Annotated in this window: 60 protein-coding genes (2 of these 60 only partly in view); 35 read left to right on the top strand and 25 right to left on the bottom strand. The window is 65.3% G+C overall.

Annotated elements, in window-relative coordinates; genetic code table 11:
- Nucleotides 1-471: the beginning of an SLC13 family permease gene (locus tag DL899_RS01375; protein WP_111731966.1), read on the bottom strand. It extends 1,302 nt beyond the left edge of the window; 471 of the gene's 1,773 nt are visible here — the first part of the coding sequence; its start codon is at nt 469-471; its stop codon lies beyond the left edge, outside the window.
- Between the two features lie 120 nt (nt 472-591).
- Between DL899_RS01375 and DL899_RS01370 the strand changes: the two genes are divergently transcribed.
- From DL899_RS01370 to DL899_RS01360, 3 genes are all read left to right on the top strand, one after another.
- Nucleotides 592-1,341 (top strand): YebC/PmpR family DNA-binding transcriptional regulator, encoded by a 750-nt coding sequence (locus DL899_RS01370; RefSeq protein WP_111732078.1) that lies wholly within the window; start codon nt 592-594, stop codon nt 1,339-1,341.
- A 71-nt stretch (nt 1,342-1,412) separates the two neighbouring features.
- Nucleotides 1,413-2,009: a LysE/ArgO family amino acid transporter gene (locus tag DL899_RS01365; RefSeq protein ID WP_111732077.1), complete on the top strand. Its 597-nt coding sequence runs from the start codon at nt 1,413-1,415 to the stop codon at nt 2,007-2,009.
- 103 nt (nt 2,010-2,112) lie between these two features.
- On the top strand, nt 2,113-3,042 hold the full coding sequence (locus DL899_RS01360) for a DMT family transporter (RefSeq protein WP_239494558.1): 930 nt from the start codon (nt 2,113-2,115) through the stop codon (nt 3,040-3,042).
- Nucleotides 3,043-3,074: 32 nt separating this feature from the next.
- On the opposite strand, the gene choV is transcribed toward DL899_RS01360, so the two are convergent.
- The 4 genes from choV to DL899_RS01340 all read right to left on the bottom strand — a co-directional run bounded on the left by choV (nt 3,075) and on the right by DL899_RS01340 (nt 7,609).
- Nucleotides 3,075-4,106, bottom strand: a complete 1,032-nt coding sequence (gene choV / locus DL899_RS01355) for a choline ABC transporter ATP-binding protein (protein ID WP_111731965.1) — start codon at nt 4,104-4,106, stop codon at nt 3,075-3,077.
- Nucleotides 4,103-4,939 carry a choline ABC transporter permease subunit gene (choW, locus tag DL899_RS01350; protein ID WP_111731964.1) on the bottom strand — a complete coding sequence of 279 codons (837 nt, stop codon included), beginning with the start codon at nt 4,937-4,939 and terminating at the stop codon, nt 4,103-4,105. Before choW ends, choV begins: the two co-directional genes overlap by 4 nt.
- A gap of 83 nt (nt 4,940-5,022) precedes the next feature.
- Nucleotides 5,023-5,949, bottom strand: a complete 927-nt coding sequence (gene choX / locus DL899_RS01345; protein ID WP_111731963.1) for a choline ABC transporter substrate-binding protein — start codon at nt 5,947-5,949, stop codon at nt 5,023-5,025.
- A gap of 100 nt (nt 5,950-6,049) precedes the next feature.
- Entirely contained in the window at nt 6,050-7,609 is a 1,560-nt protein-coding gene (locus DL899_RS01340) for an ABC transporter substrate-binding protein (protein ID WP_111732075.1), read from the bottom strand.
- A 310-nt stretch (nt 7,610-7,919) separates the two neighbouring features.
- On the opposite strand from DL899_RS01340, the gene betI reads away from it, so the two are divergent.
- The 4 genes from betI (at nt 7,920) to DL899_RS01320 (ending at nt 11,997) form a co-directional block, all read left to right on the top strand.
- A complete protein-coding gene (betI, locus tag DL899_RS01335; RefSeq protein ID WP_239494557.1) occupies nt 7,920-8,507 on the top strand; it encodes a transcriptional regulator BetI in 588 nt (195 codons plus the stop codon).
- Nucleotides 8,504-10,018, top strand: a complete 1,515-nt coding sequence (gene betC / locus DL899_RS01330) for a choline-sulfatase (RefSeq protein ID WP_111731962.1) — start codon at nt 8,504-8,506, stop codon at nt 10,016-10,018. The genes betI and betC overlap by 4 nt, the downstream gene beginning before the upstream one ends.
- A complete protein-coding gene (gene betA / locus DL899_RS01325) occupies nt 10,018-11,676 on the top strand; it encodes a choline dehydrogenase (protein ID WP_111732073.1) in 1,659 nt (552 codons plus the stop codon). Before betC ends, betA begins: the two co-directional genes overlap by 1 nt.
- Nucleotides 11,677-11,760: 84 nt before the next feature.
- Nucleotides 11,761-11,997 carry an HP1242/YdcH family protein gene (locus tag DL899_RS01320; protein ID WP_111731961.1) on the top strand — a complete coding sequence of 79 codons (237 nt, stop codon included), beginning with the start codon at nt 11,761-11,763 and terminating at the stop codon, nt 11,995-11,997.
- A gap of 12 nt (nt 11,998-12,009) precedes the next feature.
- Here the strand turns inward: DL899_RS01320 and DL899_RS01315 are convergent, their stop codons facing one another.
- The 10 genes from DL899_RS01315 to DL899_RS01270 form a co-directional block, all read right to left on the bottom strand.
- On the bottom strand, nt 12,010-13,407 hold the full coding sequence (locus tag DL899_RS01315) for a helix-turn-helix domain-containing protein (protein WP_111731960.1): 1,398 nt from the start codon (nt 13,405-13,407) through the stop codon (nt 12,010-12,012).
- 81 nt (nt 13,408-13,488) lie between these two features.
- Nucleotides 13,489-13,830, bottom strand: a complete 342-nt coding sequence (locus DL899_RS01310) for a DUF427 domain-containing protein (RefSeq protein WP_111731959.1) — start codon at nt 13,828-13,830, stop codon at nt 13,489-13,491.
- Between the two features lie 88 nt (nt 13,831-13,918).
- On the bottom strand, nt 13,919-15,721 hold the full coding sequence (locus DL899_RS01305; RefSeq protein ID WP_111731958.1) for an aminopeptidase P family protein: 1,803 nt from the start codon (nt 15,719-15,721) through the stop codon (nt 13,919-13,921).
- Between the two features lie 209 nt (nt 15,722-15,930).
- Entirely contained in the window at nt 15,931-16,737 is an 807-nt protein-coding gene (locus DL899_RS01300; protein WP_111731957.1) for an ABC transporter permease, read from the bottom strand.
- Nucleotides 16,734-17,615, bottom strand: a complete 882-nt coding sequence (locus DL899_RS01295; RefSeq protein ID WP_111731956.1) for an ABC transporter permease — start codon at nt 17,613-17,615, stop codon at nt 16,734-16,736. Before DL899_RS01295 ends, DL899_RS01300 begins: the two co-directional genes overlap by 4 nt.
- 101 nt (nt 17,616-17,716) lie before the next feature.
- Nucleotides 17,717-18,433, bottom strand: a complete 717-nt coding sequence (locus DL899_RS01290) for a transporter substrate-binding domain-containing protein (RefSeq protein WP_111731955.1) — start codon at nt 18,431-18,433, stop codon at nt 17,717-17,719.
- Between the two features lie 37 nt (nt 18,434-18,470).
- Nucleotides 18,471-19,247, bottom strand: coding sequence for an ABC transporter ATP-binding protein (locus DL899_RS01285; protein WP_111731954.1), 777 nt, complete (start codon nt 19,245-19,247; stop codon nt 18,471-18,473).
- 133 nt (nt 19,248-19,380) lie between these two features.
- Nucleotides 19,381-20,124 (bottom strand): phosphate/phosphite/phosphonate ABC transporter substrate-binding protein, encoded by a 744-nt coding sequence (locus DL899_RS01280; protein WP_239494556.1) that lies wholly within the window; start codon nt 20,122-20,124, stop codon nt 19,381-19,383.
- Complete coding sequence (locus DL899_RS01275; RefSeq protein ID WP_111731952.1) at nt 20,121-20,558, bottom strand: tellurite resistance TerB family protein; 438 nt, start codon at nt 20,556-20,558, stop codon at nt 20,121-20,123. Before DL899_RS01275 ends, DL899_RS01280 begins: the two co-directional genes overlap by 4 nt.
- Nucleotides 20,559-20,597: 39 nt before the next feature.
- On the bottom strand, nt 20,598-21,050 hold the full coding sequence (locus DL899_RS01270) for a tellurite resistance TerB family protein (protein WP_111731951.1): 453 nt from the start codon (nt 21,048-21,050) through the stop codon (nt 20,598-20,600).
- 254 nt (nt 21,051-21,304) lie between these two features.
- On the opposite strand from DL899_RS01270, the gene DL899_RS01265 reads away from it, so the two are divergent.
- On the top strand, nt 21,305-21,808 hold the full coding sequence (locus DL899_RS01265; RefSeq protein WP_162685455.1) for a hypothetical protein: 504 nt from the start codon (nt 21,305-21,307) through the stop codon (nt 21,806-21,808).
- Between the two features lie 6 nt (nt 21,809-21,814).
- Here DL899_RS01265 and DL899_RS01260 read toward each other — a convergent pair whose 3' ends face one another.
- From DL899_RS01260 to DL899_RS01250, 3 genes are all read right to left on the bottom strand, one after another.
- Nucleotides 21,815-23,458, bottom strand: coding sequence for a CTP synthase (locus DL899_RS01260; RefSeq protein ID WP_111731949.1), 1,644 nt, complete (start codon nt 23,456-23,458; stop codon nt 21,815-21,817).
- Between the two features lie 158 nt (nt 23,459-23,616).
- The gene (gene secG, locus DL899_RS01255; RefSeq protein WP_111731948.1) at nt 23,617-23,982 is read right to left on the bottom strand and encodes a preprotein translocase subunit SecG; all 366 of its coding nucleotides are present in this window, start codon (nt 23,980-23,982) and stop codon (nt 23,617-23,619) included.
- 91 nt (nt 23,983-24,073) lie between these two features.
- Complete coding sequence (locus tag DL899_RS01250; protein WP_111731947.1) at nt 24,074-24,472, bottom strand: DUF6524 family protein; 399 nt, start codon at nt 24,470-24,472, stop codon at nt 24,074-24,076.
- 155 nt (nt 24,473-24,627) lie between these two features.
- On the opposite strand from DL899_RS01250, the gene DL899_RS01245 reads away from it, so the two are divergent.
- The 6 genes from DL899_RS01245 to DL899_RS01225 all read left to right on the top strand — a co-directional run bounded on the left by DL899_RS01245 (nt 24,628) and on the right by DL899_RS01225 (nt 28,885).
- The gene (locus DL899_RS01245; RefSeq protein WP_111731946.1) at nt 24,628-25,923 is read left to right on the top strand and encodes an adenylosuccinate synthase; all 1,296 of its coding nucleotides are present in this window, start codon (nt 24,628-24,630) and stop codon (nt 25,921-25,923) included.
- Nucleotides 25,924-25,933: 10 nt separating this feature from the next.
- Complete coding sequence (locus tag DL899_RS01240) at nt 25,934-26,167, top strand: DUF2842 domain-containing protein (protein ID WP_111731945.1); 234 nt, start codon at nt 25,934-25,936, stop codon at nt 26,165-26,167.
- A gap of 297 nt (nt 26,168-26,464) precedes the next feature.
- Nucleotides 26,465-27,187, top strand: coding sequence for a hypothetical protein (locus DL899_RS01235; RefSeq protein WP_162685454.1), 723 nt, complete (start codon nt 26,465-26,467; stop codon nt 27,185-27,187).
- 112 nt (nt 27,188-27,299) lie between these two features.
- A complete protein-coding gene (locus DL899_RS01230) occupies nt 27,300-27,476 on the top strand; it encodes a hypothetical protein (protein ID WP_162685453.1) in 177 nt (58 codons plus the stop codon).
- A gap of 499 nt (nt 27,477-27,975) precedes the next feature.
- Entirely contained in the window at nt 27,976-28,323 is a 348-nt protein-coding gene (locus tag DL899_RS19275; protein ID WP_162685452.1) for a hypothetical protein, read from the top strand.
- A 73-nt stretch (nt 28,324-28,396) separates the two neighbouring features.
- Complete coding sequence (locus DL899_RS01225; protein ID WP_111731942.1) at nt 28,397-28,885, top strand: RHS repeat-associated core domain-containing protein; 489 nt, start codon at nt 28,397-28,399, stop codon at nt 28,883-28,885.
- Between the two features lie 16 nt (nt 28,886-28,901).
- On the opposite strand, the gene DL899_RS01220 is transcribed toward DL899_RS01225, so the two are convergent.
- The 6 genes from DL899_RS01220 to DL899_RS01195 form a co-directional block, all read right to left on the bottom strand.
- Nucleotides 28,902-29,096: a Trm112 family protein gene (locus DL899_RS01220; RefSeq protein WP_111731941.1), complete on the bottom strand. Its 195-nt coding sequence runs from the start codon at nt 29,094-29,096 to the stop codon at nt 28,902-28,904.
- On the bottom strand, nt 29,093-29,743 hold the full coding sequence (locus DL899_RS01215; protein WP_111731940.1) for an LON peptidase substrate-binding domain-containing protein: 651 nt from the start codon (nt 29,741-29,743) through the stop codon (nt 29,093-29,095). Before DL899_RS01215 ends, DL899_RS01220 begins: the two co-directional genes overlap by 4 nt.
- Nucleotides 29,744-29,770: 27 nt before the next feature.
- Complete coding sequence (gene trxA, locus DL899_RS01210) at nt 29,771-30,688, bottom strand: thioredoxin (protein ID WP_111731939.1); 918 nt, start codon at nt 30,686-30,688, stop codon at nt 29,771-29,773.
- 51 nt (nt 30,689-30,739) lie between these two features.
- The gene (locus DL899_RS01205) at nt 30,740-31,528 is read right to left on the bottom strand and encodes an exodeoxyribonuclease III (protein ID WP_111731938.1); all 789 of its coding nucleotides are present in this window, start codon (nt 31,526-31,528) and stop codon (nt 30,740-30,742) included.
- 172 nt (nt 31,529-31,700) lie between these two features.
- A complete protein-coding gene (locus tag DL899_RS19270; RefSeq protein WP_162685451.1) occupies nt 31,701-32,102 on the bottom strand; it encodes a hypothetical protein in 402 nt (133 codons plus the stop codon).
- A 195-nt stretch (nt 32,103-32,297) separates the two neighbouring features.
- A complete protein-coding gene (locus DL899_RS01195; protein WP_111731936.1) occupies nt 32,298-32,984 on the bottom strand; it encodes a response regulator transcription factor in 687 nt (228 codons plus the stop codon).
- 167 nt (nt 32,985-33,151) lie between these two features.
- On the opposite strand from DL899_RS01195, the gene ribA reads away from it, so the two are divergent.
- Nucleotides 33,152-34,249, top strand: coding sequence for a GTP cyclohydrolase II (ribA, locus tag DL899_RS01190; protein WP_111731935.1), 1,098 nt, complete (start codon nt 33,152-33,154; stop codon nt 34,247-34,249).
- A gap of 70 nt (nt 34,250-34,319) precedes the next feature.
- Here ribA and DL899_RS01185 read toward each other — a convergent pair whose 3' ends face one another.
- A complete protein-coding gene (locus tag DL899_RS01185; RefSeq protein ID WP_111731934.1) occupies nt 34,320-35,048 on the bottom strand; it encodes a FadR/GntR family transcriptional regulator in 729 nt (242 codons plus the stop codon).
- Nucleotides 35,049-35,115: 67 nt separating this feature from the next.
- Between DL899_RS01185 and DL899_RS01180 the strand changes: the two genes are divergently transcribed.
- From DL899_RS01180 to murB, 20 genes are all read left to right on the top strand, one after another.
- Nucleotides 35,116-36,291, top strand: coding sequence for an acyl-CoA dehydrogenase family protein (locus DL899_RS01180; protein WP_111731933.1), 1,176 nt, complete (start codon nt 35,116-35,118; stop codon nt 36,289-36,291).
- Nucleotides 36,292-36,321: 30 nt separating this feature from the next.
- Complete coding sequence (locus DL899_RS01175; RefSeq protein WP_111731932.1) at nt 36,322-36,831, top strand: DinB family protein; 510 nt, start codon at nt 36,322-36,324, stop codon at nt 36,829-36,831.
- A 98-nt stretch (nt 36,832-36,929) separates the two neighbouring features.
- Nucleotides 36,930-37,925 (top strand): acryloyl-CoA reductase, encoded by a 996-nt coding sequence (gene acuI / locus DL899_RS01170; protein ID WP_111731931.1) that lies wholly within the window; start codon nt 36,930-36,932, stop codon nt 37,923-37,925.
- Between the two features lie 707 nt (nt 37,926-38,632).
- Nucleotides 38,633-39,136 (top strand): division/cell wall cluster transcriptional repressor MraZ, encoded by a 504-nt coding sequence (locus DL899_RS01165; RefSeq protein ID WP_111731930.1) that lies wholly within the window; start codon nt 38,633-38,635, stop codon nt 39,134-39,136.
- 4 nt (nt 39,137-39,140) lie between these two features.
- Nucleotides 39,141-40,139 (top strand): 16S rRNA (cytosine(1402)-N(4))-methyltransferase RsmH, encoded by a 999-nt coding sequence (gene rsmH, locus DL899_RS01160; RefSeq protein WP_111731929.1) that lies wholly within the window; start codon nt 39,141-39,143, stop codon nt 40,137-40,139.
- Complete coding sequence (gene ftsL, locus DL899_RS01155) at nt 40,139-40,483, top strand: cell division protein FtsL (RefSeq protein ID WP_204355225.1); 345 nt, start codon at nt 40,139-40,141, stop codon at nt 40,481-40,483. The genes rsmH and ftsL overlap by 1 nt, the downstream gene beginning before the upstream one ends.
- A complete protein-coding gene (locus DL899_RS01150) occupies nt 40,480-42,264 on the top strand; it encodes a peptidoglycan D,D-transpeptidase FtsI family protein (protein ID WP_111731927.1) in 1,785 nt (594 codons plus the stop codon). The genes ftsL and DL899_RS01150 overlap by 4 nt, the downstream gene beginning before the upstream one ends.
- Nucleotides 42,265-42,289: 25 nt before the next feature.
- Entirely contained in the window at nt 42,290-43,774 is a 1,485-nt protein-coding gene (locus tag DL899_RS01145) for a UDP-N-acetylmuramoyl-L-alanyl-D-glutamate--2,6-diaminopimelate ligase (protein ID WP_111731926.1), read from the top strand.
- The gene (locus tag DL899_RS01140) at nt 43,771-45,216 is read left to right on the top strand and encodes a UDP-N-acetylmuramoyl-tripeptide--D-alanyl-D-alanine ligase (protein ID WP_111731925.1); all 1,446 of its coding nucleotides are present in this window, start codon (nt 43,771-43,773) and stop codon (nt 45,214-45,216) included. The genes DL899_RS01145 and DL899_RS01140 overlap by 4 nt, the downstream gene beginning before the upstream one ends.
- On the top strand, nt 45,217-46,299 hold the full coding sequence (mraY, locus tag DL899_RS01135) for a phospho-N-acetylmuramoyl-pentapeptide-transferase (protein WP_111731924.1): 1,083 nt from the start codon (nt 45,217-45,219) through the stop codon (nt 46,297-46,299).
- Nucleotides 46,300-46,633: 334 nt separating this feature from the next.
- Nucleotides 46,634-48,031 carry a UDP-N-acetylmuramoyl-L-alanine--D-glutamate ligase gene (murD, locus tag DL899_RS01125; RefSeq protein ID WP_111731922.1) on the top strand — a complete coding sequence of 466 codons (1,398 nt, stop codon included), beginning with the start codon at nt 46,634-46,636 and terminating at the stop codon, nt 48,029-48,031.
- 96 nt (nt 48,032-48,127) lie between these two features.
- Nucleotides 48,128-48,652, top strand: coding sequence for a redoxin domain-containing protein (locus tag DL899_RS01120; protein ID WP_111731921.1), 525 nt, complete (start codon nt 48,128-48,130; stop codon nt 48,650-48,652).
- Nucleotides 48,653-48,817: 165 nt separating this feature from the next.
- The gene (gene ftsW / locus DL899_RS01115; protein ID WP_111732072.1) at nt 48,818-49,987 is read left to right on the top strand and encodes a putative lipid II flippase FtsW; all 1,170 of its coding nucleotides are present in this window, start codon (nt 48,818-48,820) and stop codon (nt 49,985-49,987) included.
- Nucleotides 49,988-50,009: 22 nt separating this feature from the next.
- Nucleotides 50,010-51,149: a UDP-N-acetylglucosamine--N-acetylmuramyl-(pentapeptide) pyrophosphoryl-undecaprenol N-acetylglucosamine transferase gene (locus tag DL899_RS01110; RefSeq protein WP_111731920.1), complete on the top strand. Its 1,140-nt coding sequence runs from the start codon at nt 50,010-50,012 to the stop codon at nt 51,147-51,149.
- Nucleotides 51,146-52,552 (top strand): UDP-N-acetylmuramate--L-alanine ligase, encoded by a 1,407-nt coding sequence (murC, locus tag DL899_RS01105; RefSeq protein ID WP_111731919.1) that lies wholly within the window; start codon nt 51,146-51,148, stop codon nt 52,550-52,552. The genes DL899_RS01110 and murC overlap by 4 nt, the downstream gene beginning before the upstream one ends.
- 2 nt (nt 52,553-52,554) lie before the next feature.
- Nucleotides 52,555-53,742, top strand: a complete 1,188-nt coding sequence (locus tag DL899_RS01100) for an APC family permease (protein ID WP_111731918.1) — start codon at nt 52,555-52,557, stop codon at nt 53,740-53,742.
- Nucleotides 53,739-54,020 carry a DUF2484 family protein gene (locus DL899_RS01095; protein WP_111731917.1) on the top strand — a complete coding sequence of 94 codons (282 nt, stop codon included), beginning with the start codon at nt 53,739-53,741 and terminating at the stop codon, nt 54,018-54,020. Before DL899_RS01100 ends, DL899_RS01095 begins: the two co-directional genes overlap by 4 nt.
- The gene (locus DL899_RS01090; RefSeq protein WP_111731916.1) at nt 54,017-54,262 is read left to right on the top strand and encodes a DUF2484 family protein; all 246 of its coding nucleotides are present in this window, start codon (nt 54,017-54,019) and stop codon (nt 54,260-54,262) included. Before DL899_RS01095 ends, DL899_RS01090 begins: the two co-directional genes overlap by 4 nt.
- Before the next feature lie 49 nt (nt 54,263-54,311).
- The gene (locus tag DL899_RS01085; RefSeq protein WP_111731915.1) at nt 54,312-54,593 is read left to right on the top strand and encodes a hypothetical protein; all 282 of its coding nucleotides are present in this window, start codon (nt 54,312-54,314) and stop codon (nt 54,591-54,593) included.
- A gap of 78 nt (nt 54,594-54,671) precedes the next feature.
- Nucleotides 54,672-55,108: the 5' end (the start) of a UDP-N-acetylmuramate dehydrogenase gene (gene murB, locus DL899_RS01080; RefSeq protein WP_111731914.1), read on the top strand. 496 nt of this gene lie beyond the right edge of the window; only the first 437 of its 933 coding nucleotides appear in the window; its start codon is at nt 54,672-54,674; the stop codon falls past the right edge of the window.

The following is a 55,108-nucleotide window of genomic DNA, read 5'->3' as shown; positions in this document are numbered from 1 at the left end:
GTTGGGCGGCGTGCCGATCAGCGTGGCCATGCCGCCCAGGATAGTGGCAAACGACAGCGGCATCAGCGTCAGCCCGGCGGCGCGCTTGGCCTTGCGCGCGGTCTGGATATCGACCGGCATCAGCAGCGCCAGCGCGGCGACGTTGTTCATGAAGGCCGACAGTACCGCACCGATGCCGCCCATCAGCGTGATATGACTGGCCAGGCCCCGGCTGCTGTCGATCATGGTGCGGGTGATCAGGTGCACCGCGCCCGAACGCACCAGTCCGGCCGACACCACCAGCACCAAGGCCACGATGATCGTGGCCGGGTGGCCGAAGCCCGAAAACGCCCGGTCGGTCGGGACTACCCCCAGCACCACGCCCGCCAGCAGCGCGGCGAAGGCGACGATGTCATAGCGCCATCGCCCCCACAGCAGCAGCGCAAAGACGGCGCCGAAAAGCGAAAAAAGGATGATCTGGTCGGTGGTCATGTTGTGCGCCCCTTGTTGGCGCCAGCCAATCGCATGCGCGCGGCAAACGCAACCGGGTTGCGGCGGGTGGCAGGGCTGAACTATAGAGACCGGATCGGCACCAACCCACGGGAGCGCATGATGGCCGGCCATTCCAAATGGGCAAATATCCAGCATCGCAAGGGGCGGCAGGACGCCGCCCGTTCCAAGCTGTTTTCCAAGTTTTCCAAAGAGATCACCGTCGCCGCCAAGATGGGCGATCCCGACCCCGAGAAGAACCCACGCCTGCGGCTGGCGGTCAAGGAAGCCAAGGCGCAGTCGATGCCCAAGGACAACATCGAACGCGCGATCAAGAAGGCCACCGGCGGCGAGGGCGACGAATACGAGGAAATCCGCTACGAGGGGTATGGACCCGGCGGGGTTGCGGTGATTGTCGAGGCAATGACCGACAACCGTAACCGCACCGCGTCGAACGTGCGCTCGACCTTTGCCAAGCAGGGCGGCTCGCTGGGCGAAACCGGCTCTGTCGCCTTCATGTTCGAACGCAAGGGCGAGGTCACCTATCCCCCCGAGGCCGGCGATGCCGACAGCATGCTGATGGCCGCGATCGAGGCCGGGGCGGAGGATGTCGAAAGTTCCGAGGACGGTCACACCATCTGGTGCGCCGATACCGACCTGAACGAAGTTTCCGGCGCGCTGGAGGCCGAGCTGGGCGAAAGCGAAAGCGCCCGCCTGGTGTGGCGGCCCACCACCACCACCGAGCTGGACCTTGAGGGGATGCAAAAACTGATGCGTCTTGTCGAGGCGCTGGAGGATGACGACGACGTGCAGCGCGTCACCACCAATTTCGAAGCCTCCGACGAGGTGATGGAACAGCTCGCGGCCGAGTGAGAACGGCCCGGGCCCGGGGCGTGTACCGGGCGTGATCTGACGCCACGCGCCGTAACCCGATGGGGGCAGACATGCAGGCGGCGGTGGCTGGTTTCGCGCTGGGGTTTTCCCTGATCCTTGCCATCGGGGCGCAGAATGCCTTTGTCCTGCGGCAGGGGCTGCGCAATGGCCATGTCTTTGCCGTCTGCCTGACCTGCGCGCTCAGCGATGCGGTGCTGATCGCCACCGGCGTGGCGGGATTCGGGGCGCTGGTGACGGCGGCGCCGGGACTGGAAACGGCGATGCGCATCGGTGGTGCGGGGTTCCTGATCTGGTATGGCGCGCGCACCCTGCGCGCGGCCTGGATCGGGGGCGAAGTGCTGGAGGCGGGGTTAGGCGACGCTGGCGGCCTGCGCCCGGCGCTTTTGACCTGCCTGACGCTGACATGGCTGAACCCGCATGTCTATCTGGATACCGTGGTACTGCTGGGCGCGGTCAGCGCGCAATATGCCGACCGGCTGGCATTCGCGCTGGGGGCGATGACGGCCAGTTTCGTCTTTTTCTTTGGTCTGGGCTATGGCGCGCGCTTTCTGGCGCCGCTGTTTCGCCGCCCGGCCAGCTGGCGTGTGCTGGACGTGGTGGTGGGCCTGACCATGTGGGCGATAGCGGCGAAACTGCTGTTGATGTGACGGGCGCATACCCGGCCTGCTAGCTGGCCGGGTGTGTCCCGCGCTTCGTAAAATGTGCAGGCGGTACTCGACTTTTCCCGCGCCCGGACCCTTAATGCCGCCCATGACCGAATTGACGAACCCGCCCGCCGCGAACCCGCCCGCCGCGAACCCCCTTCGCGGCGTTTTCTGGATGGTGGTGACGGGGGTCTTGTTTGTGGGTGTCACCGCGCTGGTGAAATGGCTGGGAACACGCATTCCCGCGCCAGAGGCGGCGTTCCTGCGATTCCTGTTCGGGCTGTTCATATTGTTGCCGGTTCTGCGACCGCTTTTGCGGATGCGGCCAAGCAAGCGGATATGGACGCTTTTTTGCGTGCGCGGGGCAGTGCACACGGTCGGCGTGTCATTGTGGTTCTTTGCGATGGCGCGCATTCCCATCGCCGATGTGACGGCGATGAATTATCTTTCGCCGGTTTATGTCACGCTCGGGGCGGCGTTGTTTCTGGGCGAAAGGCTGGCTGCAAGGCGCCTGCTGGCGGTGGTGGCGGCGCTGGTGGGGGCGGTGATCATCCTGCGCCCCGGCTTTCGCGAGGTCGAGCCGGGCCACCTGGCGATGCTGTTCGCCGCGTTCTTTTTAGGAGCGTCCTATCTGATCGCCAAGCGGCTGACGCAGGAATGCAGCCCCGTGCAGGTCGTGGCGATGCTGTCGGTCACGGTCGCCATCGGGCTGGCGCCGCTGGCAGTGATGAACTGGGTTACGCCCAGCCTGGGCCAGCTGGGCATCCTGGCGGCGGTGGCGCTGTTGGGCACGGCCGGGCATTATACCATGACGCTGGCCTTTCGTGCCGCGCCGCTGGCGCTGACGCAGCCGGTGACGTTTCTGCAGCTGGTCTGGGCGGTGGTGCTGGGTGCGCTGGTGTTCGGCGAGCCGATCGACCTGTGGGTGGTGCTGGGGGGCACGATGATCGTGATGGCCATAAGCTTTATCAGTTTCCGCGAGGCGCAGCTCAAGCGCCGGGCAGTGACGCCGCCGGTGCCGGCCACCAAGGTCTGAGGCGCCGGGTGTCTTGCGCGGGGCCGGTCCGATCAGGCGCGCGGATCAAGCAGCTTGGCAAGGATGCGGTTGCGGGTGATCTGGCCGATGATGTGGCCCGCCTCGTCGGTCACGCCCACGGGCTTGTCATGGCCCTGCGCGGCCTCCATCACCTGGTGGATGGTGGCGTCGGGCGGAACGGAGGTGTCGGGCGTTACGGAGGCCGGCTCCATCATGTCGCGTGCGCACAGCACCCCCAGCGGGTTCATGTGGGCCACGAATTCGGCCACGTAATTGGTGGCCGGGTTGGTAAAGATGTCCTGCGGCGTGCCGCATTGTACGATGCGTCCGCCCTCCAGGATGGCGATTCGGTCGCCCAGCTTGAACGCCTCGTCAAGGTCGTGGCTGACAAAGATGATGGTGCGCCCGAGCTTTGATTGCAGATCCAGCAGTTCGTCCTGCAGGTGATTGCGGATCAGCGGGTCGAGCGCCGAAAAGGGTTCGTCCATCAGCAGGATCGGCGCGTCGGTGGCAAAGGCGCGCGCCAGGCCGACGCGCTGCTGCATCCCGCCCGACAGCTCGGCCACGCGGCAGTCGGCCCAATCCGACAGGCCCACCAGGTCAAGCTGGCGTTTCACCTGTTCGGCACGCTTTGCGCGCGGCAAGCCGGCCAGCTCCAGCCCTAGGCCGACATTTTCGCCCACGCTGCGCCAGGGCAGCAGGCCGAACTGCTGGAACACCATCGCCACATGGCGCTGGCGCAGCCGGCGCAGGGTGGCGGCGTCGGCATGGGTGACATCGACCATGGTCTGCCCGTCGAACACCTCGACATGGCCGCGCACCACCGGGTTGAGGCCGTTGACCGATCGCAGAAGGGTCGATTTGCCCGACCCCGACAGCCCCATCAGCACCAGTATCTCGCCCGGCGCGACCGAAAGCTCGCAATCGTGCACGCCCAGGATCTGGCCGGTTTCCTGATGGATCTCGGCGCGGCTGCGTCCGGCATCCATCAGGGGCAGGGCGGTTTCGGGCGCATCGCCGAATACGATCGAGACACGGTGAAATTCCACGGCGGCGCCGCTCATTTGCGCCCCTCCATCCGCAGCATCCGGTCCAGCACAATGGCCACCACCACGATCATCAGCCCGGATTCGAACCCGAGCGCGATGTTCACCGTGTTGATCGCCCTGAGTACCGGTACCCCCAGCCCGTCGGCGCCCACCAGCGCCCCGATCACCACCATCGACAGCGACAGCATGATTGTCTGGTTCAGCCCGGCCATGATCTGGGGCAGGGCAAAGGGCAGCTCGACCTTCCACAGGGTCTGGCGGTTGGTGGCACCAAAGGCGCGCGCGGCCTCCAGCAGCGGCTGCGGCGTGCCCGAAACGCCAAGATGTGTCAGCCGGATCGGCGCGGGCACCACGAAGATGACCGTGGCGATCAGCCCCGGCACCATGCCGATGCCAAAGAACACGATCGCCGGGATCAGGTAGACGAAGGCCGGCAGCGTCTGCATCAGGTCCAGAACCGGGCGCATCCCGTCATAGAGGCGCGGACGGTGCGCGGCGGCGATGCCGATGGGCACGCCGATCCCCATGCAGAACAGGCACGAGGACAGCACCAGCGTCAGGCTCTCGGTGGTTTCTTCCCAGTAGCCCTGGTTGAGGATGAAGAGAAAGCCGAGCGCGACCAGCACACAGGTTTTCCAGTTGCGCTGCAGGGCCCATGTCAGGCCGACGAAGACAGCGACGATGACCAGCGGGTGCGGGGTTTGCAGAATCCACAGGAAGGCGTCGATGATTGCCTCCATCACCACGGCCATCCCATCGAAAAAGGCGGCGGCATTGTCCTGCAGCCACAAAAAGAAATTCTCGGCCCAATCGCCCACGGGGATCTTGTGTTCGCTCAGCCAGTTCATGCGCGACTCTCAGCGGTAGGTGATTGGGATGGGCCGGCAAGAGAGGGGGCGGGACCCGGTCATGTGCCCCGCCCGCTCAATTCTCAAAGGCCCAGCGCGGCCTTGACCGCCGCCATCGCGTCGCCGCCATCAACGGTGGTGACGCCGTCAAGCCAGCCGTCCAGCACGCCGGGATTGGCCTTGAGCCAGGCGCTCGCGGCATCCTCGGGCTTTTCGCCGTCATCGAGGATCGCGCCCATGATCTCGTTTTCCATTGCCAGCGTGAATTCCAGGTTGGTCAGCAGCTTGCCGACATTGGGGCATTCTTCGACAAAACCCGCGCGGGTGTTGGTATGAACGGTGGCGCCGCCCAGGTCGGGGCCGAACCAGTCATCGCCGCCGGTCAGGTAGGTGAGGTCGAAATTGGCGTTCATCGGGTGCGGCTCCCACCCCAGAAAGACGATCGGGTCGCCCTTGCGGTCGGCCCGTGCGACCTGTGCCAGCATCCCCTGTTCAGAGCTTTCCTTGACCTCGAACCCCTTCAGGCCGAATGCGTCCTGCTCGATCATGTCGATGATCAGGCGGTTGCCGTCATTGCCCGGCTCGATGCCGTAGATGGTGCTGTCCAGCGCGTCAGCATGTTCCGCGATCGACCCGAACGAGGTGATACCCAGCGCCGCGCCGGCGGCATTGGTGGCCAGCGTGTACTTGGCGCCCTGCAGGTTGGCGCGCACGGTGTCGACGGTGCTGGCCTCGCGGTAGGGGGCGATGTCGGCCTCCATTGTCGGCATCCAGTTGCCCAGGAAGACGTCGATATCGCCCTTGGCGAGCGAGGTATAGGTCACCGGCACCGACAGCACCTTGATGTCGGTGTCATAGCCCAGCGCCTTCAGCACGGTGGTGGTGGCGGCGGTGGTGGCGGTGATGTCGGTCCAGCCGACGTCGGAAAAGCTGACGCTTTCGCACTCGGCCAGTGCCGGCGCCGCCGCCAGCCCCAGGGTCAGCGCGGCGATGGTCATACGGATGTTCATGAGTGGTCTCTCCCTCAGAGGTAAGTTCAGGCGTGTGCGCCCGGTGGGGCATGGGACCCGGGGATTTCCCCCAGGCCCCGCCCCGCAGGTTCGGTGGCGATCAGGCGAACCACCAGCGCTCGATAAAGCGCATCCCGTCGACGTCCCAGTTCGAGCTCATCTGCTCGGTATGCGCGACCTTGGTCGAGTTGCCGAACACCCAGTTGGCGAACATCGGGATGACGACGCCGCCCTGGTTCGACACGATGTCCTGCATTTCCCAGTACATCTGCCGGCGCTTGTCCTCGTCCAGTTCCGAACGCGCTTTCACCAGCAGATCGTCAAAGGTGTCGCTGCACCAGAAGCTGTCGTTCCAGGATGCGTCGCACTGGTAGGCGGTGGCAAACATCTGGTCCTCGACCACGCGGCCCGACCAGTAGACGGCGGCGAAGTCCTTTTTCATCCAGACATCCGACCAGTAGCCGTCGTTGGGTTCGCGCACCGGCTTGAGGTTGATGCCCGCCGCGGCGGCCGAGCTCTGGTACAGGACCGCCGCATCGACCGCGCCGACAAAGGCTGCGTCGGCGGCCGAAAGCGAAACGTCGATGCTGTCGAGGCCGGCCTCCTTGAGGTGCCACTTGGCCTTGTCGGGGTCGTAGGTCTTTTGCTCCAGCTCGGTGTTGAAGAACCGCTGGCCGCGCCCGATGGGGTGGTCGTTGCCGACCGAGCCGTAGCCGAACAGGATCTTGTCGACCAGTTCCTGCCGGTTGACGCCGTATTTCAGCGCCTGGCGGACGTTGTTGTCGTTGAACGGCGCCTCGCGCGTGTCCATCGCAAAGGTATAGTGCTGCATCCCCGCGACCGAATTGATCTGGATGTTGGGGTTGCGCGCCAGGAGCGACACAGTCTTGAGGTCCAGCCGGTCGGCCACGTCCACGTCGCCCGACACCAGCGCGGTGGTGCGTGCGTTCTGGTCGACGATCGCCAGCACCTCGGCGCTGTCGAACCATGCGACGCTGTCGCGCCAGTGATTCGGGTTGCGTTCCAGCGCCATCGATACGCCGGGATTGAAATCCTTCAGCACATAGCTGCCGCAGCCGTCGCCCGACCGCCAGTCGATGCTGTCGCCGTCGGCGGGGCAGATGACGATGTGATAATCGCTGAGGATGAAGGGGAAGTCAGCGTTGCCGCCATCAAGCGTAAAGACGATGGTGTCGTCACCCTCGGCCGCAATGTCCTTGATTGCAGCCACGATCGGCCCGGCGGCCGAGGTCGAATCCTCGCCACGGTGGAAGTTGATCGAGTTGATGACATCCTGCACCGTCACCGGCTTGCCGGAATGGAAGGTCACGCCTTTGCGCAGCTTGAACCGCCATTCCGCCGCGTCGGCGGATGCCTCCCAGCTTTCGGCGACTTCCGGGCTGAGCGAGCCATCCTGCAGCACCTCGGTCAGGTGGCCGTGAAGGGAATAGGAAAGGCAGGTGGTAAAGCTGTTTTCATAGGTGCCTGGGTTCAGCGTGTCGGTGGTTGCGCCGTGGCCGATGGCCACCCGCACATGGCCGCCGCGCTTGGGCGTCTGCGCCAGCGCCCCGCCCATCGGCAGCGAGGCCGCGATGGCCCCCGCAGCGGTGGTCTTCAGAAATCCACGGCGATCGAGCATTCCGCCCTTGATGAGTGACATGATCATTCTCCCTATCATGTGTGATCTTGACTGGTTGCCGTTCATTGCCCCGTGTTCATCGCCCCTCCCGGGGTCGGCACCGGACGTATTCGGGGGTCGCCTTCGGACCGCAAGGCCCGGCCCCCGCTATGTGCCATGCTCGGCGGCGTTGTTGTGTGATGTTAGTATGACGCCGTGATGCGGTGCAACGGTCTAGTTCGCATCTGGCCGGTTTGCTGTTCTCCCCCGAGGTTGGATTTTAATTGATTGACTGGTCAATTAAGCGCAGCTAGACCCGGTTGCGCAACAGTTTTTTCCTGGAGTGGTGCGAATGCCCAAGGTCGGGATGGAACCCATCCGCCGCTCGGCACTGGTGGAGGCAACGATCCACGAGATCGGCGAGCGTGGCACGCTGGATGTCACCGTCAGTCAGATCGCCCGGCGTGCCGGCATGTCGCCGGCGCTGGCGCACCACTATTTCGGCTCGAAAGAGGCGATGTTCGCCGCCGCGATGCGCCATATCCTGATGCTTTACGGGGCCGAGGTGCGCGGCGCGCTGATCATGGCCCGCACCCCGCGCGGGCGGGTCGAGGCGATCATCCGCGCCAGTTTCGCGCCGCGTCAGTTCCGGCCCGAAATGGTGTCGGCATGGCTTAACTTCTACGTTCAGGCGCAAACCTCGGATGAGGCGCGGCGCCTGCTGAACGTCTATCAGCGCCGCCTCAGATCGAACCTGCTGCACGCGCTGCGCCAGGCCGGGCTGGCCGAGGCGCGCACGCTGGCGCGCGGCCTCGCGGCGATGATCGACGGGCTGTATATCCGCCAGGCGCTGCGCAACGACCCGATCTCGGCCGAGGCCGCGATCGACGTGATGATGCATTACCTCGACAGCTACATGAGCAAGGGACAGACGTCGTGAAACGGCCCAACATCCTGATTCTGATGGTTGATCAGCTCAACGGTACGCTGTTCCCCGATGGCCCGGCCGACTGGCTGCACGCGCCTAACATCGCGGCGCTGGCCGAACGCTCGACGCGGTTCGTCAACACCTATACCGCCTCGCCGCTTTGTGCGCCGGGGCGGGCGAGCTTCATGTCCGGGCTGTTGCCGTCGCGGTCGCGCGTCTATGACAATGCCGCCGAATTCGCCGCCGACATTCCCACATTCGCCCACCACCTGCGGCGGGCAGGCTATCACACCTGCCTGTCGGGCAAGATGCATTTCGTCGGCCCCGATCAGCTGCACGGGTTCGAGGAACGGCTGACCACCGACATCTACCCGGCCGATTTTGGCTGGACTCCCGACTATCGCAAACCCGGCGAGCGCATCGACTGGTGGTATCACAATCTCGGCAGCGTCACCGGCGCTGGCGTGGCCGAGATCACCAACCAGATGGAATACGACGACGAGGTCGCCCACCATGCGCGCGCCAAGTTATATGACCTTGGCCGCGGCCATGACGAGCGGCCCTGGTGCCTGACGGTCAGCTTTACCCACCCGCACGACCCCTATGTCGCGCGGCGCAGATACTGGGACCTCTACGAGGATTGCGCGCATTTGCTGCCGCGCGTGCCCGCGATGGCGTATGAGGATCACGACCCCCATTCCAAACGTATCTTCGATGCCAATGACTGGCGCAGCTTTGATATTTCCGATGAAAACATCCGTTGCGCGCGCCGGGGCTATTTTGCCAATATTTCATATCTCGACGACAAGATCGGCGACATCCTCGAGGCGCTGCGCGGTATCCGGGCCGAGGATGACACCATCATGCTGTTCGTGTCCGATCACGGCGACATGCTGGGCGAACGCGGCCTGTGGTTCAAGATGTCGTTCTTCGAGGGCTCGTCGCGGGTGCCGCTGATGATCTCGGCACCGGGGATGGCGCCGGGGCTGGTCAGCGATCCGGTCTCGACCATAGATATCTGCCCGACGCTGTGCGAACTGGCCGGCGCCGACATGGCCGGGGTCGCCCCCTGGGTCGAAGGACAGTCGCTGGTGTCGCTGGGGCAGGGGGGCAGGCGCGAGGCGCCGGTGGCGATGGAATACGCCGCCGAAGCGTCTTATGCGCCGCTGGTGGCGCTGCGGCAGGGGCGGTGGAAATACACCAACTGCGCGCTCGACCCCGAGCAACTGTTCGACCTCGAGGCCGACCCCGACGAGCTGAACGATCTGGCCGGCGATCCCGCTTATGCCGACACGCTGGCGCGGATGCGGGACATGGCCGGGCCGCGCTGGGATCTGGACGCCTTCGACGCCGCGGTGCGCGAAAGCCAGGCCCGCCGGCATGTCGTCTATGACGCGCTGCGCCGGGGCGGTTATTACCCGTGGGATTACCAGCCGCTGCAGCGGGCCTCGGAACGCTACATGCGCAACCACATGGACCTCAACGTTGTCGAGGAACGGCAACGCTATCCAAGGGGCGGATGATGCAGGCGGATTATGTCATCGTCGGCGCCGGCAGCGCCGGTTGCGCCATGGCCTACAGGCTGTCAGAGGCCGGCAAGTCGGTCATCGTTGTCGAACATGGCGGCAGCGATGCCGGCCCGTTTATCCAGATGCCCGGCGCGCTGAGCTATCCGATGAACATGGCGCGCTATGACTGGGGCTATCAGAGCGAACCCGAACCCAACCTGAACAACCGCCGGCTGGTGGCGCCGCGGGGCAAGGTGATCGGGGGGTCGTCCTCGATCAACGGGATGGTCTATGTGCGGGGCAATGCGCGCGACTATGATCACTGGCGCGACACCGGGGCCAAGGGCTGGGGCTATGCCGACGTGCTGCCGTATTTCAAGCGGATGGAATGCTGGCACGATGGTGGCCACGGTGGCGATCCGTCCTGGCGCGGCAAGGACGGCCCGCTGCATGTCAGCCGCGGGCGCATGGAAAACCCGCTGACCCGCGCCTTTATCGAGGCCGGTGTGCAGGCGGGCTATCCTGCGACGAACGACTATAACGGCCAGCAGCAAGAGGGGTTCGGCCCCTTCGAAATGACCGTCTGGCAGGGGCGGCGCTGGTCGGCGGCGAATGCCTATCTCAGGCCCGCGCTGAAACGGCAGAACTGCGACCTGGTGCGCGGTTTCGTCACCCGCGTGGTGATGGAAGAGGGCCGCGCCACCGGGGTCGAGCTGCGCCGTGGCGGTCGGACCGAGGTGATTGGCGTCAATGCCGAGGTGATCGTTGCCGCGTCGGCCTTCAACTCGCCCAAGCTGCTGATGCTGTCGGGGATCGGGCCGGGGGCGCACCTGGCCGAACATGGGCTGCCGGTGGTGGCCGACCGTCCCGGCGTCGGCGCCAACCTGCAGGACCATCTGGAACTCTATATCCAGATAGCCGCCAGCCGGCCGGTGAGCCTGTACAAGTACTGGAACCTGTTCGGCAAGGCCTGGGTCGGGCTGCGCTGGCTGGTCAACCGCTCGGGCCCCGGCGCGTCGAACCAGTTCGAAAGCTGCGGCTTCATCCGCAGTCGCGCAGGCGTTGAGTACCCCGATATCCAGTTTCACTTTCTGCCCATAGCGGTGCGCTATGACGGCAAGGCCGCGGCCGAGGGGCATGGCTTTCAGGCCCATGTCGGACCGATGCGCAGCGCCTCTTGCGGGACGGTCACCCTGCGCGGGCCCGACCCCGAGGCGCCGCCGGTGCTGCGCTTCAACTACATGAACACGCCCGAAGACTGGGATGATTTCCGCCGCGCCATCCGCCTGACGCGCGAGATTTTCGCGCAGCCTGCCTTTGCCCCCTATCTGCGTCACGAGATACAGCCCGGCGCGGCGGTGCAGGATGACGATGCGCTGGACGCCTTCGTGCGCGACCACGCCGAAAGCGCCTATCACCCCTGCGGCACCTGCCGGATGGGGCGTGCCGACGATGCGGATGCCGTGGTCGACCCACAGGGCCGGGTGATCGGGGTCGAGCGGCTGCGCGTGGCCGACAGCAGCATCTTTCCCCGCATCACAAACGGCAACATCAACGCCCCCTCGATCATGGTGGGGGAAAAGATGTCCGATCACATCCTCGGCCGCACACCGCTGTCGCCGGATAATGCCAGCCCTTGGATCAATCCCGACTGGCAGACGTCACAGCGATAAACCGCGCGCGTTTGACCCGGGTCAAGGACACCACGCCGCAGGCGGGGCACAATGGGCGCGACTTCAACAAAGGAAAGGCGCGACATGACGCACACCCCGCACGAGCTGCACGAGGAATTCCCCGAACTGGCCGACAAGATCACCGCGATGAAGGCGGGTGACCCCCATTTTGCCCGGCTCTTTGACGAGTATCACGAGGTCAACCGCGCCGTTCATCGGGCCGAGACCAATGTCGAGCCGGTCGGGGATCTGGCCGAGGTGGATCTGCGCAAGAAGCGCGCCCATCTCAAGGATGAATTGTACGGTATGCTGACGGCCTGACGGGCGCGCCCGTCAGTCTACCGTATAGGGCAACACGCCGCGTTCGTTGGGGTCCACCTTCAGCCGCCGCTCCAGCGGCGGCACGGACCGCTGGTGACAGCCGGTGCGCTCGCAGATGCGGCACGAAATGCCGATGGGCTCATAGGCGCGGGCGTTGGTCAGATCCAGGTCGTCAGCATAGACCAGCGCGTCGGCGTGGCGCACCTCGCACCCCAGCGAGATCGCGAACCGGCGCGTCGGCGCGCCAAAGCTGCCGCCCGATTTGCTGACGTCGCGGGCCAGGCTGATATAGCGCACCCCGTCGGGCGTTTCGGCCAGCTGCCGCAGGAACCGCGTTGGGGTTTCAAAGGCCCGGTGCACGTTCCACAGCGGGCAGGCGCCGCCGAAGCGGGCGAATTGCAGCCGCGTGGCCGAATGCCGCTTTGTGATGGTGCCGGCCTGGTCGACCCGGACGAAAAAGAACGGCACGCCCTTGGCGCCCGGGCGCTGCAGCGTCGACAGGCGATGGCAGACCTGTTCGATCGAGGCGCCGAACCGGTTGGACAGGATTTCCAGGTCGTGCCTGCTTTCCTGCGCGGCTTCTAGAAAGGCGCCATAGGGCATCAGCACAGCGCCGGCGAAATAGTTGGCCAGCCCGATCTTGGCGATGGCGCGCGCCTCTTCCGACTGAAAGCGCGCCAGGTCCAGCGTCGCCTCCAGCAGCTTGTCCTGGGTCAGGAGCGCCAGCTGGTGCAGGATCTGAAAGCCGCGCGTTTCCGGTGCCGCGCGCGATGACAGCCACAGCGTGCGGGTCTCGCTGTCGAAACGGCGCAGCTTGGGCTGGTCGGACACGGTGACGGTGATGCCCATCGCCGCCAGCCGCGCCTCGGCCTGCGCGGGCACGGTTCGCGCCCCGGCCGCCGATGCAAACCGTTCGGCGGCGCGGTCGACGGCGTCGATGTAGTTGTCGCAGTAGTGAAAGAAATCGCGCACCTCGTCCCAGGGGCTGGGCTGCATGCGGCTGTCTTCGCGCCCCAGCGCCTCGTCCAGGCTGGCCAGCCGCTCATGCGTCTGGCGATAGGCGCGGTGCAGTTCCAAGAATGCGCGCGCCAGCGCCGGCGCGTTCGAGGCGGTCAGCCGCAGGTCGGTCAGCGGTGGCGGGTCGTCGGCAAAGACCGGGTCGGCCAGCGCCTCTCGCATGTCCGAGATCATCCGCTCGGCATCGCCGGTCGACAGCTCGGTCACGTCAAAGCCGAACTCCTGCGCCAGCGCCAGCACCACCGTGGTGCTGACCGGGCGGTTGTTGTTTTCCATCTGGTTGAGATAGGGCAGCGACACGCCAAGCTTGGCGGCGAAGTCCTTTTGCGTCAGCCCCAGCCGCTGGCGTGTCTCGCGCAGCTTGGCGCCGGCATAGAGTTTCTGGGCGGGCATGGGCGCGGCCTTTGCAGTTTCGCGATTTGCCAAGGGTAGCTTTGCAAACCCGACCGCGCAAGCCGGCCGAAGGGCCCGCCGTCAGATGCGTTCCACGGCGATGTCGTCACCGACGTGAAAAGCGATGTGATCCTTGACGCGCGCGACCGCCTCGATCGGGTTCTCATAGCTCCAGGCCGCGTTTTCGAGCGTGCGGCTCTTGGTCACCAGCGAGAAATAGGTGGCGTCGCCCTTCAGCGGGCAGTGGGTGCGGTGATCCGACGGGTCGAGAAACGCCATCGCCACATCCGCGCGCGGGAAATAGACCACGTCTGACAGCCCTTCCTCGCTCAGGATCAGTGCGTTTTTGCTGTCTCCCAGGATGGCGCCGCCGGCGCGCACGCACCATTTTCCCTCGGCGCTGCGAATGGTTATCTTGCTCATGCGGTCTCTCTCCCCGGGTTTTCGTGTTGGGCCCCTCTTATACCGCCAGGCAGGTTGGGTGCGAGTCCCGGTATCCGACATTATTGCATCAAAGCGGCTTGGTCGCGGCCTTCAGCCAGTCGCGCGCGCCCGGGGACAGGCGCGGGGCGATCCGTTCGGCGCATGTCGCGTGATAGGCGTCAAGCCAGGTGCGTTCGGCCGGATCAAGCATGCGCTCGTCGATCAGCCGCCGGTCTATCGGTACGAAGCTGAGTGTCTCGAAGGCAAGCTGCGTGGCGCCGTCGCCACCTTCCAGCGGCGCGGCCTCGGTCACCACCAGCAGGTTCTCGATGCGGATGCCGAATGCACCCTCGCGGTAATAGCCGGGCTCGTTCGAGATGATCATGCCGGGTTCCAGCGGCACCTCGCCCTGGCGCGACAGCCGCTGCGGTCCCTCGTGAACGCACAGATGCACGCCCACGCCGTGACCGGTGCCGTGGGCATAGTCCTGGTCCGCCAGCCACAGCGGATAGCGCGCCAGCGCATCCAGGTCGCGCCCGGCCAGCCCGTGCGGCCAGCGCACCCGACTGACCGCGATCATGCCCTGCAGTACGCGGGTAAAGGCGGCGCGTTCTTCGGCACCGACCCGGCCCACCGGCAGGGTGCGGGTGATGTCGGTGGTGCCGTCCAGGTACTGGCCGCCGCCGTCGAGCACCAGCAGATCGCCATCCACGAGCCGGCGGTTGCTGCTTTCGGTCACCCGGTAATGCGCCAGCGCCCCATGCGGGCCCGACCCGGCGATGGTGTCGAAGCTGATATCCAGCAGCTCGCCCGTGGCGCTTCGTTCGGCCTCAAGCCGTGTCACCACGTCGATCTCGGTCAGGCTGCCCGGGGGCTGGGCGTCGAACCAGGCCAGGAATTCGCACAGCGCGGCGCCGTCGCGCAGATGGGCGCCGCGGGTGGCGGCGATTTCGGCCGGGGTCTTGCATGCCTTGGGCAGGATGCAGGGGTCGTCATCCCAGGCGGCGGGCACGCCGGCCTCTTGCAATTGCTGCGCCACCGCCAGCGGCACGCTGGCCTTGTCCAGCCGCACCAGCCCGGCCAGCGTCCTCAGCCCCGGCAGAAAGGCATTGGGCGGGCGGATCGACACCTCGTCGCCCAGATGCGCGCGCACGCCGTCGTCGATCTTGGCGGCGTCAGCGAACAGCGTCACCTGGCCGCTGTCGTGCAGGATGGCAAAGGCGTGCGGCACCGGGTTGCGGGGAATGTCCGAGCCGCGGATATTCAGCAGCCACGCAATCGAGTCGGGCAGGGTGAGCACCGCCGCCGCCTGCCCCGCCTTGCGCAGCCCCTTGGCAAGGCGGGCGCGCTTGTCGGCGTGGCTTTCGCCGGCGAATTCCTCAGGATAGACGCGCATCGGCCCTTGCGGCGGGGCGGGGCGGTCGGGCCATACGCGGTCGACCAGGTTTTCGCCCGGTTGCAGGGTTATGTCGCTGCCGGCAAGCTCGTTCTCCAGCGTCTCGATCTGCGCGGGCGTGTAGAGCCAGGGATCGAACCCCACCACGCCGCCGGTTGGCAGATGCTCGCGCAGCCACGGCGCGGGCCGGGTTGCGGGCCAGTCGACCGGGGTGAAATGGCCGGTGTCCACCTGCGCGCGCGCCTGGGCGCCATAGCGGCCATCGACGAACAGCCCGGCGATATCGGCCAGCACGATGCAGAAACCCGCCGAGCCGGTAAAACCCGTCAGCCACGCCAGCCGTTCGTCGCCAGGGGCGACGTATTCGCCCTGGTGTGCATCGGCGCGCGGCACCAGCCAACCGGCCAGCCCCTCGGCGGCCATGGCTTGGCGCAGCGCAGCAAGGCGCGGCGGTCCCTGCTCGGGGCGGGCGGTATCGACAAAGGACTGAAACATCGGCACATCCCTTCGGTGGCTGAGGCCCCATTGCTAGGCGAGGGGCGTCCAGAGATCAATCGCCCGCCTGTGGCTGGCAGGGGATTGGGGTATTTGAAACCAGAAAGAAGCAGGTGCGCGCCCGGGCTTCTTTCTGGTCCGAAATACCCCGGGGGAGGCGCGGCTTGTCGCGGCGGGGGCAGAGCCCCCATGACCGGTGCCAGCCGGGTCTAGCGGATGACGTTGATGCGCAGGCGCATCTTGCGGCGCGCCTCTTGCGGCAGGTGACGGTTGAGATGGCGGTTGATCAAGCCGAAAATGCTCAGGATCACCAGCGTCAGCAGGATGAAATACCCCGCCAGGATCGGGTAGGGCACGAAGGGGTTGAAGGTCTTGTCGGCGAAGTAATTGGCGTAATAGAGCGCGTCCCCCTTTTGCTGCCATGCCGGAAAGCCCGAGAAATAGACCAGCGTCGTGGCGTGAAAGAGAAAGATCGCCTCGTTGGTGTAGGCCGGCCAGGCCAGCCTTAGCATCGTCGGCCAGACGATCCGGCGAAAGCGCGGCCAGCCCGAAAAGCCGTATGCGTCGGCGGCCTCGACATCGCCGCGTGGGATCGAGCGCAGCGCGCCATAGAATATCTCGCCCGAGTAGGCGGCGGTGTTGAGAAACAGCACCACCAGCGCCCCCAGCCAGGCCGAGGTGAACGCATCGAAGACGGGGCTGACCGATTTCAGCGACAGGAACAGGAAATAGGCAAAGAAGAACTGGATGAAGAGCGGCGAGCCGCGAAAGACCAGGATGAACCATTCCGACGGCTTGCGCAGGATGCGGCGGCGCGATGCCTTGCCCAGCGCCACCGCGGTGGCCAGGAAGAACCCCGCCAACAGCGCCAGCGTGCCGAAATAGATGTTCCAGATCAGGCCAGAGCCGATCAGCGTCACCTGTTCGCACAGGGTGAAATCCTCGCGCGGCAGCAGCCGCTCGCCGATGCCGAGACTGCGCAGCGCATAGCCCTGGACGGTTTCCCAGCAGCTCATGCCGTGTGCCCCTGTGAACTGCCGCCGGTGGTGGCCTGCCCGTGGCTGAGCCGTACCATCAGCCGTTCGAGAAAGATTTCCGACACCCGCGTGAAGGCGAGGTAGAAGAACAGCAGCGCCAGGAAATACCACACCCGCCAGTCGCCGTGCGGATACTCGGTAAAGCGCGGGTTGGCGGTGCCGCCCAGTTCGCGCGCCCAATAGACGATGTCCTCGACCCCCAGCAGGAACAAGAGCGGCGTTGCCTTGATCAGCACCATCCAGAGGTTGGAAAGCCCCGGCAGCGCGTAAACCCACATCTGCGGCACCAGGATGCGCCGGAACGCCTGCCGGCGGGTCATGCCATAGGCCTCGGCCGTTTCAAGCTGCGCGTGCGGCACCGCGCGCATGGCACCATAGAGGACATTGGCCGCGAACGCGCCAAAGACGATGGCGAAGGTCAGCACCGCAAGGAAGAAACCATAGGTTTCATGCACCCATTGCGGCGAGGTCGACAGCGGCAACTTGGCCTGGGCGCAGACGATGAAATCGTTGCCCTGCCGGATCGGCTGATCCCAGTCGGGGCATTTGACCTTGTGCCGCAGCCATTCGAACCCCTGGTCGAGCGCGATCACGAAGAAAAGGAAAAAGGCGATATCGGGCACGCCGCGCACGATGGCGATATAGGTGCGGCCGATCCATCTGAGCGGCAGGAAATGCGAACGCGCCGCCACCGCGCCGCCGAAACCGAATATCAGCGCCGCCGGCGCCGTGACCGCCAGCAGCGCCAGCACCACCAGCACCGAGACATATAGCGACATGTGCTTGCCGGTGGTCAGATAGCAGGCAAGCCAGCGCCAGCCATCCAGCGTCGAAGGATCTGCGCAGAAAGAGAAAATGGTGCTGTCCCCCTCGGCTGACGGGTCTTGGTGCCCGTGTGACGCCTGGGCGGGGCGCGCGAGTCAGATGCGCGCGCGCCCCGCGATGGTCATGACGGTCGTCAGAAGGTCGAGGCGACCTCCCACTTCGAGATCAGCGTGTTGAGGCTGCCGTCATCCTTCATCGACTGGATGGCGGCGTCGAGCGTCGCCTTCAGCTCGCCATCGGATTCGCGCACGCCGATGCCGATGCCGCCGCCGATCAGCTCTTCGCGTTCGAGCAGCATCAGGTCGGCCTCTTCGGCCGCGACCGGCGCAAGATAGGACTTGTCGGCAAGCACCGCGTCGGCCTCGCCGTTGCGCACGGCGGCGATGGTTTCCTCGGGCGTGGAGAATTCCACCAGCGTCCAGCCCTTTTCAGCCACGAACGCGGCCTGGATTGTACCGGTCTGGGCGGCGACGACCGCGTTGTCGAGATCGACATCGGCGGACATGGCCAGATAGGCCGACGGGTCCGGCGGGGTGTAGTTCTGGGTAAAGTCGATCACCTCGTCACGCTCGGCGGTGATCGACATGCCGGCGATGATCACGTCGTAGTTGCCCGAAACCAGGTTGGGGATGATCGAATCCCAGTCGTTGGTGACCCATTCGCAGGTCAGCTCGGCGCGTTTGCAGACCTCGTCGCCCAGTTCACGTTCGAACCCGTCGACCTGGCCGTCATCGTTGATGAAGTTCCACGGAGGATAGGCGCCCTCGGTGCCCAGCCGCACAACGTCCTGGGCCATCGCCATCCCGGCCGATACGGCCAGCGCGGCGGCGGAGAGGATCAGTTTTCTCATGAAGGTTCTCCTTGGTTGGTTCCTGGTTTCGATACTGTCAGGCGGCCATCGTCGAGCTGAGGAACTGCTGCAGCCGCTCTGATTTGGGTTGCCCGAACAGCGCGTCGGGCGGGCCTTCTTCCTCGACAAGGCCCTGATGCAGAAAGATGACGTGGTCGGACACATCCGCCGCCATCCGCATGTCGTGGGTAACGATCATCATCGTCCGTCCCTCGGCGGCGAGGTCCTTGATGACGCGCACCACCTCTTGTTCCAGTTCGGGGTCGAGCGCTGATGTCGGTTCATCGAACAGCAGCGCCTCGGGCTCCATCGCCAGGGCGCGGGCGATGGCGGCGCGCTGTTGCTGCCCGCCCGAAAGCTGCGCCGGCCATGCGTCGCACTTGTCGCCGATACCGACCTTGTCGAGATAGGCGCGCGCGGCCTTTTCGGCCTCGGCCCGGTCGCGGCCCAGCACGGTGACAGGCGCCTCCATCACGTTTTCGAGGATGGTGAGATGCGCCCACAGGTTGAACTGCTGGAACACCATCGAAAGATTGGTGCGGATGCGCATCACCTGCTTGGGGTCAGCAGGGTGGCGGCCCAGCCCCTCGCCGCGCCAGCGTACCGGCTCGCCCTTGAAGATGATATCGCCCTGCTGGCTGTCCTCCAGCAGGTTGATGCAGCGCAGGATGGTGGACTTGCCCGATCCTGACGAACCGATCAGTGAAATCACGTCGCCACGGTGCGCGGTGATGTCGACGCCCTTGATCACTTCGAGAGTGCCATATGCCTTGTGAAGATTGTGGATTTCGATGACGGGCGTGGCGTCGGTCAAGGGTGGCTCCGTGCGGCGGTGACTGGGTGGTGGCCCGCAGTAGGGCCGAAATTCCGGCGCATTGCAACGTGCAATACGGGCATCCCGGCGGCTGCCGTGGCGAAACGGGGGCCTGCCCGTCCGTTTCGGCAGGCTATCCCGCGGGCGACGCCGGGTTCGGCACGGCCTGATAGGCCGCGTCGGAAACCTGGACGACGCCATAAAGCGACAGTGTGTCGCGGTCGGCCGGCGTCAGCGCGTCGATCGCATCAGTGAGCGCAGCAAGAACCGGCGCCGCATCGCGGGTGATCGCGGTGATATAGGGCGGGGCAGGGGTGGGCGTGGTGCGCCCGATCTCGCGCAGCTCTGCCGCCTGCGGGTCATGCCGCTGATAGAGCCGCCATGTCAGCGCGTCTATTGCCGCGATGTCAGCGCGCCCCTCGGCCACCGCCGCGGCCGACAGCACATGCGCCCCGGTTTCCATCGTGTCGGCAAAGGCAAAGCCACGCTCGCGCGCATAGTTGAAGGGCGCGCCCCAGCCGCTTTGCGAGACCGATTCGTTGACGGCGAGGCGTGCATCGGCAAATTCGGCCGGGTCCTGACGCGGGTCGTCTGCGCGAACGACGAAGATGCTGAAATAATGCCCCGGCGGGCAGTCTGGCAGGCGGTTGTCAGGCGAGGCCACCTTGGCCACCTTGCCGAAAAGCCGCGTGCGGTAGGGCAGGCCGCAGGTCTGCGACAGCACCAGCCCGGGCGACAGCCAGTGATCCCACAGATCGCCGCCGCGTGTCAGGGTCTCGGGGCCATCGCCCAGCCGGGCGCGGATTTCCTGCCAGAGGCGGTCATGAGCGTCCCGCATCTCGGGACGGTCGTACATCGGCAGGCTGGCCAGGCTCATGCGCGGTCCACCCTTTGACGGGCCAGCGCGCTGTCGCGGTCGCTGACACCAAGGAAATTTGCTGCCAGGCGGATCAGGGCATCCTCGCCCGCGTCGCGTTCTCCATCGGCCAGGGCCACCTGCCAGAGCGCCTCGATCACGCCGATGCGGTATTCATAGGGCACGGCATCCTTGATCGCGCGGGTGAAACGCACGGTGTCGGGGGCCTCTGATTCCAGCTGTTCCGCGGCTTCGCGCAGCGCATGCGCCCCGCCCGCGTCAAGACCATAGCGCGCGCCGGCGATGCGTTCGATGCGGGCGACCTCGTCGGTGGAATAATGGCCATCGGACCGGGCCAGCCGCACCAGCAGCGCAGTCAGCGCCAGCCGCGCGTCGGCCTGGTCCAGCGGGGCGGGTTCGGGGCGTATGAGGCGGGAAAGGAAATCTGCAAACATGGGGACCGATATAGGCGGCGCGGGCCGCAGCGCCAATCGCTAACTTTGCTCGGCGATGGTGCGGGCCTGCGCGCTGTCGATTTCCGACAGGCCCAGCGCCTCGCGCACCTCTTCGATCACGTCCAGTTCGGCAGAATCCGCGGTGCCGTCGGCCAGCACCACCTCCCACAGCGCAGCAAGGGTGCCGGCGCGTGCCTCCTTGCTGACGGTTTCGCGGATCAGGTGGGCAAAGCGGGCGGTCTCGGGTGCCGCGCGGGCCAGCCGTTCGCTGGTGGCGCGCATCTTGGCCGCCTCGATCGGTTTGAGCCCGTAAAGCCGTGACAACAGCCGGTCGATGCGGCTGACCTCGGCCAGTTGATAGTTCCTGTCCGACATGGCCACCCGCACCATCAGCGCGCCGAGCGCGAGCTTTTCGTCGGGCTCTGGCAGGGGCTCGGGCCGGGGCGCGCGCTGGGCGTGCAGCAGGCGATGAAGAAGGGCTTTGACTTCCATTCGATAGCGTCCGGGATGCATCTGTTGCGTTGGGCGATTTCAATCACAGATAGCGACCCGGCCGGGTTTGGCAATCGGCCTTTCGGTTGCGGCGACATTCCATTGCGATTGGTCGCAGGAGGGTCACAATTACTCCCAAGAAATTACGATTTGTCGGGTGATGTTGGGGCATCGGCAGTATTCGAATTGAGGACCATCCCAACATGACACTCTTTGGACGGCTCAGGCTTCCAGCAGGCAGCGCGGAGCAACAGTTGAGCATTGCCCAGGCGGCCAGCGAAGAAGAGCTGAGGCGGATGGCCCGGTACTATCGCTGGTCGCGGGAGTCAGAGCCGGTGCTGGGATGGATCATGGCGCAGAAATGCATCGACCTGGCCTCGGCGCTGAGCGTCTTTTTCAATGGCGGTCCGGAACGCTTCAACTACCTGCCCAAGCGCGACGTGCCCGAGGCGCATCTTGGCGCGGCGCGGCTGCTCGACAATATCTGCTTGCGCGTGAACAGCGGATTTTACCAACTGCGGCCGGGGCCGAGGATCGTCGCGCCGGCGAATGCGCGGAAATGGCAGGCGGCGCAGCGCGCCGACCGGACCGAGGGGCGGCGCGGCCGCTGGGTTCTGGACGAGACGCTGCTGCAAAAGGCGCTGGAGATTTCACAGCAGGACCGCGAGACCTGTCAGCGGGCGCATCTGCGTGGCACGGCGTGGCGCCTCGGGCTGGCGCCGTGGGCATTGCAACGGCTGTTGCCGCGCCTGAACTGACGGCGATCAGACCAGGCGCGAGGTTTCCACCGCGGCGCGCACGAAATCGGCGAACAGCGGATGCGGCGCGAACGGCTTGGATTTCAGTTCCGGGTGGAACTGTACCCCGATGAACCACGGGTGATCCTGCCATTCCACGATTTCGGGCAGACGGCCGTCGGGCGACATGCCGGAAAACCGCAGGCCGATCTTTTCAAGCTTGTCACGGTACTTGATATCCACCTCGTAGCGGTGCCGGTGGCGTTCGTCGATGGCGGTGCCGCCATAGATCCCGGCCACGCGAGAGCCCTCTTTCAGCACTGCGTCATAGGCCCCCAGCCGCATCGTGCCGCCCTTGTCGTCGCCGGGCTTGCGGTGCACTTTTTGGTTGCCCTGCACCCATTCCTTGAGGTGATAGACCACCGGCGTAAAGCGTTTTCCGCCCGCCTCGTGGTCGAATTCCTCGGACCCTGCATCGCTGAGCCCGGCCAAGTTGCGCGCCGCCTCGATCACCGCCATCTGCATGCCCAGGCAAATGCCCAGATAGGGGATGTTGCGTTCGCGTGCGAATTGGGCGGCCTTGATCTTGCCCTCTGTGCCGCGCTCGCCAAATCCGCCGGGCACCAGGATGGCGTGAAACCCTTCCAGCCGCGCGGCGGGGTCTTCGGTGTCGAAAATCTCGGCATCGACCCATTCGACGTTGACCTTGACGCGGTTGGCCATGCCGCCGTGGGTCAGGGCCTCCTTGATCGATTTGTAGGCGTCTTCAAGCTGCGTGTACTTGCCGACGATGGCGATGTTCACCGCGCCGTCGGTGTTGTGAATGCGGTCCTCGACATCGATCCACTTGGTCATGTCCGGTTTCGGAGCGGGGGAAATCTCGAACGCGTCCAGAACTGCCTGGTCCAGCCCCTCGCGGTGATAGGCCAGCGGCGCCTCGTAGATCGAGCCGAGGTCGTAGGCGGCGATCACATCTTCTTTGCGGACATTGCAGAACAGGGCGATCTTTTCGCGTTCCTTGTCGGGGATCGGCTGTTCAGAGCGGCACACCAGGATGTCGGGCGCGATCCCGATCGACTGCAGCTCCTTGACCGAGTGTTGCGTCGGCTTGGTCTTCAACTCGCCGCTCGCCGCCAGGTAGGGCAGCAGCGTCAGGTGCATGAAGATGCATTGCCCGCGCGGGCGGTCGTGGCTGAACTGGCGGATCGCCTCAAAGAACGGCAGCCCCTCGATGTCGCCCACCGTGCCGCCGATCTCGCACAGCATGAAATCGACCTCGTCATCGCCGATGGCGAGCCAGTCCTTGATTTCGTTGGTGACGTGCGGAATCACCTGGATGGTCTTGCCCAGATAGTCGCCGCGCCGCTCCCTTTCCAGAACGTTGGAATAGATCCGCCCCGACGAGACCGAGTCGGTCATTCGCGCCGGCACCCCGGTAAAGCGTTCGTAATGGCCCAGGTCCAGGTCGGTCTCGGCGCCATCGTCGGTGACGAAGACCTCGCCGTGTTCGAATGGCGACATGGTGCCGGGATCGACGTTGAGATAGGGGTCAAGCTTGCGCAGCCGCACCGAAAATCCGCGCGCTTGCAGCAACGCCCCCAGCGCGGCCGAGGCCAGCCCCTTGCCAAGAGATGAAACGACGCCGCCGGTAATGAAGACATAGCGCGCCATGTGACGTCACCCCCCGTGAATCTGCCCAAATAGCGGGGCCCGAACGGTCGATTCGACCATAGCACCACGGGACCCAAGTCATAACGCAATCCCGCGCATAGCGCAAGGATACCGCAAGATGCTGTTGCGGAATTCAGAGTTACCTCAATCGGTAGTATTCAGTCGGCGGTCGGTATCAGCGGTGCATCGTCGCCAGCCGCCGGGGGCAGCAGGTCGCCGCTAGTCTCCGGCGTCACCGGCACGGATTCTTCGCGTGCCGCCGGCCTGTCGGTGATCCGATCCAGCACCGATGTCCCGCTCGAGGATTGCGCGGCGATGATCGTCAGCGCCATCGAGGTGACGAACAGGCTGATGCCCAACACCCAGGTGGCCTTGTGCATGGCCGTGGTCGCCGAGCGCCCCGCCGTCATGTTGCCGCCGCCGCTGCCCATGCCCAGCCCTCCGCCTTCGGAGCGCTGCACAAGCACCACGATGATCAGTGCCAGCGTCAGCAGCAGGTGTACAAGAAGAATGACGTTTTGCATGTAAGCGACCCAGCGGTTCGGAACACGGCGGTACTTATGCAATTCGCGCTGCCCCTGCAACCCGCGTCTTGGGGCAAAGCGACGCGCGGGGTTATTCGTCGACGTCGTCCATGTCGGCCTGGCCCGACAGGCGGCGGCGCACGTGGCTCCAACTCAGCCCGATGCCGAGCACGAATGCCAGCGCCGCCAGCGCCAGCCACACCATCTGCGAGGTGTCGCGCAGCGCAAGCAACCCGTAGTCGTATAGCACCCACACCGCCGAGGCGGCGATCGCCAGCACCATGAACATTCCGAAGCCGCCGATCGACCGCAGCGTGGCGCGCAGATAGATGATATAGCCCACCGACAGCAGCAGCCCCAGCAGCACCGCCAGCGGCATCTGCCCGGTGAAATTTTCCTGCACCCAGGTAACGTAGTTCCAATCGGTCGGGTTGAAGGTGGCGGACAGCAGCCCGAAGGCCGCGACAAGCCGCCAGAGAAATCCGGTCATGTGCCCCCCCAGGAACTGAATTGGTTCATGTTTTTGCGCAGCTTGGCGCCCCTGTCCAGCCCTCAGCCGGCCAGGGGCCGCGAAATTGCTGTTTCAACCGCGCCGTGGCGTCGCTATACCGGCGCGGGTTTCAATCCGGTGTCAGGGGAAACAGCATGGCGAATGTGGTGGTCGTGGGCGCCCAGTGGGGCGACGAGGGCAAGGGCAAGATCGTCGATTGGCTGAGCGAGCGCGCTGACGTGATCGCGCGGTTTCAGGGCGGGCACAACGCGGGGCACACGCTGGTCATTGGCGGCACCGTCTACAAGCTGAATGCGCTGCCTTCTGGCGTCGTGCGGCCGGACAAACTGAGCGTCATCGGCAACGGTGTCGTTCTGGACCCCTGGCACCTGGTCGAAGAGATCGCCTCGATTCGCGCCCAGGGGGTCGAGATCGGGCCCGAGACGCTGATGATCGCCGAGAACACGCCGCTGATTCTGCCGATTCACGGCGAGCTGGACCGCGCGAGAGAGGCCGTTGCCAGCCCCGACGCCAAGATCGGCACCACCGGGCGTGGCATCGGCCCGGCGTATGAGGACAAGGTCGGCCGACGGTCGGTGCGCGTGGCCGACCTGGCCGATGACGCGACGCTTGAGGCCCGTATCGACCGCGCGCTGCTGCACCACGACGCGCTGCGGCGGGGGCTTGGGCTTGACCCCGTCGACCGCGCCACGCTGCTGGCCCGCCTGCGCGAGGTGGCGCCCGAGATCCTGCAATACGCTGCGCCGGTGTGGAAGGTGCTGAACGAAAAGCGCAAGGCCGGGCGGCGCATCCTGTTTGAAGGCGCGCAAGGCGCGCTGCTGGACATCGATTTCGGCACCTATCCGTTCGTGACCTCATCCAACGTCATCGCCGGGCAGGCGGCCACCGGGGTTGGTGTCGGGCCCGGCGCCATCGACTTTGTCCTCGGCATCGTCAAGGCGTACACGACGCGGGTGGGCGAGGGGCCGTTCCCGACCGAGCTGAACGATGACGATGGTCAGCGCCTGGGCGAACGCGGCCACGAATTCGGCACCGTCACCGGGCGCAAGCGCCGCTGCGGCTGGTTCGACGCGGTGCTGGTGCGTCAGACCTGCGCCACCTCGGGCGTGAACGGTATCGCGCTGACCAAGCTCGACGTGCTCGACGGGTTCGAGACCCTGCGCATCTGCACCGGCTACGATCTGGACGGAAAGCGCCTTGATCACCTGCCCACCGCCGCCGATGAACAGGCCCGTTGCGTGCCTCTGTACGAGGAAATGCCGGGCTGGAACGAAAGCACCGAGGGCGCGCGCAGATGGGCCGACCTGCCGGCGAACGCCATCAAGTATGTCCGCCGGGTCGAAGAGCTGATCGACTGTCCCGTCGCGCTGCTGTCGACCTCGCCCGAGCGTGACGATACCATCCTCGTCACCGACCCGTTTGCCGACTGAGGCGCCGCCAATGCCAAATCTCAGCTACAAGGCCCGCCGCGGCTGGTCACTGGTGATCCTGCTGATCGGCCTGCCGGTCTATATCATCGTGGCGGTGAACGTGGTCGACCTGCTTGACCGGCCGCCCTTTGTGGTCGAACTGCTGATCTATGTCGTGCTCGGGTTCTTGTGGATGCTGCCGTTCCGTTTTGTCTTTTCCGGTATCGGCAAGGCTGACGGCGACGCGGGCGGCGAGGACGGCTGATCCCTGCCTGCGACGTCCTTCGGGATATTTCAGGGCGCTTTGATTCGTACCGTCACCCGCCCCGGACTTGATCCGGGGCCTTCTGTCTGGGTGGCGAGGCCCCGGCCCGGCAGCCGGGGATTTGCATAAATTTGAAGATTGGACGGTTTCCGGGGGGATGGAGTCGATATTCTGGTGTCCTTCGTGTAGTTTGCGGCCTGAGAACGGATAGCGGAATTTATATAAAGTAGATCTTGAAAACAAAAAGGAGACTGAGGTTGAACGAAATTGACCTATCCTGATCTGGTGGTGGCTTAGATGAAACTTTTCACTTCTACTTTCTTTCTAGCGCTTTGTTTACAGCTGGCCTCTCTGCAAGCATCGGACGGTCCGGTGACGGCGTTGTTGAATAGAAGCTGCACCTCTCTTGCTGTAGATTGGAAGAGTTACCGAAATGGCATCAGAGAAGAATATGGAAGTGGAGGCGGATACGATAGGGTATTCTACGGACCAAATCTGATGTCGAAAATTCTGGATGACTTCATGCGTGATCTTGAAGGAGATCAGCGGGCCATAGATCGTATCAGGCCTACCCTAAAAAAGATACTCTACGAGACATGCCTCACTTCAATCGAAGATGAAAGACTGGGGCAATCAGCAAGGGAGTTTTATGAACTCGGCGATACCGCGCAAGATGTACTTGAAAAAACTCTACATAACCTGAAACTGGATCGGTCAAAATTCCGCTGGGGTTTGCACGACCTCCCACCACTCGATTTTAGTATCCACTCATATGCTCAGTACATCGAATTTCTCAACGATGTCCCTGACGAACTCAGTAGCACCCCCGTTGATAATATACTTATGGCGGCTTGGTATCGCTACAAGAAGGGCTTGGATCTTAAGGCCAAGAGTGACTTTATTGAAGCGGAGAGAGCCCGTACTGATGCATTCAACTGGATGGTCGAAGAAGACCCTCAAACGCCTTTGAAGGAGATACTTGATAGACTGGCAATCGAGCGTGGATTGAGGTTAAAATAGTGCCAAAAGGCCGCTGGATCGCTTGGTTCATGTCGGCTGATACAACATCAGACGCATTTCGGCTCTTGCGGGCACCGAACTGACTCCCGCATTGGCGGCAGTGTCGCAGGTCATGCAGGTGGTCAACGCGGTCCGGACAGTCTCGGCTCTGGCGAACGGCGCCGATCCGGGGGATGTCATCAAGGATTACGCGATCAGCACCGCGGCGTCATATCTGGGCGGGCAGCTTGGTGGGGTGGTGTTCGGGGGGGCGTATCGCCAAACGAGCCGGTTTCTCGCGACAATGTGATAGCTTCGTCGCGAGGGTCGTTGATGGAAGCGGGCAGCAAAGTCGTTGCCGGCGCTACCCGCGGGAGCCGCGCAGGTCCGCTTGGAACAGTGGTGGGTGCCGCTGTTGGTGCTGCAGAATCTGATGCCGAGTTTAGACTGAATGTTACTTACAAATCGATTGGACCCAATGGTGAAGTGTATATTGGTCGCACGTCTTGCTATTGTACTTCAGCAGATCAAGCGATAGCTCGGAGATGGTCAAGTCACGCCACTTTAAAAGCACGAGATTTCAGCTTTCCCGTTCGTGATCAGGCGCTAAGAGGCCGATGGCGCGGCTTGGAATGGGGAGCGATCAGGGGGCGGGAACAACAGTTGATCGATTCATTTGGCGGCATCGGTTCACCGCACGTTGCGAACCAGATTAGAGGGGTGGCAAGAATTAACCCAAGTGGATGGGCATATCACAAGCTTTCGAACGCATACTTCGGCGAAATCGCTCCTTACTCGGGGTTGTTCTGATGCCGCAGAAAACGAAATTTGAGAATTTGCGTGAAAACCTCACTCTTGAAGAGCAGAAGTTGATTGTTCTTGCAGAGAATGCACATCGAGATTTCTTAGCGCAATCGTCAGATGTCGATCTCGGCGGCCTCAAGTTCGTAGACGAAAGACTGATCACGGTCTTGAATCAAGCGGTCTCAACGAATGATCGCCGAGGAGTGCTTAGGGAAGGTCTAAAGGATACCTTCGAAGGGGTTGTGGGGGCGAAATTTGCTCAAGATGGCCGTCCATATTTGGATTTTCTTCGAAACTACCTGCCGGACGAGGTTGGGCGAAAGTTATTTGAAGCAGCTGAAATCGAGCTTTAGTCTTGTCGAGCAGTCGGCAAATCAGTGTTGATTGGCTTCGACTTCTTGAGTTGCCGATGGCAGCCGCCTGAAGGTGATCGAGAAGGCGGGCACGGTAGGCAAGACCGTCACCGCCTACATCAACGGCACCGAGATCCGCAACTTCGGCGACGGGGCGGCGCAGGAGAGGATGCTCAACCACCTGACAGGCGACGTGCGGCTGACGGACGAAAGCGCGGGCCGGAGCACCCACTACCTGCACGCCGACCAGCTGGGCTCGATCATCGGCATCTCCGACAGTTCCGGCGCCAGCGCCGAACGCCGCGCCTATCACCCGTTCGGCAAGATCGCCTGGGAGGTAACCCTCGACATCGCCCTGACGAAGGAAGACAAGGGCTTCCTCGGCGAGCGCTACGACGAACACGCCGAGCTCCAGTTCCTCAACAACCGTTACTACGACCCCGAACTGGCGCTCTTCATCCAGCCCGATTGGCTGGGCGTGACCGAGCAGGGCGTGGGGACGAACCGCTATGCCTACGCCAGCAACGATCCGATCAACAGGTTCGATCCGGAGGGGGGCTGAGGGCCTGCGCCAGGCCTCAATCCTCCAGCTTGCGGGCCTCGTCGGTCAGCATCACCGGTATCCCGCCCCGGATGGGGAAGGCGAGGCCGGCGGCCTCTGACACCAGTTCGCGCGCGTCGGCGTCATAGCGCAGCGTGGTGTGCGTGAGCGGGCAGATCAGGGCCTCGAGCATGCGCCGGTCGATGGCCGGTGCGTCGGTCGTGTCTGTCATTGCAGTGTCTCCGTGTCGTCGCCCCCGCGCAGGGCGTATTCAAGCAAGGTGACCAGCGTTTCGCGCCGGGTGGTCAGCGATGGCGCCTCAAGCAGGGCCTGCTTGTCCTCGGGGTCGAACCCCAGCAGCATGGAAAGCGAGTTGATCAGCAACTCGTCCTCGGCCGCCTTCAGCGTTTCCCAGTCGGCCTGCAGGTGGCGGTTCTCGAAATAGCGGCCCAGGACCGCCATGAAGGCCGCCCGGTCAAAGCCCGGATCGCAGTCGGCAGGACCGAGGTCGCGCTCGAACCCCTGCCACGAGACCCGCGCGCGCCGGTAGGGCGCAAAGCCTTCGATCTCGTCACCGATACGAAACCGCGAGATGCCCGTCAGCGTGATCATGTAGCGCCCGTCCTCGGTTTCCGACATCTGCGTCACCCGCCCGACACAGCCGATGCGGTGCAATGGCGGCTGATCGGGTTGTTCGCCGGGGCTTTTGGCGGGCTGGACCATGCCGATCAGCCGCTCGGGCGTTTTCAGCGTATCGTCCAGCATCGCCAGGTAACGCGGCTCGAACAGGTGCAGTGGCAGGCGTGAGCGCGGCAACAGCAACGCGCCGGGCAGCGGAAAGACGGGAATGATCTCGGGCAGGTCGGCCTGGCTCAGCATGAACGATATCTAGCCCGGCCGAGGGGGTCAGGCAAATATCATCGAACTGAGCTTGCGCCGCCCGTTCTGAACAACCGGGTCGGTGGGCTTGAGCGCGTCGAAGATCGTGAAGAGCTGTTTCTTCGCGGCCTCGTCATTCCATTCGCGGTCGCGGCGGAAAAGTTCCAGCAGTTCGTCCACCGCCTCTTCGCTGCGGCCGGCGGCCTGCAACGCCTGCGCCAGGTCGAACCGTGCCTGGTGGTTGTCGGGTTCCGCCTCGACCGTGGCCTTGAAAGCGTCCACCGGGCCGGCATTGGCCGCCTGGCGGGCGAGTTCCAGCGCCGCGTGCGCGGCCTCCAGCTCGGGCGCGTTGGAAATCTCGGCCGGCGCGCCGTTGAGGATGGCCTCGGCCTGGTCAATGTCTTCCAGCGCGATATAGGCACGCACCATCCCGGCATAGGCGCGGGCGCTCTTGTCGTCTTCCTGCAGGATTGCGGCAAAGGTCTGCGCGGCATCCGCCGCGGCGCCCTGTTCCAGCATTTCCTCGGCGGCCTCGATCGCCTCGTCCAGCCCGCCGCCGGCATCGCCGCCGGCTGCCTGCACCGCGCGTGCAACGAATTCGTCCACCTGCGAGGCCGACAGCGCGCCCTGGAACCCGTCGACCGGCTGCCCCTTCCAGAAGGCATAGACCGTGGGGATCGACTGGATGCGCAACTGGGCCGCGATGGCCTGGTTCTCGTCGATATTGACCTTGGCCATCCGCACCGCGCCTCGGGCCTTGGTCACTGCCGCCTCCAGTGCCGGTCCCAGCGTCTTGCACGGGCCGCACCAGGGCGCCCAGAAATCGACGATGACCGGCACCTCGTTCGATGCCTCGATCACCTCGGTCATGAAATCGGCCTCGGTCACGTCCCGGATCAGCCCGGCTTGGGGCGCGGCATCGGTGTTTCCACCCAGTTCAAGCATGTCCGTCTCCTATATCGGTTGCACCTTATATGTGCGCGCCGACCGGCTGTGTCAAAGGTCGAAGCTGGCAAAAACCGGGGCGTGATCGGATGGTTTTTCCCACCCCCGCGCGGTGCGCAGGATACGGCTGGAATGCGCGGCGCCGGCAATGTCGGCGCTGGCCCAGACGTGATCGAGCCTCCGGCCGCGGTCGGCCGCTTCCCAGTCGCGGGCGCGGTAGCTCCACCAGCTGTAAAGCTGGCCCTCGGGAATATCGCGGCGGGTGACATCGCACCAGCCGCCTGCATCCATCACTTCGCCCAGGCGCTCGACCTCTTCGGGGGTGTGGCTGACCACCTTCAAGAGCTGCTTGTGGGACCAGACGTCGTCTTCGCGCGGGGCGATGTTGAGATCGCCCACGAGGATGGATTTCTCCGACGTTTCGGCGTGGAAACGGTCGCGCATGTCGGCGAGGTAGTCGAGCTTTTGCCCGAACTTCACGTTGACTTCGCGGTCGGGCACGTCGCCGCCGGCGGGGACATAGAAATTGTGGATGGTGACCCCGTTTTCCAGCCGCCCGGCGATGTGGCGGGCGTGGCCGAGACCGGCAAAATCCTCTGCCCCGGCCTCTGTCATCGGCAGCTTGGACAGGATCGCGACGCCGTTATAGCCCTTTTCGCCACGAGCGACCATGTGGGTATAACCAAGCGCGGCAAAGATGTCGGCGGGGATCTTGTCGACCGGACTCTTGCATTCCTGCAGGCACAGGATGTCGGGGGTTTCCTCGCGCATCAGCCGGGTGACGAGGTCGGCGCGCAGGCGGACGGAATTGATGTTCCAGGTGGCGATCGTAAAGGGCATGCGTTGCTTTCCCAAGGGTGGCGGCGCCTTCGCCTAGCATGGGTGTGGGCGCGGGGCCAGAGGGTGGGCGGCACTAGATGGCGCACGGGGTGCAACGGGAAACCCCGAAAAGTTGGGTCAGTGTCGAGTTACCAACCAAGTGGTGGTGTTCTAGTACCTATAGAGTATGAGCTTACTGCGAACGCTCCGGACCACCTTTTTGCTGATATGTGTCCAATTCGTTCAATGCGCTACGGAACTGATCAATCTCGTGATTGCCCATCAGAAGGTCGAGTGTCGTTCCAGTTTGCATTTGCATGCGAAGGCCGATTTTTCCCTCATCAGTCACCCCAAAATCAATTTGTCGAGGATTCATAGCGTTGGCGATCGCCGCCTCCATTACCGAGCCCCGAGCCTTTGCGGCTGTTGCTGAAGCTGCTTGGAACTTTGATAGAAATTCGCCCTCAATGGTAAATGGTATTCGGAGGGTTAGACGTTGGCCATTTTGGTCTTCACCTTCGATTACAAGCCACTTTCCGCTATCGGTTTCCCCAAATCCAAAGGTCTTAACAAGCCGCAGCGCCGGAATGCCCATCGAATCCTCCTATGATGGGTTCTCAGACTGGCAACTTCACGCGGGCTCGTCAAACAAACAATCACCAAAAAAAGGCCCCGGCAAAGCCAGGGCCAGTCCAACAGGGAGGTACATGTGATAACCCGCACATGTGTCGGGAATGTGGTGATTTCAACAGAGAATGTGAGAAATGCCCTTGATTTCGATCAACCCCAATCAGGCCAGCAGGCGATAGCCGCCGGTTTCGGTCACCAGCAGGCGGGCATTCGACGGGTCGGGCTCGATTTTCTGGCGCAGTCGATAGATATGCGTCTCCAGCGTGTGGGTGGTCACGCCGGCGTTATAGCCCCAGACCTCATGCAGCAGTGTGTCGCGGGCGACCACGCCCTCGGTCGAGCGGTAGAGGAATTTCAGGATGTTGGTTTCCTTCTCGGTCAGCCGGATCTTGCGGTCGTCCTCGGTGATCAGCATCTTCATCGACGGCTTGAAGGTATAGGGCCCAAGCTGGAATACCGCGTCCTCTGATTGTTCGTGCTGGCGCAGCTGCGCGCGGATGCGGGCCAGCAGGACCGGGAACTTGAACGGTTTCGAGACATAGTCGTTGGCGCCCGCATCCAGCCCCAGGATGGTGTCGGCATCGCCGTCATGGCCCGTCAGCATCAGGATCGGCGCCTTGACGCCCTGCTTGCGCATCAGCCGGCACAGTTCGCGCCCATCGGTATCGGGCAGGCCGACATCGAGAATCACCAGGTCGAATATCGTGTCCTTGATCCGCGTCGTGGCCTCGGCGCCGGTGCCGGCCTCGAACACGTCGAAATCCTCGGTCATCAGCAGTTGTTCGCCCAGCGCCTCGCGCAGGTCGGCGTCGTCGTCCACCAGCAGGATCTTTTTCAACTGTGCCATTGTTTCTCTGTCCTCGTGCTTTGAGGGTGATCTGATACGCGAGGCCCCTGACGACAAGGTTTGTGACCGGCTGCTCACGGCCAAGTGTAGGGAGACATCCAAATGTTTCAATCCGTTGCAAAGGGCGGTAAAGAGAGAGCCGGTTCAAACCAACGGATACCAGAAACATGAGCCTTACCCCAGACATCGCCGAGACATGCGCCCGCGCGCGGTCCGATCTGCGCATGGGCGTTCCTGTCGCGCTGGTCGGTGCTTGCGGTACAGCGGGGATGCTGGTGCTGGCCGCCGAAACGCTGGATCCGGCCCGGCTGAACGACATTCTCTTGCTGGGGGGTGAACCGGTCCTTGCGATCAGCGCCAGGCGCGCCGAAACGCTGAAGGCGCGTGCATATGATGGTGATCTGGCGCGCATTCCGCTGCCGCCGGACGCCTCTGCCGGCTGGGTGCGCGCGGTGGCCGATCCGGCCGATGACCTGCGCGTGCCGATGAAGGGGCCGCTGCCGGCCCAGCGCGACGGGCCGGCCGATCTGCACCGGCTGGCGCTGAAGCTGGCCAAATCGGCCCGGCTGCTGCCAGCGGCGCTGGTATTGCCGATGAGCGACGTGGCGGGCTTTGCCGCGCCGCGCCGCCTGACCTTGATCAACGCCGCCGCCGCCGTGGCGCACCTGGATGAGATGAGCCCGCTTGACCCGGTGGTCAGCGCCCGCCTGCCGCTGACCGTGTCCGAGGCCGGCCGCCTGCACGTCTTTCGTCCCCATGACGGCGCGGAAGAGCATTACGCCGTCGAGATTGGCACACCCGCGCGCGATGCGCCGGTACTGGCGCGGCTGCATTCGGCTTGTTTTACCGGCGATCTGATGGGGTCGCTGAAATGCGATTGCGGCCCGCAACTGCGCGGGGCGCTGGCGCAGATGGGGGCCGAGGGCGCCGGCGTGCTGCTCTATCTCAACCAGGAGGGACGCGGCATCGGACTGGCCAACAAGATGCGGGCCTATTCGCTGCAGGACCAGGGGTTCGACACCGTCGAGGCCAATCACCGGCTGGGGTTCGAGGATGACGAGCGCGATTTCCGCATCGGCGCCGAGATTCTAAAGCGGCTAGGATTTTCCGCCGTGCGGCTGCTGACCAACAACCCCGCCAAGATCGAGATGATGCGCCGCAGCGGCATCGAGGTGGTTGAACGCGTGCCGCTGAGGGTGGGCGAGACACCGCAGAACCGCGCCTACCTGGCGACCAAGGCAAAGAAATCCGGTCACCTGCTCTGATTGGGTGGCGGGACGCCTCCGGCGGGGGTATTTTTGACCAGAAAGAAGCAGGGCAGAAAGAAGCCCGGACTCAGCCCCTGGCGCGGGCGGCCGCCACGCCCTTGCCCAGCTTGAGCGTATAGGCGGCGAGTTCTTCCAGCGCGGCGGTGGCGATGGTGGCGTCGCGGGCCCCGATCGCGTCGGCGATGCGGGTGTGCAGGTCGATGATCGCCCCGCGTGACCGCGCGGTGAAGGTGATCATGTTCATCAGCGGCTGCATCGCCTCGACCGCGCCGGCAAGCTGATAGCTGAGCACCGGGTTCTGCGCCGCGTCGACCAGCGCACGGTGAAAGGCCACATCCGATGCGCAAAAACCCTCGTCCGACAGCGTCGGGTCGGACTGGCGGGCGATTTCGGCGCGCATGGTGGCAAGGTGTTCGTCGTCGCGGCGCGCCGCGGCCAGTGTGATGCAGGCCCCCTCAAGCGCATAACGCGCCTCGCAGGCGGTGGCGAAGCTGACCGCGTTCATCGACAGCAGCAGTGTCGCGGTGGTGATCTGCTGGCCATGCGTCTCGTCATAGGACAGGCGGTTGACAAAGGCGCCGCCAAAGGCGCCGCGCTCTGTCCGGATCAGCGATTGCGCCGCCAGCCGCTTGAGCGCCTCGCGCACGGTCGGGCGCGACACCCCGAACCTGTCGGCAAGCTCGGCCTCGGATGGCAGGCGTTCATCCACGATCATGCGCCCCTCGACGATGGCGTCGCGGATGGCGTGGGCGATCTGGGTCGAAAGGTCGCGTCTGGGTTTCGGGTCGGATTTCATTTGTCTTACATTTAAATGTCTGACAATTTATGCGCAACAGTCGAGTCGCAACAAGTGGAAAAGAAACATGCCCGCAGATATCGAAAAGGTCCTCGCCGACGCCCGCAGCCATTGCGAAGAGGTGATCAAGCCACAGGTCGACAGCTGGAACGAGGGGCGCGCCTGGCCGCGCGCGGCCTCTGACGCTGCGGCAAAGCTGGGACTGACCGGGCTTTACGCGCCCGAGGAGCTGGGCGGGCAGGGGCTGCCGCTGTCCGAGGGCATCCGCGTCTACGAGGAACTGGGCAAGGGCGACGGCGCCTATGCCTTTGCCCTGTCGATGCACAATATCTGCACCTTCGCGGTCTGCGGCTACGGCACCGAACCGTTCAAGGCGGCTTGGGCGCAAGAGCTGACCTCGGGCCGCAAGCTGGCGAATTTCGCCCTGACCGAGCCGCAGTCGGGATCGGACGCCGGCACCATGTATTCGCGCGCGGTCATCAACGATGACGGCACCTGGACGATCAACGGCGCCAAGGCCTGGGTCAGCCTGGCCGGCGAGGCGGATGTGTACCTGACCGTGGTCAAGACCACCGACCAGCCCGGTCACAAGGACATGGCGATGATCGCCATTCCCAAGGACGCCCCTGGCCTGACCTTCGGCCCGCTCTACGATACGCCCAGCTATCGCTTTTTGCCGATGTCGGAAATGTACATGGAAAATGTCACCGTCAGCGAGGACAACATCATTCTGCCGCCGGGGCAGGGGCTGCAGGGCTCGTTGATGGCGATCGACATCGCGCGGGTTTCGATCGCGTCGGGGTGCTGCGGGTTGATGGAGGCGGCGCTTGATGCCGCGCTGTCCTATGCCAAGGGGCGCAAGATGTTCGGCGGCGTCAACCTGGACCTCGACGGTATCCAGTGGATGCTGGGCGAGGTGGCCACCGACCTGGAGGCGTCGCGCCTGCTCTATCGCAATGCGGCGGCGGCGCTGGGCACGCCCGAGGGGCCGCTGATGGCCGCCCATGCCAAGCGGTTCGTGCCCGATTGTGCGGTCAAGGCCGCCAATACCTGTACCCAGGTGCTGGGGGGAATGGGCCTGCTCAAACCCTATGGGCTGGACCGCCTGTCGCGGCTGGCGCAGATGCTGCGCATCGTCGACGGCACGACCGAGATCAGTCGCGTGGTGATCGGTCGTGCGCTGCAGAAGCGGGCCGCGTCGCTGCCCGACCTGCCGGTGCCCAAGGGCTATGGCGAAAAGTGAACCGCTGTGGAAGATGACAGGGAAAGGACAATGATCGACCCCGATTATTGCCGCGTGATGGCGCGTTATAATGCCTGGCAGAACCGGCAGCTGACAGAGGCGCTGAAGACGGTGCCGCTGGCCGGGTTGAAGGCGGATCGCGGCGCGTTCTTTGGCTCGATCCTCGGTACGCTCAACCACGTTCTGTGGGCCGACGCCTTGTGGATGAGCCGGTTCGACCCCGCATTTGACAAACCCGTGGGCGGGATCAAAGACAGCGTCAATCTGTGTCCGACGCTGGGGATGTGGGACGCCGAGCGCTTTGCCCTGGATGGCCGTATCTCGGCCTGGGCGGACGGGCTGAGTGCGATCCGCCTTGCCGGTGACCTGAGCTGGTATTCCGGCGCCAAAGGCCGTGAGCAAAGCAAGCCATTGGCGCTGTGCGTCGTTCACATGTTCAACCACCAGACGCATCACCGCGGGCAGGTGCATGCGATGATGACACAGGCCGGGCTGAACGCCCCGGTCAGCGACCTGGCGTTCATGCCGGACAAGGACTGAAGGCTTGCGGGGAAGCGAGGGGCCGGCCCCTCGCTTCCCCGGGGTATTTGGAACCAGAAAGAAGCAGGGGACTGGCCCTGCCGAAAGGAGACAAGGCGATGTTCAACGCATTGATGGTGGATAAGGACGCGGAAAGCGGCAAGACGAGCGCCGCCGTGAAACAGATTTCGGTGGACGATCTGCCCGAGGCCGAGGTGCTGGTGGCGGTCGAGTATTCCACCGTGAACTACAAGGACGGGCTGTGCATCGGGCCGGGCGGCGGGCTGGTGCGCAACTATCCGCATGTGCCGGGGATCGACTTTGCCGGCACCGTCGAGGCCAGCAGCGATGACCGCTACAAGCCCGGCGACAAGGTGGTGCTGACTGGCTGGCGCGTGGGCGAGGCGCATTGGGGCGGCTACGCGCAAAAGGCGCGGGTCAAGGCCGACTGGCTGGTGCCGCTGCCCGATGGGTTGGATACCCGCCAGGCGATGGCGGTGGGCACTGCCGGGCTGACCGCGATGCTGGCGGTCATGGCGCTGGAGGATCACGGGCTTGAGCCGGGTCGCGGGCCGGTGCTGGTGACAGGTGCCGCGGGCGGTGTCGGCTCGGTCGCCACGGCGATTCTGGCGCATCTGGGCCACGAGGTGGCGGCAGTCACCGGCCGCCCCGAGCAGGAAGCCTATCTCAAGGGTCTTGGCGCGGCGCGGATCGTGGCGCGCGACGAGTTTGCCGAGGTGACCCGCAAGCCGCTGGAAAGCGAGGTCTGGGCCGGCTGCGTCGATGCCGTCGCCGGCGTGATGCTGGGCCGGGTGCTAAAGCAGATGAAATACGGCACGTCGGTTGCGGCCATCGGGCTGGCCGGGGGCGCGGCGATCGAGGGGGCACTGATCACCCCCTTCATCCTGCGCGGCGTCAACCTGCTGGGCATCGACAGCGTGATGCAGCCCTTTGCCAACCGCGAACGGGCCTGGGCGCGGATCGCGCGCGACCTGCCGATGGACAAGCTGGAGGCGATGGTCGAGCCGGCGACGCTGTCGGACCTGCCGCGGCTGGGGGCGGATATCCTCAAGGGTCAGGTTCGCGGGCGGGTCGTGGTTGACGTGAACGCCTGACCCGGCGCCGGCCGCCTCGCGCGACCGGCATCTGCGACGAAAACCGCCGGCGACGCCGGCCGAAAGGCGCCCATGCGGCGCCTTTCGCGATTCAGGGCCCTGGCATGGGCGTGGGAATGGGGCGAATCACCCCTGGAACCGGGCGCGATTCGGCCCCTCAGGGGCGATTTGTGACCGGGAAATGGTGGGAAACTCGATGGAATGGCAAAATCTTCCGGTATTTCATGGGAAAATCTGCCGTAAGGGCGTCCCGTTGAATATTGTCCATATGTGGTGTCCATAATTTATCATATCACTAGTGGATGGGTTTATCGCGCGCATTTCTATACCGGATGTTGCCTTTGTGGGGCGCCTTGAACAAGATGAAGTGGGAAATCGGCTTAGAAAATAATTGATTTCCATGAAGTTCCATGGCATTCCTTCCTGCACGATGAGGACGGGAAGTAAGGGGCAGCAAAAGACCCCAAGGCAAACTCCCAAGTCAGGTTTCATACAGGCACCCGCTTTCATCGAACAAAGAGATCCGGCGCGCGAGCGAGCAGACATCCCCCCAGGTGGCGCGCGCAGTCGGACACCCGCATCAGGCGGGACGAGGGCGGCGGATTGGGCACTGGCAGCAGCTCAATCCGCCGTTTCGTTTCCGAAGGTGGGAAATGCGCCAGCGGCGCAAGCGATGATAACGGGGATGAGGAGAGGCTGGCAGTCGCGTGGTTTCGAGCTTTCTCGGCGAATTCAACCAGAAGGTTGACGGCAAGGGACGCATGTCGATCCCGGCCGATTTTCGTGCCGTGCTGACCGAAGGCGACCCGCGTTGTCCCGAAAACCCGCTGCCCCGTCTGGTGGTGCTGCACGGGCCGCACCTCAAGAACTGTCTTCACGCATATACCGTCGAGGCGATGGCCGAGATCGAGGCCGGCATCAAGCAGTTGCCGCGCGGTTCTGTCGAGCGCAAGCGCGCCAGCCGGCTGATCCTGGCCAAGGCCTGGAGCACCGAGATCGACAAGGATGGCCGTATCGTGCTGCCCCAACGGCTGCGCCAGCAGATCGGGCTGGAAGGCGAGGCGGCGATGGTCGCGATGGGCGATTATTTCGAGATCTGGAACGCACGCACATATGAAGCCGCCGACAGCGCCGAACTGGCGGGCTGGCTGGATGAAATGCCGGACGATTTCGACCCGCTGACGCTGATCGAACCACCCGGAGTGGAGTAAGGTCATGGCTGCCGCTGCCAGAGCCGCCGGGCCCCTGAATGCACCGCATATCCCCGTACTCTTGCGCCCGTTGCTGGCGGCGGTTGCGCCGGTGCGCGGTCTTTGGATTGATGGCACGCTGGGCGCGGGCGGCTATGCGCGCGCACTGCTGGAGGCCGGCGCAGACCACGTCATCGGCATAGACCGTGACCCGCTGGCGCTGGAAATGGCGCAGGGCTGGGCGGCTGAGTGGGGCGACCGGCTGACACTGGTGCAGGCGATCTTTTCCGAGATGGACAAACATGCCTCTCAGGCCGATGGCGTGGTGCTCGACCTGGGCGTGTCGTCGATGCAGCTGGACAGGGCCGAGCGGGGGTTTTCGTTTCAGAAAGATGGCCCTCTGGACATGCGGATGAGCCAGGAGGGCCCAAGCGCGGCCGATCTGGTCAACGAAGCGTCAGAGGCCGAGCTGGCGGATATTCTTTTTCTTTACGGCGAGGAACGCGCCTCACGGCGCATTGCGCGGGCGATCGTTCGTGCGCGCGAGCAGGCGCCGATCACCACCACGGCGCGGCTGGCCGAAATCGTCAGCGCCTGTCTGCCGCGCCCCAAGCCGGGCCAATCGCACCCCGCAACACGCAGTTTTCAGGCGCTGAGGATCGCGGTCAACGACGAGTTCGCCGAGCTGGTGTCGGGGCTGGAGGCCGCAGCGCGCGTGCTGCGCCCGGGCGGGCGGCTGGCGGTGGTCAGTTTCCATTCCATCGAGGACCGGATCGTCAAGCGGTTCCTGCAGGTCACGTCCGACAAGGGCGGGGGCGGCAGCCGTCATGGGCCGGCCACGCCCTTGACCGACCCGCAATTCACCCTGGACCAGCGCAAGGCGCTTGCGGCGGATGACGATGAACTAGCGGAAAACCCCCGCGCGCGCAGTGCCCGGTTGCGGCTGGCAACCCGGACTAATGCCGCCGCCGCCGCCGTTGACCGCCGCGCGCTGGGCGTTCCGCAACCGAAAGGAGGGTCGTGATGCGCAGCCTGTTTTATGTGCTCAGCGCGCTTGGCGTGATCGCCCTGGCCTTTTGGGCCTATCACGAAAACTATACCACGCAGGAGGCACAGGCGCGGGCCGAGACGCTGCAGCGGGAAATCTCGCTCAAGCGTCAGCGTCTGCGGATGCTGCGGGCCGAATGGGCCTATCTCAACCGGCCCGACCGGCTGCGCTCGCTGGCTGATCTCAATTTCGACCGGCTGGGCCTGATGCCGTTGCAACCCCACCAGTTCGGCATGATCGACCAGGTCGCCTTTCCGCCCGTGCCGGAATTGCCGATCACCAACCCGATCGACGTCATGAGCCATGAGGCACTGCCATGATCCGCACACCGCTGAGACCGCTGGCGCGCATCCTGCAGGCGCGGGCACGGGGCGAGAACCCCGACGTTATCGAACGCGAGAACATCCGCCGCCGGCACGAGGAAATGCGCGACCGCGCGCGCCAACGTGCCGAAAGCCGGCTGCTGACGCTAGGGTTCCTGTTCTGCTGCGGCTTCCTGGCGATCGGCGGGCGCATGGGGGTGTTGGCAAATTCCGAACCGGTCGAGCCGCGCGCAGGCGCCGCCGGCGTTCAAATCCTTGCTCAGCGGGCCGACATCGTCGACCGCGAAGGGCGGATACTGGCCACCAATTTCGAGACTCACAGCCTTTATGCCCAGCCGCGCCAGATGGTCGACCCCGAGGGCGCGGCCGATGCGCTGGTACAGATCTTTCCCGATCTCGACCATGAGCGGCTGCTGCGGGATTTCACCGGCAAGCGCACCTTCCTGTGGATCAAGCGCAAGATCAGCCCGGAACAGAAGCAGGCGGTGCATGACATCGGCGAGCCGGGTCTGCTGTTCGGCCCGCGCGAAATGCGGCTTTACCCCAACGGGCGGCTGGCGGCGCATGTTCTGGGCGGCGCCGGTTTCGGTCGCGAAGGCGTGCATGCGGCCGAGGTGGTGGGCGTGGCCGGGGTCGAGAAATATTTCGACGAACGCCTGCGCGACCCGGCCCAAGGCCACGAGCCGCTGGTGCTGTCGCTGGACTTGTCGGTTCAGGCGGCGGTCGAGCGGGTGCTTGCCGGCGGAATGACGCTGATGAATGCGCGCGGCGCCGCCGCGGTGCTGATGGAGGTGCAGACAGGCGAGGTGGTGGCGCTGGCCTCGCTGCCCGATTTCGACCCCAACGACCGCCCGCTGCCGCCGGTCGAGGGCAACGCCGCCGACAGCCCGCTGTTCAACCGGGGGGTTCAGGGGCTTTACGAACTCGGCTCGACCTTCAAGACTTTTGCGATGGCGCAGGCGCTCGACCTGGGGCTGGTGAACCCGGATACGCAGATCGACACCAGCGGGCCGCTGGTGTGGGGCAAGTTCCGCATTCGCGATTTCCACAATTACGGTCCTCGTCTGACGGCCAGCCAGGTGATCATCAAGTCCTCGAATATCGGCACCGCGCGCATCGCCCAGCGGATCGGCGCCGAACGCCAGCGCGAATTTCTGGACAGGCTGGGCCTGCTGAGCCCGACCGGGCTGGAAATGGTCGAGGCCGCAGGTGCGAATCCGCTGCTGCCGGGGAAATGGTCGGAACTGTCGACGATGACCATCTCTTACGGGCATGGGCTGTCGGCCAGCCCGCTGCATCTGGCGGCGGCCTATGCCACCATCGCCAATGGTGGCCTCAAGGTGCAGCCGACGCTGCTGCACCAGCCGCACAGGCAGCCGGCGGAACGCGCGATGTCGCAAGAGGCGGCAGCGGCGGTGATGACCATGCTGCGCAAGGTGGTAAGCGAGGGCACGGCGTCCATGGCCGAAGTGCCGGGTTACGCGGTGGCCGGCAAGACCGGCACCGCCGACAAGCCGCGCGAAAACGGCGGCGGCTATTACGACGACAAGGTTATCGCCACCTTTGCTGGCGCGTTCCCCGCGCATGCGCCCAAATATGTCCTGGTGGTGACACTGGACGAGCCGGTCGAGACATCGGGCGACGAGCCCCGCCGCACCGCCGGGTGGACGGCGGTTCCGGTGGCGGCAGAAATCATCCGCCGGGTGGCGCCGATCCTGGGCCTGCGGCCCGAGATTGAACCGGCGCTGCCGGCTGGTATAACGCTGACATCGAACTAGACCGACAGGGCGTATCGAGGGGCACATGGCGGCGCAGACCAGATCACTGGCCCAACTCGGCCTTACCGCCCAGGGCGGCAGGAAGACCGCCGTGACGGGGCTGTCGGTGGACAGCCGTCAGGTGCGCCCCGGCCACCTGTTCGCGGCGCTGCCGGGCACGCGCGTGCACGGGGGCGAATTCATCGGCTACGCACTGCGCATGGGGGCGGCGGCGGTGCTGACCGACGCCGCCGGTGCGCGGATCGCGCGCGAGGCGCTGGAGATGCATGACGCGGCGCTGGTGGTGGCCGAAGACCCCCGGCAGGCGCTGGCATTCACCGCCGCGCTCTGGTTCGGCGCGCAGCCCGAAACCGTGGTCGCCGTCACCGGCACCAACGGCAAGACCTCGGTCGCCACATTTACCCGCCAGATTTGGGCGGCGATGGGCCTTGACGCGGTCAATGTCGGCACCACCGGGGTAGAGGGCGCCTATGAAACGCCGCTCAGCCACACCACGCCCGAACCGATCACCCTGCACCGCATCCTGGCCGAGGCAGAGGCGGCCGGCGTCACCCACGCGGCGATGGAGGCGTCCAGCCACGGGCTGGATCAGCGCCGGCTGGACGGGGTGCAGCTGGCAGCGGCGGGATTTACCAATATCAGCCAGGATCACCTGGATTATCACCCTGATTTCGCGACCTATTTTGCCGCCAAGGCGGGGCTGTTCCTGCGCGTGCTTTCCGAGGATGGCGTCGCGGTGATCAACATCGACGACGCGCGCGGGCGCGAAATGGCGGCGCTGGCCCGTGCGCGCGGGCAAGAGGTTCTGAGCGTGGGTACCTCGGCGATCGCCGATCTGCGCATCATGGCGCGCAGCTTTGCCCCGGCGGGGCAGGTGCTGCGGTTTCAGTGGCAGGGGCGCGAGGGCCAGGTCGAACTGCCGCTCATCGGTGGTTTCCAGGCTGAAAACGCGCTGTTGGCGGCCGGGCTGGCCATCGGCGCGGGGGCTGACGCCGACCGTGTCTTTGCCGCGCTCGAACATCTTCGGACGGTGCGCGGGCGGATGCAGCTTGCGGCGCGGCGGCGAAATGGCGGCGCGGTCTTTGTCGATTACGCCCATACCCCCGACGCGGTGGCGACCGCGCTTGCGGCGCTGCGCCCGCATGTGCTGGGCCGGCTGGTGGCGATCATCGGCGCGGGGGGCGACCGCGACCGCACCAAGCGCCCGCTGATGGGCCGCGCGGCTGCCGGGAACGCCGATCTGGTCATCGTCACCGATGACAACCCCAGAAACGAGGTGCCGGCCGAGATCCGCGCCCAGGTAATGGCAGGTTGTCCCGGCGCGACAGAGGTGGGCGACCGGGCCGAGGCGATCTTGCGCGGGGTCGACATGCTGGGGCCGGGCGATGCGCTGCTGATCTGCGGCAAGGGCCACGAGACCGGCCAGGTAGTGGGCGATGCGGTCTATCCCTTCGACGACAGCGAACAGGCCAGCGTGGCGGTGGCCGCGCTGGACGGGGTGCAACCATGAGCCTGTGGGCGGCGGCAGAGGCCGCGGCGGCCACCGGCGGGCGACTGAATGGCAGTGACTGGCAGGCGACGGGGGTGTCGATTGACACCCGCACGCTGGTGCCGGGTGATTTGTTCGTGGCGCTGAGCGCGGCGCGCGACGGGCATGATTTCGTGGCCGATGCGCTGGCGCGCGGTGCGGCGGCGGCGCTGGTCAGCCATGTGCCCGATGGCGTGGCCGCGGATGCCCCGCTGTTGCTGGTCGATGACGTGCAGGCGGGGCTTGAATCACTGGGCCGGGCCGGGCGTGCGCGCAGCAAGGCGCGGGTGGTGGCGGTCACCGGGTCGGTCGGCAAGACGTCGACCAAGGACATGCTGGCGCATGTGCTGGCGCATCAGGGGCCGACGCATGCGGCCGAGGCAAGCTATAACAACCACTGGGGTGTGCCGCTGACGCTGGCGCGGCTGCCGCGAGAGGCCGCCTTTGCCGTGATCGAGATCGGCATGAACCACCCCGGCGAGATCGCGCCGCTGACGCGCATGGCGCGCCCGCATGTGGCGGTGGTTACGACGGTCGGCCCGGCGCACCTGGAATTCTTCGGCTCGGTTGACGGCATCGCGCGTGAAAAGGCGGCGATTTTTGAGGGGCTGGAGCCGGGCGGCGCCACAGTGCTGAACGGCGACCTGCCCACCACGCCGATCCTGCTGGAGGCTGCCGAACGCCATGCACGCCGCGTCGTCACCTTTGGCGCAGGCAGCGGCAATCATCACCGGCTGCTGACGGCCGAATTGCACGAAAACACGACCGTGGCGCAGGCGCGGCTGTGGCGCATGCGCGTGGTCTACAAGCTGGGCGCGACGGGGCGGCACTATGCCGAGAACGCGCTGGCGGTGCTGGCGGCGGTCTGGCTGCTGGGCGCCGATCGTGGGCTGGCTGTGGCCGATCTGGCCAGCTGGCACCCCAGCTCGGGGCGCGGCACGCGCGAGCTGTTGCAACTGGACAGTGGTGAGGAAGGCTGGGTCATCGACCTGTTCGATGACGCCTTCAACGCGAACCCCGCCTCGATGGCTGCGGCGCTGAACATGCTGGCATCAACCCGCCCGCGCGACGATATCGGCCGCATCGCCCACGGAAGGCGCATTGCCATCCTGGGCGACATGCTGGAACTGGGCGAATGCGAAATGCAAATGCACGCCGCGCTGGCGGATCTGCCGTCGATGCGCGATATTGACACGGTGCATTGCGCCGGCCCGCGGATGAGGGCGCTTTGGGATACGTTGCCAGAGGCGCAGCGCGGTGAGTACGCCGAGCGGGCAGAGGATCTGGCGGGCCGCGCGCATCGCCTGATCGACGCGGGTGATGTGGTGCTGGTCAAGGGCTCAAAGGGCAGCCGGATCAGTCTGGTGGTCGATGCCCTGCGCAAGGCGGGCCGCGCGGTGGCGCGCGAGGACGAGGAAGGCTGAATGTTATACTGGTTGACCCTGTGGTCGGATGGCGGAGATGTTTTCAACCTCTTCCGCTACATCACTTTTCGCTCCGGCGGTGCGTTTCTGACCGCGTTGATCTTTGGCTTCCTGTTCGGGCCGCCGCTGATCAACGTGCTGCGTAAACGTCAGGGCAAGGGCCAGCCCATTCGTGCCGACGGGCCCGAGGGGCATCTGGCCAAGTCAGGCACGCCCACCATGGGGGGGTTGCTGATCGTGGGGGCGCTGGCCACCTCGACCCTGCTTTGGGCGCGGCTTGACAACCCCTATGTCTGGCTGGTGCTGTTCGTGACGCTGTCGTTCGGGCTGATCGGGTTCTGGGACGACTATGCCAAGGTGTCCAAGCAATCCAGCAACGGCGTCCCGGGCAAGCTGCGGCTGCTGCTGGGGTTTGCCATTGCGGGCATTGCCGCGTTGTGGGCCACGCATTTCCACCCCGCCGAGCTGCAGCACCAACTGGCGTTTCCGTTCTTCAAGGACATGCTGCTGAACCTCGGCGTGCTCTTCGTGCCCTTCGCCATGATCGTGATCGTGGGGGCCGCGAACGCGGTGAACCTGACCGACGGGCTGGATGGGCTGGCGATCATGCCGGTGATGATCGCGGCGACGGCGCTGGGCATCATCGCCTATTCGGTTGGCCGGGTCGATTTCACCGAGTATCTTGAGGTGCATTACGTCCCCGGCACCGGCGAGATCATGATATTCGTGGCCGGGCTGGTTGGCGGCGGGCTGGGATTCCTATGGTACAACGCCCCCCCGGCGGCGGTGTTCATGGGCGATACCGGGTCGCTGGCGCTGGGCGGCGCGCTGGGCGCCATCGCGGTGGTGACCAAACACGAGATCGTGCTGGCCATCGTCGGCGGGCTGTTCGTTGTCGAGGCGCTGAGCGTGATCATCCAGGTGCTGTATTTCAAGCGCACCGGCAAGCGGGTGTTCCTGATGGCGCCGATCCATCACCATTACGAGAAAAAGGGCTGGGCCGAGCCGCAGATCGTGATCCGTTTCTGGATCATTTCGCTGATCCTGGCGCTGGTCGGGCTGGCCACGCTGAAGGTGCGCTGATCATGGCTGCGGGCATGTCGGTGAGCGGCTGCAAAAGCCATGGCAGGGCGGGTCTCCGGTATTCTGTAACCCTTGTTTCAGCCGTCTCGCCCGGCGGAACCGCCGGGCAGCCCCCGGCCGCCCCCCCGGGCGGGGGCTTTACCCCCACCCGCGGCCGGGGGCTGCCCTTGGTGCGGATGCCCGTGCGTTGCGGATCATTTGAAAGAAATGTCAGGACTTTCAGCAGGCGCGTGTCAGCAGAAATAGTTGCGGGCCGCTCTTCTTGCGTTGCTTGGGGCAGTACAGTTCACATGGGCGCGGTCCAACGCAGACACCCAGAACGCAGGGGCGCGGCATGATCCCGGTTTCCGGGTTCGAAGGCGCGCGCGTGGGTGTGCTGGGACTGGGGCGTTCGGGTCTCAGCGCGGCGCGCGCCCTTGGCGCCGGTGACGCGCATCCAGTTTGCTGGGACGACAACCCCCAACAGCGCGAGGCGGCAGAGCGCGAAGGTTTCGAGGTGGCCGACCTGTCGCGCCCGGGCGCGCTGGACGATATAGCGCGGCTGGTGGTTTCGCCCGGCATTGCGCATCTTTACCCGGCTCCGCACCCGGTAGTGCTGGCGGCGCTGGAGGCCGGGGTGCCGGTGGACAACGATATCGGGCTCTTTTTCGCCGCGCTGGCCACCGGGGCCTGGGACGATTTCGACACCGCGCCCCGAGTGGCGGCGGTCACCGGCAGCAACGGCAAATCAACCACCGCCGCGCTGATCCATCATGTTCTGAGCAATGCCGGCCGGTCGGCGCAGCTTGCGGGCAATATCGGCCGCGGGGTGCTGGACATCGACCCGCCCGGCGACGGCGGGGTGGTGGTGCTGGAGCTGTCCAGCTACCAGACGGAACTGGCGCGCGCGCTGACCCCGGACGTGGCGGTCTTTACCAACCTTTCGCCCGACCACCTTGACCGCCACGGCGGCAAGGGGGGGTATTTCGCCGCCAAACGGCGGCTATTTGCCGAGGGCGGGCCGGACCGCGCGGTGATCGGCGTGGACGAACCCGAGGGGGTGTTTCTGGCCGGGCAACTGGCCGAGGCCCCGGGCGACGCCCGCGTTATCCGCGTGTCGGTCACGCGCAAGCTGGCGGGGCCGGGCTGGTCGGTCTTTGCCCGCAAGGGGTTTCTGAGCGAATACCGCAAGGGGCGGCAGGCCGGCGCCATCGACCTGCGGCCGATAAAGGGCCTGCCGGGGCGGCACAACCACCAGAACGCCTGCACGGCGTATGCCGCCTGCCGGGCGCTGGGGCTGGCGCCCAGGGACATCGAACAGGGGTTTCACAGCTTTGCCGGACTGCCGCACCGCAGCCAGATGATTGCCGAAAAAGGTGGCGTGACCTTTGTCAATGACAGCAAGGCCACCAACGTGGATGCGGCGCTCAAGGCGCTGGAGGCGTTCACCAGTATCCGCTGGATCTGCGGCGGGCTGGAAAAGGAGGGCGGCGTTGCGGCGCTGAAACCCGGCCTGACAAACGTCGTCAGGGCCTATGTCATCGGGCGCGAGGCGGCGGGCTTTGCCATGCAGCTTGACGGTGTCGAGGCCGAGATCTGCACCACGATGGAACGGGCGGTAGAACGGGCCATGAAAGAGGCGCAGCCCGGTGATACGGTGCTGCTGGCCCCGGCGGCGGCCAGTTTCGACCAGTACGACAATTTCGAACAGCGCGGCGAGGATTTCATCGCCTGCGTCAAGGCCCGGCTCTGATCCTCGCCGCCGTCAAGTTTGCGTGAAGCCATTGCGCCGCCTGTGCGGGCGGTCCACCTTGCAGGGATCACGAAACAGGCGAACGGAGCCAACCACATGCAGACCCTTCAGGCCGGCGATACCTTTCCGAAACAACAGGTGCATATGCTTGGCGGCGGTACGCTGATGCTGGGACAGCCCGGCGGCGGCCATGACTGGCAGATGGTGGTGGTTTATCGCGGCCTGCACTGCCCGCTGTGCAAGAAATACATGGGCAAGCTTGAAACGGTAAACGACCGCTTTCACGCGCAGGGCGTCGATGTGGTGGCCGTTTCGGGCGATCCCGAGGAAAAGGCCCGTGCCTTTGTCGACGAGGTGGGGGTCACGGTGCCAGTGGGCTATGGGCTCGACACCGGGCAGATGCGGGCGCTGGGGCTTTACATATCTCAGCCGCGCAGCCCGCAGGAAACCGACCGCCCATTCCCCGAACCGGGCATCTTTGTCATCAACGACCGGGGACAGGTGCAGATTATCGACATCTCGAACGCCCCCTTCGCCCGCCCCGACCTGGAAACCCTGGCCGGCGGCGTGCAGTTCATCCGCGCGAACGACTATCCCGTTCGCGGAACCTGGGCGGGCTGAAATCAGGCCATCCACAAGGATCAGGCGATTTGCCGGGGCAGGGGGAATGTTTCCCTCTGCCGGGCATGGCGCCGGACCGAAACGCTTTTCTCGACCGTCCCGACCTGCTAGAATGATCACAAGGCCCCCGGCAAACGAGGGGTGACACAAAGGCAGGCGGCAGTCATGACGGAAATGGTCTATGGGGCGGCACCCGCGCAAAGCGGCGAGCCGGTCATCCCCCGATGGTGGCGGACGATCGACAAGTGGTCGATGTCCTGCGTTCTGATCCTCTTCGGTATCGGTATCCTGCTGGGCCTCGCCGCGTCGCCGCCGCTGGCCGAGCGTAACGGCTTTGCCCCCTTCCATTATGTCGAGCGGCAGGCGATTTTCGGCGTGATGGCGCTGATGGCGATGGTGGTGGTCTCGATGATGGGGCCGGCGCTGGTGCGCCGCCTGGCGGTGCTGGGTTTCCTGGCCGCTTTCGTGGCGCTGGCGCTGCTGCCGGTCTTTGGTACCGATTTCGGCAAGGGAGCGGTTCGCTGGTATTCGCTGGGATTCGGATCGGTGCAGCCGTCGGAATTCCTCAAGCCCGGATTCGTGGTTGTCGCGGCGTGGCTGATGGCCGCCAGTGACGAGATCAACGGCCCCCCCGGCAAGAGCTGGTCGCTGATGCTGGCGGTGGCGATCGTCGCGATGCTGGCGATGCAGCCCGATTTCGGGCAGGCCTGCCTGATCCTGTTCGCCTGGGGCGTGATGTATTTCGTCGCCGGTGCGCCGATATGGCTACTGCTGGGCATGTTCGTGTGCATCTTTGGCGCCGGCAGTCTGGCCTATGGCAGTTCCGAACACTTTGCCCGCCGCATCGACGGCTTTCTCAGCCCCGAGGTCGACCCCAACACCCAGCTTGGCTTTGCCATCAACGCCATCCGCGAGGGCGGCATCTTTGGCGTCGGTGTCGGCGAAGGCGAGGTCAAGTGGAGCCTGCCTGACGCGCACACCGATTTCATCATCGCCGTGGCGGCCGAGGAATACGGCCTGATCCTGGTGGCGGTGATCATCGCGCTTTATGCGCTGGTCGTCGTGCGCTCGCTGACCCGCCTGCTGCGCGAGCGCGACACCTTTACCCGGCTGGCAGGCACGGGGTTGGTGTCGATCTTTGCGGTGCAGGCGATGATCAACATGGGCGTGGCGGTTCGGCTCTTGCCGGCCAAGGGAATGACGCTGCCCTTTGTCAGTTATGGCGGCTCTTCGCTGATCGCGGGGGGCATCGCGGTGGGAATGCTGTTTGCCTTGACCCGCAGCCGTCCGCAGGGCGAGATCAACGATATCCTGCGCGGCGGGCGCGCGCGCTAGAAACCCGCGCGGGGCTGTGCCAATGAACGAAAGAGAACCGGAGCAGGACAAGGCCGTGAACGCAAGACAGCCATATCTGATCATCGCCGCGGGCGGCACCGGCGGGCACATGTTCCCCGCCCAGGCGCTGGCCGAGACGATGCTGCGCCGCGGCTGGCGGGTGCGGCTGTCGACGGATGCGCGCGGCGCGCGCTATACCGGCGGCTTTCCCCATTCGACCGAGATCGAAAAGGTATCCTCGGCCACCTTTGCCCGTGGGGGCATTCTTGGCCGGCTGCTGGTGGCGCCGCGCATCGTCGCCGGGGTGGTGGGGGCGTTGTGGCGGATGCTGCGCGACCGGCCCGACGTGGTGGTGGGCTTTGGCGGCTATCCCTCCATTCCGGCGCTGTCGGCGGCCTGTATCCTGCGCCTGCCGCGGATGATCCATGAACAGAACGGCGTGCCGGGACGTGTGAATCGGCTGTTCGCCACGCGTGTCGATGCGGTGGCCTGCGGCACCTGGCCCACGCGCCTGCCCGATGGGGTCGAGGGCGTGCATACCGGCAACCCGGTGCGCGCCGCGGTGCTGGATCGGGCCGGCGCTGGCTATATTCCGCCCGGCGACTACCCGATGTCGATCCTCGTCATCGGCGGCAGTCAGGGCGCGCGGGTGCTGTCGGACGTGGTGCCGCCGGCGATTGCCGCGCTCAAGAGTGATCTGTTGCACAACATCCGTGTCAGCCACCAGGCCCGCGATGAAGACGGCGAACGGGTCGCGGCCTATTACGACGAGCACGGCATTTCGGCCGAGGTCGAGCCGTTCTTTCGCGACCTGCCGCGCCGGATGAGCGAGGCGCAGCTTGTCATCAGCCGTGCCGGCGCGTCGTCGCTGGCTGATATCGCCGTCATCGGTCGCCCCGCGATCCTTATCCCCTATCCCTACGCCGCCGACGACCACCAGACTGCCAACGCCAGCGGGCTGGCGCAGGCCGGCGCGGCGGTGGTGATCCCCGAGGGAAAGTTGTCGGTCGAGGTGCTGGCCGAACAAATCGCTCTGGTGCTGGACAACCCCGATGGCGCCGCACAGATGTCGCGTGCCGCGCTGGGCGTGGCGATGCCAGATGCACATGAACGGCTGGCCGAGATGGTGATCGGGCTGGCAGAAAAAGGACAAAGCCGATGAACGCCGCCACCAAGCTGCCCGGGGATGTGGGGCTGATCCATTTCGTCGGTATCGGCGGTATCGGCATGTCGGGGATCGCCGAGGTGCTGCTCAACCACGGTTTTTCGGTGCAGGGATCGGATCTCAAGCGCAGCCACATAACCGAACGGTTGGCGGAGCTGGGCGCGTGCGTCTTCGAAGGGCAGCGCGCCGAGAACCTTGGCGATGCCGAGGTGGTGGTGATCTCGACCGCGATCCGCCCCGATAACCCCGAACTGGCCGAGGCCCGCCGCCGTGGCATGCCGGTGGTTCGCCGGGCCGAGATGCTGGCCGAGCTGATGCGCCTGAAGTCCAACATCGCCGTGGCCGGCACCCACGGCAAGACCACCACCACCACGATGGTTGCGGCGCTGCTCGATGGGGGCGGGTTTGACGCCACGGTGATAAATGGCGGCATCATCCATGCCTATGGCAGCAATGCCCGCGTGGGCGAGGGCGAATGGATGGTGGTCGAGGCCGACGAGAGCGACGGCAGTTTCAACCGCTTGCCCGCGACCATCGCCATCGTCACTAACATCGACCCCGAACACCTGGACCACTGGCACAGCTTTGACGCCCTGCGGCAGGGGTTCCAGGATTTCGTATCGAACATCCCGTTTTACGGGCTTGCCGTGTGCTGCACCGATCATGCCGAGGTGCAGGCGCTGGTCGGGCGCATCACCGACCGGCGGGTCGTGACCTATGGCTTCAACGCCCAGGCCGACGTGCGCGCGACCGACCTGCATTATCGCAACGGGGTGGCGCATTTCAACATCGCGCTCAGGGCCGAGGGACGCGTGATCGAGGGCTGCACGCTGCCGATGCCGGGGGATCACAACGTTTCGAACGCGCTGGCGGCGGTGGCTGTCGCGCGCCATCTCGGGATGAAACCCGACGAAATCCGTGATGCGCTGGCGAAATTTGGCGGGGTGAACCGCCGCTTTACCCGCGTGGGCGAGGTGGACGGGGTCACCGTGATCGATGATTACGGCCATCACCCGGTCGAGATCGCGGCGGTGCTGCGGGCGGCGCGGCAGGCCTGCGACGGGCGGGTGATCGCGGTGCACCAGCCGCACCGCTATTCGCGGCTGTCCAGCCTGTTCGATGATTTCTGCGCCTGTTTCAACGATGCCGATGTGGTCGGCATTGCCGAGGTCTATGCCGCCGGTGAAGAACCCATCGAGGGTGCCAGCCGCGACGACCTGGTTGCCGGGCTCATCCGCCACGGACACCGAAATGCCCGCGCGATCATGGACGAGGACGACCTTGAACGCCTGGTCAGGGCCGAGGCCCGCCCCGGCGACATGGTGGTTTGCCTGGGCGCCGGTACCATCAGCAGCTGGGCCCGCAACCTGCCCGACCGGCTGCGCAGGAAGGCTGGCTGAGCATGGCTGACGAACTCAAACGCCGCATCGGTCTGGGGTTGCTGACTGCCTATGGCGTCGGCGTGATGGTGGGGGCCGGCATCTATGTGCTGGTCGGCGCCGTCGCAGCCGAGGCCGGCGTCTGGGCGCCGCTGTCGTTCCTGCTGGCCGGGCTTATCGCCGCGCCGACCGCGCTGAGCTATGCCGAGTTCTCGACCCGCCTGCCCGAGGCGGCGGGCGAGGCGATCTATGTCGGCAAGGGGTTCAACGTGCCTTGGCTGGGCACCGCCGTGGGGCTGGGGATTGTTGCCGCAGGGTCGGTGTCGGCGGCGGCGGTGCTGCGCGGCGGCACCGGTTACCTGACATCCGCGACCGATCTGCCGTTCGAGGCCAGCGCCGTGATCATGGGGTTGGCGCTGGTGGCGGTGGCGCTGGTGGGCGTGCTGGAAAGCCTGGCGCTGGCGGCGGTCTTTACCGCCATCGAGGTTCTGGGACTGGCGTTGGTCATTTTTGCCGGCGCCACGGCCGAGCCGGTGGCGGTCTTTTCCGCGCCGCCGGCGATCGTCTGGTCGGGCGTCGTCGCGGGCGCGGTGCTGGCATTCTTTGCCTTCATCGGGTTCGAGGACATCGTCAACATGGCCGAAGAAGTCGAGCGCCCGACGCATGTTCTGCCGCGTGCCATCCTGCTGTCGCTGGTGATTGCCAGCGTGCTTTACGCACTGGTTTCGCTGGCGGCGGTGCGGGCGGTACCGCTGGACCGGCTGGGTGCCAGCGAACAGCCGCTGGCGCTGGTCTGGCAGGTGTCGCGTGGGGGCAGTGCGGGGTTTCTGTCGCTCATCGCGGTGGCGGCGGCGCTGAATGGCGTTCTGGCGCAGATGGTCATGGCCAGCCGCGTTCTGTTCGGTTTGGGGCGGCGCAGCCAGCGGCTGGCGTTCTTTCACCACGCCCACCCGAGGCTGGGCACGCCGGTGGTGGCGACGCTCTTTGTCGGTGCGGTGGTGATCCCGGCGGCGCTGCTGTTGCCTGTTGCAAACCTTGCCGGGCTGACATCGGCCATCCTGCTGGGGGTGTTCGTGCTGGTCAACGCGGCGCTCTTGGCGATGAAGCGGCACACCCCCGAGGCGCCGTTTCGCGTGCCCGCGCTGGTGCCCGCCGTAGGGCTGATCCTGTCGCTGGGCGCGTTGGCGACCAGCCTGGGGCAGGCGCTATGAACGGCTCGGTCGTGACCCTGGCCTGTCTGTGGGTCATTGCCGCGGCGGTGGTGGCGCTACTGCCCCGGCGCTGGCAATACCTGCCGGGGCTGGCCTTGCTGGTGGCGGCGGGTTGGCTGATGTGGCGGCTGGCCGGGGCCTATGGCGCGTGGGTCGTGCTGCCGGCGCTGGTCGTGGTGGTGTCGATGTTCCGCCGGCCGCTGGCGGTGCTGCTGTGCCGCATTTTGCGCGGCCCCGGCACAGGGCAGGGCGCACGGCAAGAGGAGGGATCGGAATGAATACCTCGCTGATCCTGGCCTGTCTCTGGGCATTGGCCGCGAACCTTGCCGCGATGATCCCCAGTCGTGACAATCACTGGCGCCGGGCCTGGGCGCTGATCGCCACCGGCATTCCGCTGCTGGGCTATGTCACCTGGCAGAACGGGCCATGGGTGGGGCTGCTGGTGCTGGCGGCGGGGGTGAGCCTGCTGCGCTGGCCGGTGTTGTACCTGGGCCGCTGGCTGCGCCGGCGCGTACGCTGAGTCTGCCTGCGCGCTGGACAGATGTGCGCGAAGCTGGCTAGGATTGCGCATGGTATATGTCATCCCGCTCGTGTGCTTTGTCATCCCGCTGATCCTGGGGGTCGTGGCGATGCGCCAGGGCATGGTCTGGGTGATACCGCTGGTGACGGTGATGCTGGCGGTCCTGATGGCCTGGGCGATCTGGATGGGTCGGCAGAACCAGGGCTGGGATGCGATCGGTTACAGCATCTTCGCCGCGCTGATGGCGGCCCCGGCGATCCTGGGCGTGCTGATCGGCGGCGGCATCGGCTGGTGGCAGCGCCGGCGTGGGGCCGCGCGCGGCGAGGGCTGAGGCGGCAGGTCGTTCCCGTGTGATCCTGCCATTGCCAAGACACTTTACCTTGTCGCGGGCAACGGGCAAACATCCGCCATGACCGAGCTTCCCGTCCCACGCGGCCCGCTGACACCGGACCGCCCGCTTTCCGACCTGACCTGGCTGCGCGTCGGCGGCCCGGCGGAGTGGTTCTTTCAGCCCGCGGACGAGGCCGACCTTGCCGCGTTCCTGCGCGACCTGGACCCCGCGATCCCGGTCTTTCCGATGGGGGTCGGGTCGAACCTGATCGTGCGCGACGGCGGTATTCGCGGGGTGGTGATCCGGCTGGGACGCGGCTTCAACCAGATCGGGGTCGAGGGGCGGCAGGTCACCGCCGGGGCGGCGGCGCTGGATGCGCATGTTGCGCGCCGGGCGGCGCAGGCGGGGGTCGACCTGACCTTTCTGCGCACCATCCCCGGCGCGGTGGGGGGGGGCGTGCGGATGAATGCGGGGTGTTACGGCGTCTATGTGGCCGACGTGTTGGTCCGGGTGCG

It is taken from the genome of Roseovarius amoyensis (assembly GCF_003260265.1).
Lineage (GTDB): Bacteria > Pseudomonadota > Alphaproteobacteria > Rhodobacterales > Rhodobacteraceae > Roseovarius > Roseovarius amoyensis.
This window is presented reverse-complemented; position numbering and strand designations above follow the sequence as displayed.

Excerpts from the sequence above, each read along its gene's own strand:
- DL899_RS01370 (WP_111732078.1), top strand. The coding sequence starts at position 592 with ATGGCCGGCCATTCCAAATGGGCAAATATCCAGCATCGCAAGGGGCGG.
- DL899_RS01365 (WP_111732077.1), top strand. The coding sequence starts at position 1,413 with ATGCAGGCGGCGGTGGCTGGTTTCGCGCTGGGGTTTTCCCTGATCCTT.
- DL899_RS01360 (WP_239494558.1), top strand. The coding sequence starts at position 2,113 with ATGACCGAATTGACGAACCCGCCCGCCGCGAACCCGCCCGCCGCGAAC.
- choV (WP_111731965.1), bottom strand. The coding sequence starts at position 4,106 with ATGAGCGGCGCCGCCGTGGAATTTCACCGTGTCTCGATCGTATTCGGC.
- choW (WP_111731964.1), bottom strand. The coding sequence starts at position 4,939 with ATGAACTGGCTGAGCGAACACAAGATCCCCGTGGGCGATTGGGCCGAG.
- choX (WP_111731963.1), bottom strand. The coding sequence starts at position 5,949 with ATGAACATCCGTATGACCATCGCCGCGCTGACCCTGGGGCTGGCGGCG.
- DL899_RS01340 (WP_111732075.1), bottom strand. The coding sequence starts at position 7,609 with ATGTCACTCATCAAGGGCGGAATGCTCGATCGCCGTGGATTTCTGAAG.
- betI (WP_239494557.1), top strand. The coding sequence starts at position 7,920 with ATGCCCAAGGTCGGGATGGAACCCATCCGCCGCTCGGCACTGGTGGAG.
- betA (WP_111732073.1), top strand. The coding sequence starts at position 10,018 with ATGCAGGCGGATTATGTCATCGTCGGCGCCGGCAGCGCCGGTTGCGCC.
- DL899_RS01320 (WP_111731961.1), top strand. The coding sequence starts at position 11,761 with ATGACGCACACCCCGCACGAGCTGCACGAGGAATTCCCCGAACTGGCC.
- DL899_RS01315 (WP_111731960.1), bottom strand. The coding sequence starts at position 13,407 with ATGCCCGCCCAGAAACTCTATGCCGGCGCCAAGCTGCGCGAGACACGC.
- DL899_RS01310 (WP_111731959.1), bottom strand. The coding sequence starts at position 13,830 with ATGAGCAAGATAACCATTCGCAGCGCCGAGGGAAAATGGTGCGTGCGC.
- DL899_RS01305 (WP_111731958.1), bottom strand. The coding sequence starts at position 15,721 with ATGTTTCAGTCCTTTGTCGATACCGCCCGCCCCGAGCAGGGACCGCCG.
- DL899_RS01300 (WP_111731957.1), bottom strand. The coding sequence starts at position 16,737 with ATGAGCTGCTGGGAAACCGTCCAGGGCTATGCGCTGCGCAGTCTCGGC.
- DL899_RS01290 (WP_111731955.1), bottom strand. The coding sequence starts at position 18,433 with ATGAGAAAACTGATCCTCTCCGCCGCCGCGCTGGCCGTATCGGCCGGG.
- DL899_RS01280 (WP_239494556.1), bottom strand. The coding sequence starts at position 20,124 with ATGAGCCTGGCCAGCCTGCCGATGTACGACCGTCCCGAGATGCGGGAC.
- DL899_RS01275 (WP_111731952.1), bottom strand. The coding sequence starts at position 20,558 with ATGTTTGCAGATTTCCTTTCCCGCCTCATACGCCCCGAACCCGCCCCG.
- DL899_RS01270 (WP_111731951.1), bottom strand. The coding sequence starts at position 21,050 with ATGGAAGTCAAAGCCCTTCTTCATCGCCTGCTGCACGCCCAGCGCGCG.
- DL899_RS01260 (WP_111731949.1), bottom strand. The coding sequence starts at position 23,458 with ATGGCGCGCTATGTCTTCATTACCGGCGGCGTCGTTTCATCTCTTGGC.
- secG (WP_111731948.1), bottom strand. The coding sequence starts at position 23,982 with ATGCAAAACGTCATTCTTCTTGTACACCTGCTGCTGACGCTGGCACTG.
- DL899_RS01250 (WP_111731947.1), bottom strand. The coding sequence starts at position 24,472 with ATGACCGGATTTCTCTGGCGGCTTGTCGCGGCCTTCGGGCTGCTGTCC.
- DL899_RS01245 (WP_111731946.1), top strand. The coding sequence starts at position 24,628 with ATGGCGAATGTGGTGGTCGTGGGCGCCCAGTGGGGCGACGAGGGCAAG.
- DL899_RS01240 (WP_111731945.1), top strand. The coding sequence starts at position 25,934 with ATGCCAAATCTCAGCTACAAGGCCCGCCGCGGCTGGTCACTGGTGATC.
- DL899_RS01235 (WP_162685454.1), top strand. The coding sequence starts at position 26,465 with ATGAAACTTTTCACTTCTACTTTCTTTCTAGCGCTTTGTTTACAGCTG.
- DL899_RS01230 (WP_162685453.1), top strand. The coding sequence starts at position 27,300 with ATGCAGGTGGTCAACGCGGTCCGGACAGTCTCGGCTCTGGCGAACGGC.
- DL899_RS19275 (WP_162685452.1), top strand. The coding sequence starts at position 27,976 with ATGCCGCAGAAAACGAAATTTGAGAATTTGCGTGAAAACCTCACTCTT.
- DL899_RS01220 (WP_111731941.1), bottom strand. The coding sequence starts at position 29,096 with ATGACAGACACGACCGACGCACCGGCCATCGACCGGCGCATGCTCGAG.
- DL899_RS01215 (WP_111731940.1), bottom strand. The coding sequence starts at position 29,743 with ATGCTGAGCCAGGCCGACCTGCCCGAGATCATTCCCGTCTTTCCGCTG.
- trxA (WP_111731939.1), bottom strand. The coding sequence starts at position 30,688 with ATGCTTGAACTGGGTGGAAACACCGATGCCGCGCCCCAAGCCGGGCTG.
- DL899_RS01205 (WP_111731938.1), bottom strand. The coding sequence starts at position 31,528 with ATGCCCTTTACGATCGCCACCTGGAACATCAATTCCGTCCGCCTGCGC.
- DL899_RS19270 (WP_162685451.1), bottom strand. The coding sequence starts at position 32,102 with ATGGGCATTCCGGCGCTGCGGCTTGTTAAGACCTTTGGATTTGGGGAA.
- DL899_RS01195 (WP_111731936.1), bottom strand. The coding sequence starts at position 32,984 with ATGGCACAGTTGAAAAAGATCCTGCTGGTGGACGACGACGCCGACCTG.
- ribA (WP_111731935.1), top strand. The coding sequence starts at position 33,152 with ATGAGCCTTACCCCAGACATCGCCGAGACATGCGCCCGCGCGCGGTCC.
- DL899_RS01185 (WP_111731934.1), bottom strand. The coding sequence starts at position 35,048 with ATGAAATCCGACCCGAAACCCAGACGCGACCTTTCGACCCAGATCGCC.
- DL899_RS01180 (WP_111731933.1), top strand. The coding sequence starts at position 35,116 with ATGCCCGCAGATATCGAAAAGGTCCTCGCCGACGCCCGCAGCCATTGC.
- DL899_RS01175 (WP_111731932.1), top strand. The coding sequence starts at position 36,322 with ATGATCGACCCCGATTATTGCCGCGTGATGGCGCGTTATAATGCCTGG.
- acuI (WP_111731931.1), top strand. The coding sequence starts at position 36,930 with ATGTTCAACGCATTGATGGTGGATAAGGACGCGGAAAGCGGCAAGACG.
- rsmH (WP_111731929.1), top strand. The coding sequence starts at position 39,141 with ATGGCTGCCGCTGCCAGAGCCGCCGGGCCCCTGAATGCACCGCATATC.
- ftsL (WP_204355225.1), top strand. The coding sequence starts at position 40,139 with ATGCGCAGCCTGTTTTATGTGCTCAGCGCGCTTGGCGTGATCGCCCTG.
- DL899_RS01150 (WP_111731927.1), top strand. The coding sequence starts at position 40,480 with ATGATCCGCACACCGCTGAGACCGCTGGCGCGCATCCTGCAGGCGCGG.
- DL899_RS01145 (WP_111731926.1), top strand. The coding sequence starts at position 42,290 with ATGGCGGCGCAGACCAGATCACTGGCCCAACTCGGCCTTACCGCCCAG.
- DL899_RS01140 (WP_111731925.1), top strand. The coding sequence starts at position 43,771 with ATGAGCCTGTGGGCGGCGGCAGAGGCCGCGGCGGCCACCGGCGGGCGA.
- mraY (WP_111731924.1), top strand. The coding sequence starts at position 45,217 with ATGTTATACTGGTTGACCCTGTGGTCGGATGGCGGAGATGTTTTCAAC.
- murD (WP_111731922.1), top strand. The coding sequence starts at position 46,634 with ATGATCCCGGTTTCCGGGTTCGAAGGCGCGCGCGTGGGTGTGCTGGGA.
- DL899_RS01120 (WP_111731921.1), top strand. The coding sequence starts at position 48,128 with ATGCAGACCCTTCAGGCCGGCGATACCTTTCCGAAACAACAGGTGCAT.
- ftsW (WP_111732072.1), top strand. The coding sequence starts at position 48,818 with ATGACGGAAATGGTCTATGGGGCGGCACCCGCGCAAAGCGGCGAGCCG.
- DL899_RS01110 (WP_111731920.1), top strand. The coding sequence starts at position 50,010 with ATGAACGAAAGAGAACCGGAGCAGGACAAGGCCGTGAACGCAAGACAG.
- murC (WP_111731919.1), top strand. The coding sequence starts at position 51,146 with ATGAACGCCGCCACCAAGCTGCCCGGGGATGTGGGGCTGATCCATTTC.
- DL899_RS01100 (WP_111731918.1), top strand. The coding sequence starts at position 52,555 with ATGGCTGACGAACTCAAACGCCGCATCGGTCTGGGGTTGCTGACTGCC.
- DL899_RS01095 (WP_111731917.1), top strand. The coding sequence starts at position 53,739 with ATGAACGGCTCGGTCGTGACCCTGGCCTGTCTGTGGGTCATTGCCGCG.
- DL899_RS01090 (WP_111731916.1), top strand. The coding sequence starts at position 54,017 with ATGAATACCTCGCTGATCCTGGCCTGTCTCTGGGCATTGGCCGCGAAC.
- DL899_RS01085 (WP_111731915.1), top strand. The coding sequence starts at position 54,312 with ATGGTATATGTCATCCCGCTCGTGTGCTTTGTCATCCCGCTGATCCTG.